The organism is Streptomyces sp. NPDC085460, from assembly GCF_044541975.1.
Classification (GTDB): Bacteria; Actinomycetota; Actinomycetes; order Streptomycetales; family Streptomycetaceae; genus Streptomyces.
In genome coordinates this window covers 505,258-562,928 of the sequence record NZ_JBITTO010000003.1, presented here as the reverse complement: position 1 = coordinate 562,928, position 57,671 = coordinate 505,258, and the positions used below count along the sequence as shown (strand labels likewise).

Genomic DNA, 57,671 nt, shown 5'->3' with positions numbered 1-57,671 from the left:
CGGTTCCGCGATCCAGCGGGAGGCCGCGTGGTCGGCGAGGGTGATCGGCTTGCCGTGGAACCAGGCGGCGGGGTTGGTCGCCGCGTACCGGCGGTCGGTCACGGCGACGTGCCCGAAGACCTCCGGGGTGAGCCCGTAGGTGTGCAGGTAGCGCTGGGCGGCCATGGCGACCCAGGAGGCGGGGGTCAGCAGCCCGAAGGGCAGCTGCCAGCCGAGCGCGGCCCCTTCCGCGGACGGCTCGCGCTGCTGCACGCCGGAGCCGAAGCGGCGCCCGGAGCGCTCGTTGAAGGCCCGGTAGCAGACGACGACCTCGGCGACCCCGGCGGCGACGGCCAGCGCGGCCTGCTGGACGGTGGCGCAGGCGGCGCCCCCGCCGTAGTGGACGCGGGAGAAGAAGGTGAGTTCGCCGATGCCGGCCGCCTGGGCGACGGTGATCTCGGGGTTGGTGTCCATGGTGAAGGTGACGAGCCCGTCCACGTCCCCGGGGGCGAGCCCGGCGTCGTCGAGGGCGGCGCGCACCGCCTCGACGGCGAGGGAGAGTTCGCTGCGGCCGGAGTCCTTGGAGAACGCGGTCGCGCCGATGCCGGCGACGGCGGCCCGGCCGCCGAGCAGGTCGGGGTGGCGCAGGCTCATCGGGGCACCTCCACGGTGACCGTGCCGGTGACGTGTCGGCCGAGACTGTTGGCCCCCGCGATGCGGACGAGGGCGGTGACGGCCCCGTCGGGACCGTCCGACACCTCCGTGACGGAGCCGGTCAACACCATGGTGTCGCCCGGGTAGTTGGGGGCGCCGAGCCGGATGGCGACCTTGCGGAGCACCGCCCCCGGGCCGAAGTGGTCGGTGACGTAGCGGCCGACGAGACCATTGGTGGTGAGGATGTTCATGAAGACGTCCGGGGAGCCCTTCGCGCGGGCGGCCTCGGCGTCGTGGTGCACGTCCTGGTAGTCGCGGGAGGCGACGGCCCCGGCGACGACGAGGGTGCGGGTCACCGGGATCTCCAGCGGCACCAGCACGTCCCCGGCCCGCACGTCCCCGACACCCACGCCCCCGGCGCCCTCGTCCCCGGCCCGCACGGCGCCCTCGCTCGTGGTGTCCTGACCCTCCGCCGTCACGACGGGTCCCCCTTCGCGAGCAGGTCGCCGAGCTCGGCGAGCAGTTCGGTCCCGGCGCCGAGGTAGGCGTCGAGCTGCCGGCCCCACAGGAAGTGCCGGTGGACGGGATGTTCGAGGTCGGCGCCCATGCCGCCATGGAGATGCTGGCCGGTGTGCACCACCCGCTTCCCCGCCTCGGACGCCCACCAGGCGGCGGTCAGCGCCGCTGCGGCGCAGTCCAGACCCGCGTCGGACCGCCAGGCCGCCTCGTAGGCGGTGACCCGGATGGACTCGGTGTCCATGTGGGCGTCGGCGGCCCGCAGTTGCACCGCCTGCCGGGTGGCGAGCGGGCGCCCGAACTGCTCCCGTACGGAGGTGTACGCGACGGCCCGGGCCAGCGACCCCGCGCAGACGCCCGCCTGGAGCCCGGCGAAAGCGGTACGGGCGGCGGCGAGCACGTCCTCGTACGGAGCGGACTCCCCCGCCTCGCCCCCGAGTCGTTCGGCTGGCGTCCCGTCCAGCACCAGCCGCCCGGCCGACCAGGGCGCGGTCAGCTCGACGGCCTCCACCCCGGCGTACTCGGTCCGCACCAGCCACAGCGCCCGGTCCGCGTCCGGCACGAGCACGAAGGCGGCGTCCCGCAGCCACGGAACCCAGGCGACGGTCCCGGTCAGCCGCCCCCGCCGCGCCGCACCCTCGCCCGTCTCCGCGCCCTCGCCCGCCGCCGCGTCCTCGCCCGTCTCCGTGACCACCCCGGTCGCCGTGACCACCCCCGTCGCGGGGAAGGCCCCGGTCGCCACGGTCGTCCCGTCGCGCAGGCCCGGCAGCAGGCGGGCGCGCTGCTCGTCGGTACCGTGCCGGGCGACGGCGAGGATCCCGTACACCCCGGTCGCGGCGAGCGGCACCTGAGCGGTCACCCGGCCCTGCTCCTCCAGGAGGAGGACGAGCCCGAGCAGCCCGATCTCCTCGACGGCGGCGGGCAGTCCCGCCGCGCTCAGGGCCTTCCACAGCTCGGCGTCCGTCGCACCGCCGCCTGCGGCGAGGCGCTCGTGGGTGGAGAGGTCGCCGAGGATCCGCGCGGCCAGCTCCCGCGCCGCCTCCTGCTCCTCGGTGGGCGTGAAGTCCATGTCAGCGCTCCCCTTCCCCGGCGTCCCCGGCGTCCCCGTCATCCCCGTCACCCAGGCCCCCGTGGTCCCCGGCCTCCCCGGCCTCCCCGGCCTCCCCGTCGTCCACGGCACGGAAGACGGGCAGCTCCAGCTCCTCGTCGACCCGCAGGAACTCCAGCCGGACCGGCATCCCGATCCGGACCTTGTCGTAGGGCACCCCCACCACGTCGCTGATCATCCGGACGCCCTCGGCCAGCTCGATCAGACCGACCGCGTAGGGCGGATCGAAGGCGGGGAAGGGCGGATGGTGCATGACCACGTACGAGAAGACCGTGCCGTCGCCGCTCGCCTCGACGGTCTCCCACTCCGGCGCCCCGCAGTCGTTGCACCCCGGCAGCCAGGGGAAGCGGAGCGTCCCGCAGGCGGTGCACCGCTGGATCAGGAGCCGGTGGGCGGCGACGCCCTCCCAGAAGCCGGCGTTGTCCCGGTTGACCACCGGGCGCGGCCGCCGGGGCCGCTCCGAGAGCTTCGGGGACTCCGGCGGCTCCGGCGGCTCCGGCGGCTTCGGCGGGCGCGGCGCCGGGGCGTACTTCAGGATCCGGAAGCGGTGGGTGCCGGCGAGTTCCCCGCCCGCCCGCACGTCCATCCGCGTGGTCACGAAGTGGCCGGTGCCGAGCTTGGTCGTCTTGCGCGGCGAGACCGACTCGACGACGGCGTCGAAGCTCACCTCGTCCCCGGGCCGGAGCGGGCGCAGGTACTCCTGCTCGCAGTCGGTGGCCACGACCGACGTGTACCCCGCCCCGTCGAGGAGGCCCAGCAGCTCCCCGTACCCCTCCGAGCGGTCCTCGTGCCCGGAGAGGCCGCCCATCGTCCACGCCTGGAGCATCGTCGGCGGCGCCACCGCGTCGGGCCCCCGGTACGCCGGGTTCGTGTCCCCCATGGCCTCGCACCAGTGCCGGATCATGGGCAGGTTCACCGGATCCTTGCCGCGCCCGCCTACGGCCGCCGGCCGCCCCTCGAACGCCTTCAGCCGCTCGTACAGCCGGTCCCGGCCGCCGTCCGCCCGCCCCTGCCCCTCTTTCGCCCACCCCTGTCCCTCGTCCGGCCGGCCCTGTCCCGCCTCCGCCCGGCCCCGGCCCGCTCCCTCGTACCGCCGTTCCCGCGCCTCTCCCCGCTCCACGCTCATCGCCGTCCCCTCCCCCGCATGCCGAGCCGTGCCTGCGCGACGATCTCCCGCTGCACCTCGCTCACCCCTCCCCCGAAGGTGTTGATCTGGGCGGCGCGGTTCATGCGCTCCAGCTCGCCGCCGTCCCGCTCCCCCGGCGATCCCGCTCGTACCGTCCCCGCGTCACCCGTGATTTCCTGACATATTCGATACACCTCCACCGCCGATTCGGTTCCCGCGAACTTCACGCCGCTGGCGTCTCCCGGGGTCAGCCGGCCGGCCCCCACATCCCCCACGAGACGCCAGTTGAGCAGGCGTGTCGCGGCCAGCCGGGCATGCGCCTCGGCCGCTCGGATCCGCACCCACGACTCGTCAATCCGACGCCGTCCCGTCACTGGATCGGGTGTACGGGCGCGGTCCACCGCGGCGGCGAAGAAGTCCTCCGCCTGCATCCCGATCGCGGCGAGCGCGACGCGTTCGTGGTTGAGCTGGTTGGTGATGAGGCCCCAGCCGCCGTTCTCCTCGCCGACCAGGTTCGCGGCCGGGACCCTGATGCCGTCGTAGTACGTCGCCGTCGTGGTGAGCCCGCCGACGGTCTCGATCGGCGTCCAGGAGAAGCCCGGGGACTCGGTGGGCACCAGGAGGATGGAGATGCCCCGGTGCGGGGGCGCGTCGGGGTCGGTGCGGCAGGCCAGCCAGATCCAGTCGGCGTTCTGCGCGTTCGAGGTGAAGATCTTCTGCCCGTCGACGACCCAGGAATCGCCGTCACGCACCGCACGGGTACGGAGCGAGGCCAGGTCCGTACCCGCCTCGGGCTCGCTGTAGCCGATCGCGAAGACGCACTCGCCGCGCAGGATCCGGGGCAGGAACGCGGACTTCTGCTCCTCGGTGCCGTACCGCATGAGGGTCGGGCCGACGGTGTTGAGGGTGACCATCGAGACGGGGGCGCCGGCCCGGTACGCCTCGTCGAAGAAGACGAACTGCTCGTCGGGGCCGCGCCCCTGGCCGCCGTACTCCTCCGGCCAGCCGAGCCCCAGAAGGCCGTCGGCGCCGATCCGCCGCAGAAGTCGGCGCTGCGCGGCGCCGTCGGTCGCCGGCGGCGGTCCTTCGGGCATCGTCTCGCGGAAATACGCGCGGAGTTCGGCGCGCAGCCGGAGCTGCCGCTCGGTCGGGGCGAGGTGCACGGGACGGCCTCCCGGGGGGACGACGAAGGTTTCTGACTGTCCGTCAGATAAGGTGGTCCTGTCAAGGACACGGACCCCGCCCGGCGACCCCTCACGCCCTCGCCCGCAGGTGCCGCGCGAACGCCGAAGCGGCCTGTGCGCCGGCACCGAAGTACCGCCGCACAGACCGCCGTTCACACCTCGGTCACGCCCCCTCGGGCCGGCCCCGTGGGGTCGTCACCACCACGGGTGGAAGTTGACCACGTTGTTCGACTGGGCGATGTGGGTGAAGGCGGAGCCGTTCACGCTCGCCGTGTTGTTCTGGTTGGAGGCACCGGAGCCGGTCGCCACCTGCTGCGTGGTGGTCGAGTTGCCGTTGTTGTCGCCACCCACGCCGCTGCCGATGATGGTGGCGACGCTCGTGTTCGATCCGTCGTCCGCGAAGCCACCGTTGTCGGCCTGCGCCACTCCGCCGAAGAAGGCTGCGGCGAGCGGCAGGGCGGCGACGGCGGCGACGATGCGGGCGGTACGGATGCTTGCCATGTCTGTTCCTCCGGGAACTGAAGCCAGAATGCTGTGCACGGAATGATCGTTTTCTGAAGGAAGGCCGTGAACTCCGGCCCTGACCTGGGAAGTTGGCCTACCGCCCCGGTCGTTTTCTGCTCGACGTCGCGAATCCAGAGTTGCCCACCGAATCCCCGGCGAACCACCCCGGAGCGGCTGATTCCCCCGCAAGCGTGAGGACAAGCCGATAAACCCTTCGTAGCCGAGAAAGCCGCAGCTCACGGCGCCCGGGGCAGCCGGCGGAGTCCCGAACCCGTTACGCCGCAAGGGAGGAAGCGTTACGGCAGAACCCCCGACAAACCGGACCGGGAAACGACGCAGGCCCCCCGCCCCACTCCGAACGAGAACAGAACAGCAGAAAAGATCTTCGAGTCCCTGGACCGGCTCGACCGACCGTCGTCCGAACCTCGTCCGGCCGTGGACCTAACCCCCGGAGCCCGCCACCGCGGCCTCGAACGCGGCGTACGCCACCTCGTCGAAGAGCACGAACCGCACCTCCTCGACCTCCGTCCCCGCCGCCGCGGCCCGCCGGACCGCCTCGACCGCGATCCGCGCGCCGTCGTCGATCGGCCAGCCGTAGACGCCCGTGGAGATCGCCGGGAAGGCGACCGTACGGTCCCCCAGCTCGTCGGCGACCTGGAGCGACTCCCGGTAGCAGGAGGCCAGCAGTCCGGAGCGGTCCTCGTCCGCCGACCAGACCGGCCCCACCGTGTGGATCACGTGCCGGGCCGCCAACCGCCCGGCCGTCGTGGCGACCGCCCGCCCGGTCGGCAGCCCCTTGCCGTAATGCGAACGGCGCAGGTCCTGGCAGGCGGCGAGGATCTCCGGGCCGCCCTTCCGGTGGATGGCGCCGTCGACCCCGCCGCCGCCGAGCAGGGAGGAGTTCGCCGCGTTGACCACCGCGTCCACCGTCTCGGCGGTGATGTCCCCCCGGACAAGCACGATCCTGACCATGCCGCTCTCCTCCCGATCACCGTTCCCCGCGGCCGCCACGACCACCTGATACGCATCCTCGTAGAGGATGCGCCCGGGATCCGAGGACTCCAGCCGCCGACACTCGACCCCATGGGCGGCGAGCAGTTCCAGATACCCGTCCACGCGCGCGATGAGCTCTCGGGCGGACGCCTTGAACCAGGCCACCGCACCGGGATGCAGAGCCGGGTCGTACACGGAGGGGTCGACGTGCGTCGGATTGGGATAGTGCGCGTCGTACCAGTCGTTGCCGGCCCGCCAGAAGCGGTACTGCTCCTCGGTCAACCTGCCCTGCGCCGCGAGTTCGTTGGCCAGGACGAAGACCCCGGGAAAGTGCCCCCGCGGATGCCTCACGACCCCCTGGAACCTGACGAACCCCGCCCGCTCCCCTGCCACACGCCCTCCCCGACGGCCACACCGCCTCCGGCGGCACCGTGACGGGCGAGAGCCCCCGCCCGGTCTCGCCGGGCGGGGGCTCTCGCGTCCCGCGGTGGGTGTGGGATTTGAACCCACGGTGACTCGCGCCACGACGGTTTTCAAGACCGTTCCCTTAGGCCGCTCGGGCAACCCACCCTCGCTCCCGACCGCTTGGGCGGAGCGGGCTACAGCGTACCGGGTGGGGAGAGGGGGCGGCGCCGGGGAATCCCCGGCGGCGGTCTCGCGGTGCCACGCGCGTGGGGCACGCGACCGCTCACGGGCGGTCACGTGCCCACGCGCGCGTGCGCGCGCCGGGTCAGCTGTCGCCGGTGCGCTCGCCGAGGACGACCGTCGTGGTCGCCTGCTTGCCGTCCCGCTCATAGGTGATCTTGACCGAGTCGCCCGGCTTGTGGGTCCAGATCTCGCTGATGAGGGACGGCCCGCTGTCGATCGGGTGGTCGCCGAAGCCCGTGATCACATCACCGGCCCGCAGGCCCGCCTTGGCCGCGGGGCCGTTCGGGGTCACCGAGTCCGTGCCGCCCGCGCCCTGCTCGGCGATCCTGGCGCCGTCGCCCTTGTCGTTCATGTTCACGGTCGCGCCGATCACCGGGTAGACCGGCTTGCCGGTCTTGATCAGCTGTTCGGCCACCGCCTTCGCCTGGTTGACCGGGATCGCGAAGCCGAGGCCGATCGAGCCCGCCTGCGTCTGGCCGAAACCGCCGCCGGTGGACTGGATGGCGGAGTTGATGCCGATCACCGCGCCGCTCGCGTCGAGCAGCGGTCCGCCCGAGTTGCCCGGGTTGATCGACGCGTCCGTCTGGAGGGCGCTCATGTACGAGTTGCTGCCGCCGCCGTCGCCCGAGGCCACAGGGCGGTTCTTCGCGCTGATGATGCCGGTCGTCACCGTGTTGGAGAGGCCGAAGGGCGCGCCGATCGCGATCGTCGAGTCACCGACGGCCACCTTGTCCGAGTCGCCGAGCGGCAGCGGCTTCAGCCCCTTCGGGGCCTCCTTCAGCTTGAGCACGGCCACGTCGTAGCCCTCGGCCCGGCCGACGACCTCCGCGTCGTACGTCCTGCCGTCCGAGAAGGTCGCGGAGAGGGTGCCGCCCTCCGCCGCCGACGCCACCACGTGGTTGTTGGTGACGATGTGGCCCTCCTGGTCGTAGACGAAGCCGGTGCCGGTGCCGCCGTCGCCCTGCGCGTCGTCGGACTTCGCCTGGATGGTGACCACGCTCGGCAGCGCCTTCGCGGCCACCGCCGCGACCGTGCCCGCCTCTCTCTTGAAGGAGGCCGGGGCCTCGCCCGAGGAGACCGTCGTCGACCCCCGGCCGTCGTCCTCGCGCTGGGCGGCCCAGTAACCGATGCCGCCGCCGATGCCGCCGGCGACGAGCGCCGCCACCAGGACCGCCGCGACGAGACCGCCCGAGCGCTTGCGCGGGGCGGCCTGCTCCGCGGGCGGCGCCGGTACGGGCTCGCCCCAGGCCGGTACGGCCGGCGGAGCCGGCGGCCAGGCACCGCCGCCCGCCGCCGCCACAGCGGGCTCGGGCGCGGGGGCGTGCGCCGGGGCGTGCGTCGGAGGCACGGGCGGGACCGTCGGCTGCACCTGCGTCGGAGGCACAGGCGGGACCGTCGGCTGCACCTGCGTCGGCGCGTCCGCCGCGGGCGCCGCGGCGGGCTGCGGGGGCTGCTGCGGCTGCTGCGGTTCCGGTGCCTGCTGGGGGGCGTGCCCGGCCGGAGGCGCGGCCGGCGGGGTGGCGGGCACGGGAGGCGTGGCGGGGGCGGACGGGGCAGTCGGGTCCGCCGGAACCTCGGTGCCCTCGTTCTCGGTGCTCACAGCTCGCTCTCCTCGTTCACGCGCGGGGACGGTGACAGTCGCTCCAGGGTGCTGGAGCCAGCTTTTCCCACGTGACGTCAGGCCACGGTAAGACGGAGCTGTGCGTCCGCACCCCATTCTTTATAACCGGGCAGAACGGACAGGTTCCGCGTGCCCGGGCCGCCCCGCCAATGGCACCATGACGCGGTGACCCACGCACGGCAGCACCCGCACCCCGGCCCCGTCCAGGTCGTCGCCCACCGAGGAGCTTCGGAGGACGCGCCGGAACACACCCTGGCCGCGTACGTGAAGGCCATCGAGGACGGCGCCGACGCCCTGGAGTGCGACGTACGGCTCACGGCCGACGGACACCTCGTCTGCGTCCACGACCGACGGGTCGACCGTACATCGAACGGCCGCGGCGCCGTCTCGACGCTGGAACTCGCCGACCTCGCCGCCCTGGACTTCGGCGCCTGGAAGGCGTTCAAGGAGGACCAGGAGGCGGGCGCCACGGGCGAGAGCCCCGACTGGGGAGACCCCGAGTACACCTCGGTCCTGACCCTGGAACGGCTCCTGGAGCTCGTCTCCGACGCCGGGCGGCGGGTCGAGCTCGCCATCGAGACCAAGCACCCGACCCGCTGGGCCGGTCAGGTCGAGGACCGGCTGCTCGCGCTCCTGAAGCGTTTCGGCCTCCACGCGCCCGTGGCGCCCGAGGAGTCCCCGGTACGGGTCATGAGCTTCTCGGCCCGCTCCCTGCAGCGGATCGCCACGGCCGCGCCCACCCTCCCGACCGTCTCCCTCGCCCAGTTCGTCACCCCCCGCCTGCGCGACGGCCGCCTGCCCGCGGGCGCGCGCGTGGCGGGTCCCTCCATCCGGATCGTCCGCCACCATCCGGCCGTCATCCTGCGCCTCCAGAAGGCCGGCCACCAGGTCCACGTCTGGACCGTGGACGACCCGGAGGACGTCGAACTCTGCCTGCGGCTCGGCGTCGACGCGATCATCACCAACCGTCCCAAGCAGGTCCTCGCGCACCTCGGGCGCGCCTGAGTCACGGCTCCCGCGGGCCGGCGGGGACCGCTCCGGGGGTGTGCACCGGCGCGTTCGGCGCGTACGCGATCGTCACTTGTGCTCCACCCCACCCGGAACAGGCGGTTTCCGGTCGCGGTCACCGGGGCATCCACACGGTGGCGTGGGGCGAAGGAGGTCTCGGGGGTGGCGTTGGTGGTGGCACAGAAGGTGCCCACGTCGTCGAGCATGGCCGTACCCCATGGCCCTGCGGGCGTGGGGGAAGCGCGACACCGGATGCGGGACGAGCTGTACCGCGGCGGGGTGTCGGAATCGGTCGTCGACGACGCGGTCCTGATCCTGTCCGAACTGCTCAGCAACGCCTGCCGGCACGGCAGGCCGCTGGGCCGGGGCGACCGGGGAGAGGGCGACGTGCTGGCGGCCTGGCGGCTCGATCCGTCGGGCGGGCTGACGGTCGAGGTGACGGACGGAGGCGGTCCCACGAGACCCGTCCCGTCGACACCGTCGGTCACGGCACGCGGCGGACGCGGGCTCAACATCATCGGCGCCCTGGCCCAGGACTGGGGCGTGCGGGACAGCGCGACGGGCGAGGTCACGGTCTGGGTGATCGTCACCGAGGGCCACCGCCGCGAGGACTTCGCGGCCCGGGTCGGCTCCGGGGGCTCCGGCTTCGACCTCCTCGACGCGTACGACGACCTGGACTGACGGACGCCTCCCGGACACCGCCCGGGGGGCTAGCAGGGAACCGGTACCTCGCCCGGGGGGCAGAGCCGGTGCCCGTATCCGGCCGGCGTCCGCGCCTCGGAGCCGTATCCGGCCGGCGTCCGCGCCTCGGAGCCGTATCCGATCGGCGTCGAGGTCGTGTTCCAGGGTGCGGCCGGGTCGTTCCGGACAGGTTCCGGGGGCCGGGTGGCGCGTCGCCGGGTGGTCGTGGCACGGCTGAGCGTCCGGGGGCGTCCGGGCGGCTAGGCTCGCGCCCGACACAGCACCGCGATCGGGAGAAAGCCACACCATGGCCAAGAAGCGCCCCCAGACGAAGGCCGGCAAGAGCGCCCAGGCACAGGTCACGAACGGGGAGATCCCGGTCGTCGGCGCGCGCGAGCCCTGCCCGTGCGGTTCGGGCCGCCGCTACAAGGCGTGCCACGGCCGGGCCGCCGCGCACGCCGCGACCGACCACGTCCAGCGCCCCTTCGAGGGCCTGCCCGGCGAGTGCGACCTGGTCGCGCTGCGCGAGCTGGTGCCCGCCGCCACCGTCCCGCTCACCCTCAAGGGCGGTCTGCCCGAGGGCGTGCCGTCGGTGACGCTCGCGACGGTCCTGCCGATGGCCTGGCCCGCGCTCCGCCGCGACGACGGCTCCGTCCTGCTCGCCCTGCAGAACGACGGCACCTCCGGCGACCTGTCCCGCGACCTCGCCGACACGCTCCAGCGCGCGCTGGAGACCGAGCCCGGCAACCCGGTGCCGCCGCGCCGCGTCGAGCCCGAGGGCCCGCGCCTCCAGGACCTGCTCGACACGGACGCCCCCTTCGCGCCCGACGTCCACACCGGCTTCGAGTTCTGGATCCCGCAGTCGGCGGACGGGGCCGACCCCGAGGTCTCCGCCTCCCTGGAGCGGGCCAACGCCGCCGCGATCCCCACCGTGAAGCTGGCCTCGGTCGACGCCGCCTACTGGTGCGAGACCCCGGACAAGAACCACCTGCGCTGGGTCATGCCGCACCCCGAGGAGAAGCTCCTCGACGCGCTCGCCCGCCTCCAGGTCGCCGGCACCACCTCGCTCGGCGCGGACACCCGTCTCGTCGGCTCCTTCCGCGCCCACGGCCTGATGGTGCCGGTGTGGGACCTGCCGTCGGCGATGACCGCCGAGGAGTGCGAGAAGCCGGCCGCCGAGTTCGCCGAGCGGCTGACCGAGGCGCTCGCCGTGGACGCCCCGCTGACCGCCGAGGAGCGCAGGGCGCGCGGCGGCCTCACGAACCGTCAGGTGACTCTCAGCTGATACCCCAGGTGGTATCGGTGACTGACAGACCGACCAGTCGGTGACTTCCGCCACAGCGGAACCTACGGAGCGGTAAATCCCTGTCCGAATAACCGAGATCGAATTTGCGAACAGCAGATCTCTTGTTACCGTTCTGGAAGCCCGGTCGCTGGTGCATCCCCCGTCGCCAGCGATCGGGCGTTTCCATGCCCGCCCCGCCGTCGCGCCGGGGCGATCTCTCAACTCGCTTGCTCGTCGGCCGTGTTGCTACCGGACCGGAGCAGCAGCGGCGCGTCGCCGCCCTCGTCCCTCACCGCGAATTCCGCGACCGCCGTATGCGATCGGGCAGCCCCCGTCCCCGGTTCTCTCGGGGTCTCACAGGTGTCCGGCTCATCCCGCGCGGGCACCGCGCAACGCACCTGGACGGTCCGCCCGCCGGGGGCCATGAGGGTCAGAATCGCGTCGATCTCGCGACCGGTGGCATTGCGGTAGTACGTCCGCGCCCAGACGTCCGGACCCTCGGACAGGACACAGGTCTGCGCCTCGACGCCCTGGGGCGAGGCGACTTCGGGACCGCAGCGGCTGACCCGCTCGGGCGCCCCGCCGACGGCGGCACGGCCCCCGGGCGCTTCGGTACGGCTCCCGGGCGCGGCGCTCGGCGCGGGCACCGCGGAAGGGCCGCCGTCCCCGGCCGCGGGGGTGTCCCCGGCCGTACGGGCGTCCCCGGCGCCGCGGGGGTCCTCTCCCGTGCGGGCTTCCCCGGCGCCCCGGGTGTCCACTCCCGTACGGGACTCCCCGCCGAGCCCCAGGCCGCCGAGCAGGTCACCGGTGGGTTCACCGGCGCCCGAGCCGCCCGGCTTCGCGTCCGCGGGGGCCGCCGCCGGCCGTGCGCCGTCCGACTGACCGGCCTTCGCGGCGAGGGGGACCAGTACGGCGATCGCGACGGCGGTGCCGAGGCCGGCCATGCGGAGTTGCGCCGGGCTCAGCCGACTCATGCGACCCACCTGCTCTGTTCGGGGAACGCCCCGGGACGGGAACGATCACGGACGGTGGGGCGAACCTACCGGCGCCGGGCGGGCGCCCGGCGGGCCGCGCGCCCGAATCCCGTACGCGTCGGCCCAGGACACACCCGTTCGGGTGAACGGGGACGTCTTCCGACGTCACCCAGCACGCGCGCGTGGCCTCCGGCCCCCGACTCCCGGTGCGCGACTCCCGATCCCCGACTCCCCGCTCCCGCTCCCCGGCTCAGTAGGCGAGCCGGCTCCCGCCGCCCGGCGTCGCCGTGCTCGCCTCGACGAGGGCGTCCACCACCGCCTCGACGTCCGGCAGCCACGGCCGCGCGGAGCCCGCGAGCGGGGCCCGCTCCCAGCGCACCTGACCGGTGCCCGCCGTGGACGGCGGCAGCAACAGATAGCCGCCCTCTCCATGGAAGCGCAGCGAGCTCGGCACGCTGTCCTTCGCGTACAGCAGCTCACCCAGCCGTTCGAGGCCGTACGGGGCGACCAGGATCGACCAGCGGGTCGGCGTCGCCACCACCGGGCCGAGCCGCATGCCCATCCCGTCGAGGGCCCGCAGGGCGCGCGCGCCCGCGAGGGCCGGGAGGCTCACCGCGCAGGGAGCGCGGCCACCGGTGGCCAGCACGATCGGGGCGTCCGGGCGCCGGGTCCACCACCAGCGGATCATCCGCTCGTCGGTGGTGGCGGCGAGCAGACCGGGGTCGAGGGGATGGGCTCCGGGAACCACGCAGCCGGGGTCGGGGCAGGCGCACACCGCACCGTCACCGCCCCCGACACCGCCGCCACTGGCCCCAACCCCAACCCCGCTGGACCGCTCCGCCCTCCACGTGCCGGGCGTCGCCGTCAGGCGGCCCAGGACGGAGGTCTTCGTCGTACGGGCGGGCTCCCGGAGTTCCACGCCCGGCAGGACAGGCCAGTCCCACTGGACCGCGAAGGTGACCGCCGCGTCCCGCCGTGCGGTCCTCGCCTTGCGCCGGAACCGGAGCCTGCGTCGCCTTCCGAGGATCTCGCGCATGAGCGCTCGTTCCTTTCCGTTGAACGCCGAATCCACATCACACCATGTGCAGATCTCTTCACCGTGCGTATCAGCGCGTACAGCGTCGGCGGTGCGTCGCCCCGCTCAGGGGCGGGGCCGGCCGGAACAGGGCCGGGTCACAGTCAGGTCGAAACCGGTTCAGAACACGATCCCCGCCACGCGGGGACGGGCCGCGGCCTGCGGCACGTACGACGCCGGGGTTCCGCTTCTCGATCCCGGGGCACTGTCAACTGCCCCTGCCTGTCATCGATTACGTACCCCACACGCTCAGAATGACGCGCTTTCAAACGACGCCAGTCGACCGCAAATGGTGCACACCGGGGGCAATTTTCGGCCAACTTCCAGCCCACTTCAACCCCTGCGCACGACCTCCCGGAACACCACCCGGACACCACAAGTCCCATGGGGACAATGCTGGACATCGCTCCTCGGGTGCGTGTACATGTGGAGACATCGAGCGGCGCAATATGACATGGGGGTTTGCGATGCCCAGGCGTCAGACGCACCGGTCGGAAAGCCGACCGAGATGAGCTCCCCACACCTGCCGAAGCACGTCCCGAAAGTGGCCGGAATCGATTCCACGGTTCCCGCCCCACCGCACACTAAGGCGCCCCTCGCGGGCGTCCCCGCCGCCGCGGCCCCCGCCGACGAGGCACCGGCCGACGCGGCCCCCGCGCCCGGCGCCCTCATCACGGACCGCCTCGCCGGCTGGGTCTCCGACCTCACCACCCTCCACGAACTCACCGAGCGGCTGATCAAGACCGCCACCCTCGACGACGCCCTCCACGAAGTCCTCGGCGCCGGAGCCGCGCTCGTGGGCGCCCGCCGCGGCATGGCCGTCCTCGAACCCGCCGACGGCTTCGGCCCCACCGCCACCATCGGCCTCGGCCTCGCCCACGCCGACCTCGGCACCATCGAGACCGTCCCCCGCGGTGCCACCAGCTACGGCCGCCTCCTCGACGGGCTCCCCGACCCGTCCGACCCCGGCCGCGTCCCGGAGCCCATCGCCATCCACGACGTGCGCACCGAGGAGGGCCTCGACCCCCGCCACCGCGAGGTGGCCGCCCGCCTCGGCTACGCCGCCAGCTACGCCCTCCCCCTCGCCACCGAGGAGGCCGGCCGGATCGGCGCCGGCGTCTGGCTCTACGACGAGCCGGCCGCCCCCACCGACCGCCAGCGCCACCTCGTCGGCCTCTACGGCCGCTTCGCCACCGAGCACCTCGCCCGCCTCCTCCAGGTCGAGCGCGCCCGCGTCCAGGTCTCCACCGTCGCCGAGGAGCTGCTCCCGAGCCGGCTCCCCCGCGTCCCCGGGGTCCGGCTCGCCGCCCGCCACCGCACCGGCCCCCGCGGCGGCGGCGACTGGTACGACGCGCTGCCGCTGCCCGAGGGCGCCCTCGGGCTGGCCGTCGGCTCCGTCTCCGGCACCGGCCCGAGCGCGCTGGCCGCGATGGGCCGGCTGCGCGCCTCGCTGCGGGCGTACGCGGTGATGGAGGGCGAGGACCCGGTCGCCGTCCTCTCCGATCTGGAGCTGCTGCTCCGGCTCACCGAACCGGCCCGCTCGGCCACCGCCCTCTTCGCCTACGCCGAGCCCGCCCGCCGCAGACTCGTCCTGGCCGGCGCCGGACACGCGCCGCCGCTGCTCGTCGGCGAGCGCCGCACCGAGTACGTGGAGACCTCGCTCTCCGCCCCGCTCGGGATGCTCTCCTGCTGGGAGGCGCCCAGCGTGGAGCTGTCGCCCGCCTCCGGAGAAACGGTGCTGCTCTACACGGACGGGCTGCTGCGGCGTATCGGCGACCCCATCGACCGGGCCTTCGCCCGGCTCCACGCGGCCGCCGCGAGCGTGCCCCGCGCGGACCGGGACGACCCGGGAGCCATCGCCGACCACGTGCTGCGGACCGTGCTCCCCGACGGGATCGACCCGGCGGTGGAGGGCGAGGACGTGGTGCTGCTCGCCGCCCGCTTCGACTGATCGCCGCCGGTGACGGCCGGTCCCCGCGGGTGACCGCGCGGTAACGGGTCTTCCGGCCCTGGGCCCCCTTCCGTACGACCGTACGATGGAGGGGGTTCAGTGTCGTACCAAGAGGAGGCAGACCCGTGGCCGATGAGCTCACTCCGGAGACCCCGGACGAGGCCGAAGAGCCGATCAAGCAGCGGAAGAACGGCCTGTACCCGGGCGTCTCCGACGAGCTCGCCGAGAACATGAAGTCCGGCTGGGCCGACACGGAGCTGACCGGGCTCGCGCCGATCCCGCAGGCGGCCGAGACCGCCGCGCGCCGGGCCGCGCTCTCCGCCCGCTTCCCGGGCGAGCGCCTGGTGATCCCGGCCGGCAACCTGAAGACCCGGTCGAACGACACCGAGTACAGCTTCCGCGCCGCCACCGAGTACGCGTACCTCACCGGCGACCAGACCCACGACGGCGTCCTGGTCCTGGAGCCGGCCACGGTCGGCCACGAGGCCACGATCTACCTGCTGCCCCGCTCCGACCGCGAGAACGGCGAGTTCTGGCTGGACGGCATGGGCGAGCTGTGGGTCGGCCGCCGCCACTCCCTCACGGAGGCGGAGCAGCTGCTCGGCATCCCGGCGAAGGACGTGCGCGAGCTCGCCGCCGCCCTCAAGGAGGCCACCGGCCCGGTCCGCGCCGTGCGCGGCCACGACGCCGGCATCGAGGCCGCCCTCACCGACAAGGTCACCGCCGAGCGCGACGAGGAGCTGCGGGTCTTCCTCTCCGAGGCCCGCCTGGTCAAGGACGCCTTCGAGATCTCCGAGCTGGAGAAGGCGTGCGCCTCCACGGCCCGCGGCTTCGAGGACGTCGTGAAGGTCCTCGACAAGGCCGAGGCGACCAGCGAGCGCTACATCGAGGGCACCTTCTTCCTCCGCGCCCGCGTCGAGGGCAACGACGTCGGCTACGGCTCCATCTGCGCCGCCGGCCCGCACGCCTGCACCCTCCACTGGGTCCGCAACGACGGCGCCGTCCGCTCCGGCGACCTGCTCCTCCTCGACGCCGGCGTCGAGACCACCGAGCTGTACACCGCCGACGTCACCCGCACCCTGCCGATCAACGGCCGGTACACGGAGATCCAGCGCAAGATCTACGACGCCGTGTACGAGGCCCAGGAGGCGGGCATCGCCGCGGTGAAGCCCGGCGCCGCCTATCGCGACTTCCACGACGCCGCCCAGCGCGTGCTCGCCGAGAAGCTCGTCGAGTGGGGGCTCGTCGAGGGCCCGGTCGAGCGCGTCCTGGAGCTGGGCCTCCAGCGCCGCTGGACCCTGCACGGCACCGGCCACATGCTCGGCATGGACGTCCACGACTGCGCCGCCGCGCGCACCGAGGCGTACGTCGACACCACGCTGGAGCCGGGCATGTGCCTGACCGTCGAGCCGGGGCTGTACTTCCAGGCCGACGACCTGACCGTGCCGGAGGAGTACCGCGGCATCGGTGTCCGGATCGAGGACGACATCCTGGTCACCGAGGACGGCAACCGGAACCTGTCGGACCAGCTGCCGCGCCGCTCGGACGAGGTCGAGGCGTGGATGGCGGCCCTGAAGGGCTGACGTGTTCGCGTGAGGTACGTGTGAGGGCCCCCGCCGGGTGTCGGCGGGGGCCTTTCCGCTGCCTCAGGCCATCAGGAGCGACGGGCTGTCCCGCCACTTGAGGATCTTGTCGAAGCTGACCACCGCGCCGCCGCGGCCCGAGCGGCCGAACTGGACGTGGTCGGACAGCTCCTCGATCAGCCGCAGCCCGCGCCCGTGCTCGGCGTCCGGACCGGCGGCGGGGGCCGGCTCCGCCCGCGTCCCGGAGAAGCCGGGACCGGCGTCGGCGACCTCGATACGGCAGGTCTCGCCGTCGAGGAAGGCCGTGACCCGGTACGCCTCCGAGCCCCGGCCCGCGGCCGCGCCGCCACCGTGCTCGACGGCGTTGGCACACGCCTCGGTGAGGGCCACCGACAGCTCGTAGGACACGTCGGGATCGACCCCGGCCGTCTCCATGGTGCCGAGGAACAGGCGCCGGGCGAGCGGAACGCTCGCGGCCTCGCGCCGCAGATGGAGTGACCACCAGATGCTCATGCTCCAGCCTCCCGGCAGCGGCTCGACATACCCCTACCTATTGCCGGGGGCGGCCGTCCGTAAGCGCCCGAACCGGCCAAGAGCCCTCGTTCGGCGGATGTGACGGGCCCGAAGGCCGGTGTATGTCGCCCCGAAAGCCTCCGTGGTGTCGTCCCGGAAGCCTCCGCATGGCGTCCCGGAAGCCGGTGCCTTTCGCTCCGGATGCCGGTGCGTTTCGCTCCTGATGCCGGCGCGTTGCGCTCCGGAAGCCGGTGGATGTCGTCCCGAACACCCCCAAGAACGACCTTGCGGACCTGCCTCATGGAGGCGGGTGCCCTGGTGCGATGATGGGGCCGCCATGTCTGCCCCCGCGCTCGCTCCACGGCTGCTGAGGGCCGCGGTGTTCACCGCGGTCTGCGTCGTGCTGTCCGCGCTGGGTCACGCCCTCGCCGCCTGCGCGGGCATCGCCCTGTGGTCCCTCCTCGCCGGATTCCTCGGCGTCTTCGGCATCACGGTCCTGCTCACCGGGCGCGAGCGCTCCCTCGGGTTCGTCGTCGCGACCCTCGCGACCGGGCAGCTCGGGCTCCATCTGCTCTTCGGCCTCGGCCAGCGGCAGCTCGCCCTGAGCACCCACGCCGACGACGCGCTGGTACGGATGGCGGCCAAGCTCGTCTGCGGGGCGGGCGCCGCCTCCCTCACCCCCGGCGACGCCGCCGGCATCCTCGACCGTGCCGGGATCGCCCCGGCCTCCGCGCAGGCCCACGCCGGTCTGCACGGAGCCGCGGCGACACCCGCCGACGCGCTGCTGCCGGGCCTGCCGATGCTCCTCGGGCACCTGCTCGCCGCCGTGGTGGCCGGCTGGCTGCTGCGCCGGGGCGACCTCGCCCTGGTCCGGCTCGTCGAACTCTCCGGGCAGGGCGCGGCCGAGCTGGCCGAGAGCACCCTGGTGCGCTCGCTGCGCGCCGCGCTCCGGCTCGTGCGGGCGCTGCTCGCCGGTCTGGCGACGCTGGCTCCCGCCGGTCCCGCCGGCCGGCGGCGTACCGCCTCCGACTCCCCGCCGCCTGTGGCCGGGGCACTCCAGCACACGGTGATCCGCCGCGGCCCTCCGGCCGCCGTCTGCGTCCTCGCAGCCTGACGCGGTCCGCTCCACGGAGGAGCCCACAGGGCACCCTCCACGGAGGAGCCGGCCGCGCCCGTCCGCACCCACCCGCCCGGGTCCGCCCGTGGCCCCGGTGTGCCGGAACGGACCGCCCTTCCTCCTTCCGGGCCCCTCCGCGGGCCCCTCACCGAGCCGGAGTGTCTTCCATGAACCTGTCCCGCGTCGCTCTCGCCGCCGGCACCGCCGCCGCCTCCGTCGTCCTGCTCTCGGGCACGGCCTTCGCGCACGTCAGCGTGCAGCCCCAGGGCGAGGCCGCCCAGGGCGGCTACGCGACCGTGAACATCAAGGTCCCGAACGAGCGCGACAACGCCTCCACCGTGAAGCTGGAGGTCAACTTCCCGCTGGACCACCCGCTCGCGTCCGTCATGCCGCAGCCGGTGCCGGGCTGGAAGGCCGTCGTCACCAAGTCCAAGCTCGACAAGCCGCTGAGCCTGCACGGCAAGCAGATCAACGAGGCCGTCTCCAAGGTCACCTGGACCGCGGACGGCTCGAAGATCGGTCCCGGCCAGTTCCAGCAGTTCCCGCTCTCCCTCGGCCAGCTGCCCGAGAACACCGACCAGCTCGTCCTGAAGGCCATCCAGACCTACGACAACGACGAGATCGTGCGCTGGATCGAGGAGCAGAAGGGCTCCGAGGAGCCGCAGCACCCGGCGCCCGTCCTGAAGCTCTCGGCCGCCGGTGACGACCACCACGGTGGCGGCGCCGCCACCTCCGCCGCGCCGACCGCCTCCGCCTCGGCCCCGGCCTCCGCCGACGCGAAGGGCGGGCACGGGGAGAAGGCCGGCGACCACACCGAGACCGCGTCGGCCTCCTCCACGGACACCACGGCCCGCGTCCTCGGTGTCGTCGGCATCCTCGTCGGCATCGCCGGCGTCGCCTTCGGAGTCCTCGCCGGCCGCCGTCGCTCGGCCTGACGGCCCCCCTCCGCACGCCCAGCACCAGCACCCCGAAAGACAGTCACCGCATGTCCACTGAGAAGACGTCCCCGTCGCGGAGCGACGGGGACGGCACCACAGGCCGCCCCGGGCGGCGCACTCCGCTGATCGTCGCCGCCGTCGCCATCGTGGCCGCCCTCGGCATCACCGCCGCGGTCGGCCTCGGCGGCGAGGACAAGAAGGACACCACCTCGTCCGGCGTCGTCCAGCTCGAGGGCGGCACCGAGCAGGGCAAGGCCGCGACCGTCCTCGACCGGCCGTACACCAAGCCCGACCTCGTCCTCACCGACACCAAGGGCGAGACGTACGACCTGCGCGAGCGCACCAAGGGCAAGCCGACGCTCATCTACTTCGGCTACACCCACTGCCCCGACGTGTGCCCCCTGACGATGAGCAACCTCGCCGTCGCCAAGAAGCAGCTCCCCAAGGCCGACCAGGACAAGCTCCAGGTCGTCTTCGTCACCACCGACCCGGAGCGGGACACCGCCGCCTCGCTGGCCAAGTGGCTGCCCGCGGCCGGCGACCCGTCCTTCGTCGGTCTCACCGGCGAGTTCTCGAAGATCCAGGCGGGCGCCCGCTCGATGGGCATCGGCATCGACCCGCCGAAGAAGGAGAAGGACGGCAGCGTCGTCTCCATGCACGGCGCCCAGGTCGTCGCGTTCTCCCCCACCACCGACCAGGGCTACGTCCTGTACGGGGAGGACACCACCGTCGACGAGTACGCCAAGGACCTGCCGAAGATCATCAAGGGGGAGAACCCGTGACCCGCCGCACCACCGCCCTGTCCGCCGCCGTGGCCCTCGCCGCCGCTCTCGCGCTCACCGGATGCTCTTCGGACGCCGACAAGCCGAAGCTGGAGGTCAGCGGCGCGTTCATGCCCCAGCCCGTGATGGACATGGCCGGCGGCTTCCTCACCATCAAGAACGACAGCGGCACCGCCGACAAGCTCACCTCCGTGACCAGCCCGCTCTCCGACGACGTCCAGATCCACGAGACGAAGAACCAGAAGATGCGACAGGTCACGTCGTTCGACATCCCCGCCAACGGAGAGCTCAAGCTGGAACGCGGCGGGAACCACATCATGTTCATGGCACTGAAGAACAAGCCGAAGCAGGGCGACAAGGTCAGCATCGAGCTGCACTTCGAGAAGGCCGACCCGATCAAGGTCGAGCTCCCCGTCGAGGCCGCCACCCACAACCCGCAGCAGCACTGAGCTCTCGTTGACGGAGTGACACAGTGACGACACCCACCGCCCCGCGCCTCGGCACCGCCCTGGCCCGGCTGCTCGTCCTCGCGGCCGCGCTCCTGGGCACGCTCCTCGCCGGCGCCGCCCCCGCCTCCGCGCACGCGGCACTGACCGGGAGCGACCCGAAGGACGGGGCGGTGGTCGCCACCGCCCCCAAGGAGGTCGGCCTCACCTTCTCGGAACAGGTCGCGATGAGCCCCGACTCGATCCGGGTCCTCGACCCCTCGGGCCGGCGCGCCGACACCGGCGAGATCATCGACCTGTGCAGCGGCGCCGTCGTCAAGTACGGCGTGGCCCTGCGGGCCGGTCTGCCGGACGGCACCTACACCGTCGCCTGGCAGACCGTCTCCGCGGACAGCCACCCGATCGCCGGGGCCTTCACCTTCTCCATCGGCGCCCCCTCCGCCACCACGGTCGCCCTGCCCGAGCAGGCGGCCGGCGGAGGGATCGTCGGCGCCCTCTACGGGATCGCCCGCTATCTCTCGTACGCGGGCTTCGCCGTCCTCGTCGGCGGCGGCGCCTTCGTGCTGCTCTGCTGGCCGCGCGGGGCGAGCGTCCGGCCCGTGCAGCAGACCGTCGTACGGGGCTGGCTCACCCTCACCGGCGCCACCCTGGTCATGCTGCTGCTGCGCGGCCCGTACACCGGCTCCGGCAAGCTCGCCGACGCCTTCGACCTGGCCGGGCTCCAGGCCGTGCTCCAGACCAAGACGGGGGCCGCGCTCACCTCCCGGCTGCTCCTGCTCGGGGCGGCCGCGCTCTTCGTCGCCGTCCTCTTCGGCGCGTACGCCCGGCGCACCGACCCGAAGGAGCGCAAGGACCTGACCTTCGGCCTGGGGCTCGGCGGCACCGTCGTCGCCGCGGGCATCGCCGGCACCTGGGCGCTGGCCGAGCACGCCTCCACCGGCATCCAGACGGGCATCGCCATGCCCGTCGACATCCTGCACCTGCTCGCGGTCGCCGCCTGGCTCGGCGGGCTCACCACCCTGCTGGTCGCCCTCTACCGGTCGCCCTCGGTGGAGCGCGCGGCGGTCGAGCGCTTCTCCCGCGTCGCCTTCGCCTCGGTCGCCGTCCTGGTCGCCACCGGCATCTACCAGTCCTGGCGCCAGGTCGGCTCCTGGTCCGCCCTCACCGGCACCCGGTACGGGCAGCTGCTGCTGGTCAAGATCGGCCTGATGGGCGTGCTCGTCGGCATCGCCTGGATATCCCGCCGCTGGACCCGGCGCCTGGCGGAACGAACCGCCGGGGCGGACACGGGGACGGAGCCCGGGACGGAGCCCGGGGCGGAGCCGGATCCTGAGCCCGAGCCTGAGCCGGACGCCGACGAAGAGGAGCTTCAGGACCAGGACCCCCAGGAGGCGCCGGACGCCGCGCGGGCCGCCCAGCTCGCCCGGCAGCGCGCCGCCATGGCCACCGCCCGGCGGAAGAAGGCGCGGGACGCGGACCCCGAGCGGACCGGACTGCGCCGCTCGGTGCTGACCGAGGCCGCCGTGGCCGTCGTCCTGCTCGCCGTGACCACCGTCCTCACCTCCACCGAACCCGGCCGCACCGAGGAGGAGGCCGCCCGGACCGGCGGCCCGACGGCCGGCTCGGCCGCGGTGCCGGACCGCCCGGTGGACATCAGGCTGCCCTTCGACACCGGCGGTGTGGACGGCAAGGGCGTCGTCCGGCTCAGCCTCGACCCGGGCCGCACCGGCGCCAACGCCCTGCACCTCTACGTGGACCGCCCCAACGGCAAGCCGCTGGACGTCCCCGAGATCAAGGTGAACCTGACCCTGGAGGAGAAGGGCGTGGGCCCGCTGCCCGTCGCCCCGGACCGGATCCAGACCGGCCACTGGAGCGCGAGCGGCGTGCAGCTGCCGCTGTCCGGCGAATGGCGGATCCAGGTGACGGTCCGTACCTCCGAGATCGACCAGACCACCATCGAGAAGAACGTCAAGATCGGCTGAATGACCGTGAGCAACCCCGTGACCGGCCCCGCGTCCGACCACGCCGCCGCCCCCGCGTCCGACGGCGCCCACCTCGACATCTCCCGGCGCCGGCTCCTCGGCACCGTCGGCGCGGCGGGCGCGGCCGGCCTCGTGATCGGCGCCGCCGGCGGTGCCGGGATCGCGGCGGCGGTCTCCGAGGACGGCTCCGCGCCGGGGGCCGCCGGTCCGCAGGCCCTCACCTCGGTGGGAGCGACCGAGGTGATGTTTCACGGGAAACATCAGCCCGGCATCACCACCCCGCTCCAGTCGCGCGGTCACCTGATCGCCTTCGACCTCGCCCCGGGGGCCGGCCGCAAGGAGGCCGCGGCGCTGCTGCGCCGCTGGTCGGCGACGGCGCGGACGCTGATGGCCGGGGAGGCCCCGTCGACGGACACCGGGATCGCGCTGGACGCGGGCCCGTCCTCCCTCACCGTCACCTTCGGTTTCGGCCGCACCTTCTTCGACCGGACCGGGCTGACCGCCCGCCGGCCGGCGCAGCTCGACCCGCTGCCCGCCTTCTCCTCCGACGCGGTCGACCCGAAGCGGTCGGAGGGCGACCTGTGGGTGCAGATCGGGGCGGACGACGCCCTGGTCGCCTTCCACGCGCTGCGCGCGCTCCAGAAGGAGGCCGGCGGCGCGGCGCGGGTGCGCTGGCAGATGAACGGCTTCAACCGCTCGGCCGGGGCGACCGCCCGCCCCATGACGGCCCGGAACCTGATGGGCCAGGTCGACGGCACCAACAACCCGAAGCCCACCGACGCCGACTTCGACCGGCGGATCTTCGTCCCGGCCGGGGCGACCGGCGCCCAGGACTGGATGGCGGGCGGCTCCTACGCGGTCGTGCGGCGGATCCGGATGCTCCTGGACGACTGGGAGGGGCTGTCGCCGGAGAGGCAGGAGCGGGTCATCGGCCGCCGCAAGGCGGACGGGGCGCCGCTGTCCGGCGGTTCGGAGACCACTCCGCTCGACCTGAACAAGACGGGCCCGGACGGGAAGCTCGCCATCCCCGACAACGCCCACGCCCGGATCTCCGCCCCCGAACAGAACGGCGGTGCGGCGATGCTGCGCCGGCCCTTCTCGTTCCACGACGGGATCGGCGCGGACGGCACCCCGGACGCGGGACTCCTCTTCATCTGCTGGCAGGCCGATCCGCTGCGCGGCTTCGTGCCGGTGCAGCGCAAGCTCGACCGGGGCGACGCGCTGTCCGCGTTCGTCCGGCACGAGTCGAGCGGGCTCTTCGCGGTGCCGGGCGGAGCCGCCGAGGGCGAGTACGTCGGCCAGCGGCTCCTGGAGAGCTGACGCCCGACACGCACCGGGGGCGGGTGCTCGGTGCCTGCCCCGAGGGCGGGCCGGTGCCCGTTTGAGGGCTGAGACGGGACGGGGCCGGAGCCCGGGGCGCATTAGGGTGACGGTATGTCCGCCACCCGGTACACCTACCTCGGCCCCGAAGGCACGTTCACGGAGGCCGCGCTGCGGAGCCTGCCCGAGGCGGCCACGCGGGAGCTCGTCCCCATGGTCTCCGTCCCGGCCGCGCTCGACGCCGTACGGAACGGGGAGGCGGCCGCCGCGCTCGTGCCGATCGAGAACTCGGTCGAGGGCGGGGTGACGGCGACCCTCGACGAGCTGGCCTCGGGCGAGCCCCTGATGATCTACCGCGAGGTGCTGCTGCCGATCGCCTTCGCGCTGCTGGTGCGCCCCGGGACCGCGCTGTCGGACGTCAAGACGGTGACGGGCCACCCGGTCGCCCAGCCGCAGGTGCGCAAGTGGCTGCGCAAGCACCTCCCGGAGGCGGTGTGGGAGTCGGCCGCGTCCAACGCGGACGGGGCCCGGCTCGTGCAGGAGGGGCGGTTCGACGCCGCCTTCGCGGGCGAGTTCGCGGCGGCGACGTACGGCCTGGAGGCACTGGTCAAGCAGATCCACGACGCGGAGAACGCGGAGACGCGCTTCGTGCTCGTGGGCCGGCCGGCCCGGCCGGCGGCGCCGACCGGCGCGGACAAGACCTCGGTGGTGCTGTGGCTGGGTGACGATCATCCGGGTGCCCTTCTGGAACTCCTCCAGGAGTTCGCGGTGCGTGGGGTGAACCTGATGCTGATCCAGTCCCGGCCGACGGGGGCGGGGATCGGGAACTACTGCTTCGCCGTGGACGCCGAGGGCCACGTCTCGGACCGGCGGGTCGGCGAGGCTCTGATGGGCCTGAAGCGGATCTGCCCGCAGGTGCGCTTCCTCGGCTCGTACCCGCGGGCCGGCGCGTCTCGCGCGGACGTCAGGCCACTGCGGCGGGGGACCTCGGACGAGGAGTTCACGGCTGCCTCCGACTGGCTGGCGAGGGCCCAGGACGGCAGGGCCTGACCGCGATAGTGACCGATCTGCGCAGGTCGTGCGTTCGGTCATCCACAGGCAGGCATCATTAGTCCTACCTGCATACTTTTCGGTTTCCCCCAAGAGTTATCCACAGGCTTGAGGTGCAAGCTGGGGACAAGTCGACACCCGCCCCCGACAAGGTCGACAAATCACCCTCGTCACCCCTCGCGCGCATGGACTCCATCCACAGGACGCACCGTTGTCCACGTCAGAGCGACCCCCTGACACTCACCCTCCGGAGCGAGCGATTCCCCTCGAAATGAGTGCGTGAATCGGGTTTGATCACGCAATTCGGAGGTGGCGGAACCGAAATCCACAGAACTTCCGCACACCCTGTGGATAACTCGCTTTCCCTGTAATCCCGAGACCCCTACAAGAACCTCAATTCGGGCATACCAACACGCGCCCGCATATCCGGTGGGGTCGCGCGAGCGCACACCGGTAGCCTGGTGGGGTGATTGACCTTCGCCTGCTCCGTGAGGACCCCGACCGTGTTCGCGCCTCCCAGCGCGCCCGTGGAGAGGACGTCGGCCTCGTCGACGCCCTGCTCTCCGCCGATGAGCGGCGCAGGTCGTCCGGCGTCCGCTTCGACGAGCTCCGATCCGAGCAGAAGGCGCTCGGCAAGCTGATCCCCAGGGCCACCCCGGAGGAGCGCACCGAGCTCCTCCAGCGGGCCGAGCAGCTCAAGACCGACGTCAAGGCCGCCGAGGCCGAGCAGAACGAGGCCGACGAGACGGCCCGTACGCTCCTCCTCCGGCTCGGCAACATCGTCCACCAGGACGTGCCGGTCGGCGGCGAGGAGGACTTCGTCGTCCTGGAGACGCACGGCACCATCCGCGACTTCGCGGCCGAGGGCTTCGAGCCCAAGGACCACCTGGAGCTGGGCGAGGCGCTCGGCGCCATCGACGTCGAGCGGGGCGCCAAGGTCTCCGGCTCGCGCTTCTACTACCTGACCGGCGTCGGCGCCCTCCTGGAGCTCGCCCTGGTCAACGCGGCCATCGCGCAGGCCACCGAGGCCGGCTTCATCCCGATGCTCACCCCCGCGCTGGTCCGCCCGCGCGCCATGGAGGGCACCGGCTTCCTCGGCCAGGCCGCGGAGAACGTGTACCACCTGGAGAAGGACGACTACTACCTGGTCGGCACCTCCGAGGTCCCGCTCGCCGCGTACCACATGGACGAGATCATCGACGCCGACAAGCTGCCGCTGCGGTACGCGGGCTTCTCGCCCTGCTTCCGCCGCGAGGCCGGCACGTACGGCAAGGACACCCGCGGCATCTTCCGCGTCCACCAGTTCGACAAGGTCGAGATGTTCTCGTACGTCGCGCCCGAGGACGCGGAGAACGAGCACAAGCGGCTCCTGGACTGGGAGAAGCAGTGGCTCACCTCCCTGGAGCTGCCCTTCCAGGTGATCGACGTCGCCACCGGCGACCTCGGCTCCTCGGCCTCCCGCAAGTTCGACTGCGAGGCGTGGATCCCCACCCAGGGCAAGTACCGCGAGCTGACCTCGGCCTCCAACTGCGACGGCTTCCAGGCCCGCCGCCTCTCGGTCCGCATGCGCGAGGAGCAGGGCGGCAAGAAGACCGTCCAGCCGCTCGCCACGCTGAACGGCACGCTGTGCGCCGTCCCGCGCACCATCGTCGCCATCCTGGAGAACCACCAGCTCGCCGACGGTTCGGTGCGCGTCCCGGAGGTCCTCCGGCCGTACCTGGGCGGGCGCGAGGTCCTGGAGCCGATCGCCAAGTGAGCGCCTTCCCCTACCGTCTGGTCGCGACGGACCTCGACGGCACGCTGCTGCGGGCCGACGAGTCCGTCTCGGACCGCACCCGGGAGGCTCTCGCCGCGGTGACGGCGGCGGGCGCCGCCCACATCGTCGTCACCGGCCGGGCGGTGCCCTGGACCCGGCACATCCTCGACGACCTCGGCTACGAGGGGATCGCGGTGTGCGGCCAGGGCGCGCAGGTCTACCACGCCGGTGAGCACCGGCTGCTGACCTCGCTGACCCTGGACCGGCAGCTCGCCGGGCTCGCCCTCTCCAAGATCGAGGCGGAGGTGGGCCCGCTGGCGCTGGCCGCGAGCCGTGACGGTCTCGACGGCGAGGTCCTGGTGGGCCCCGGCTACCGGGCGCAGGAGGGGCCGCTCGCCTACGTGTCGTACGAGGACCCGGCCGAGGTGTGGGCGGCGCCGCTCACCAAGCTCTACCTCCAGCACCCGGCGATGACCGACGACGAGCTGACCGCCGTCGCCCGCGCCACCGTCGGCGGGCTGGTCGACGTGGTCATGGCGGGTCCGGGGATCGTGGAGATCCTGCCGCTCGGTCTGAGCAAGGCCACCGGCCTCTCGCTGGCGGCGCGCCGGCTCGGGGTGAAGGCGGCGGACACCATCGCCTTCGGCGACATGCCCAACGACATCCCGATGTTCGGCTGGGCCGCGCACGGGGTCGCGATGGGCAACGCGCACTCGGAGCTGCGGGCGGTGGCGGACGAGGTGACCGCCTCCAACGAGGAGGACGGCATCGCGGTCGTCCTGGAGCGCCTGCTGGCGGCCTGACCCGTCGGGAGATCCCGCGCTCACGGCGGGATCGCCCCTCCACGCGAGAGTCCGTTCGAGGGCCCGCTCCCCCTGGGAGCGGGCCCTCGTCGGTCGCGGCCCGCGCGGACCGAGGGTCCGCGCGCTCGAAGCGGCCGCCACCGGGGGATCCCCCGTGTCCCCCGCACAACTAGTGTGCTCCCGGCCTCCGTTCGCGGTCGACCGGTTTTCCGCGCGGCGACGGTGCCGGCAGGGACGGGTGCCGGGCGGGCGGGTGCCGGGTGAGCGGATAGCAGGCCAGGCCGATCGCGAGCGAGATCGCGTGCCCGAGGTCGGTGTACGTACGGTCCGCGAGCAGCGGTACGAGGAAGAAGGCCACCGCGGCGGCCAGGTAGAGCCATCGCCAGGGCCGGACGATCCGGTAGGTCAGGACCCCGGCGGAGGCGGCGAGGCCGTAGCTGACGCCGATGTCGACGACGTGCGCCATGCTGCGCGGCACGTCGTGGTCGCGGATCGCCAGGAGCACGACCTGCTGGCTGACGAGGGTCGCCGCGATGTGCGCACCGGCGACGACGAAGAGCCATCTGGCCGTGCCCAGCCAGCGCTCCACGGGGGCGTGCAGCGCCTCGAACAGCACCGCGTACAGGAGCAGGTCCGCCGGGTCCTCGATCCAGAAGGCGCTGCCGAGCAGGGCCCGGACCGGGTGGTGGGCGAGCTGGTGCAGGTTGCTGCTGTTGCGGTGCAGGAGGTGGGCGTCCAGCGCGGCCGGGGCCAGCGCGAGGGTGAGGCTCGTGGCCGCGATGACGGCGAGCCAGAGATGCGTACCGGGTGACGAACGGACCCACGACCTGATCGGTCGGGACGGTTCGCCACCCGGGAAGGTTTCGCTCGGCACTTCCCAGTGCCTATCACCTGAAACCGTGGGAGACCTGTGAGGCCGGGCGGTCTCAGAAGTTGATCATGTGGCCGGCGATGCCGTGGATCGCTTCCTTGACGGCCTCGCCCAGGGTCGGGTGGGCGTGGACGTTCCGCGCGACCTCGTGGACGGTGAGGTCCCACTGCTGGGCCAGGGTCAGCTCGGGCAGCAGCTCGGTGACGTCGGGGCCGATCAGGTGGGCGCCGATGATCTCGCCGTGCGTGGCGTCGGCGACGATCTTGACGAAGCCGGTGGAGTCGCCGAGGCCGTGGGCCTTGCCGTTCGCCATGAAGGGGAACTTGGCGACCTTGACGTCGTAGCCCTTCTCGCGGGCCTGCGCCTCGGTGTAGCCGAAGCTGGCGATCTGCGGCTGGCAGTAGGTGGCGCGCGGGATCATGGCGTAGTCGAGCTCCATGGTCTCGGCGTCCGCGATGGTCTCGGCGGCGATGACGCCCATGGCCTCGGCGGTGTGCGCGAGCATCAGCTTCGCGGTGACGTCGCCGATGGCGTAGATGTTCGGCACGGAGGTGCGGCAGCGGCCGTCGACGTCGATGGCGCCGCGCTCGGTGAGGGCGACGCCGGTGTTCTCCAGGCCGTAGCCGGAGACGTTCGGGGCGAAGCCGATGGCCTGGAGGACCTTGTCGGCCTCCAGCACCTTGCTCGCGCCGTCCTTCCCGGTGACGGTGACGCGGACCTGCGGGCCGGACTCGTCGATGGCCTCGACGCGGGTCGAGGTGAGGACGTCGATGCCGAGCTTGCGGTACTGCTTCGCGAGCTCCTTCGAGACCTCCTCGTCCTCCAGCGGGGCCATCCGGTCGAGGAACTCGACGATGGTGACCTTGGTGCCGTAGTTGTTCAGCACGTACGCGAACTCGATGCCGATGGCGCCGGCGCCGGCGATGACGATCGACTTCGGGGCGTCCTCGGCGAGGATCTGCTGCTCGTACGAGACGACGCGGTCGCTGAGGGCGGTGCCGGGCAGCAGGCGCGGGGTGGCGCCGGTGGCGATGATGCAGTTGTCGAAGGTGATCGTCTGCGTGGAGCCGTCGGCCTTCGCCACCTGGAGGGTGTTCGCGTCGAGGAAGGTGCCCCGGCCGTCGAACTCCGTGATGCCGTTCTTCTTCATCAGGAAGTGGACGCCCTTGACGCGGCCGTCCGCGACCGTGCGGCTGCGGCGGTAGGCGTCGCCGTAGTCGAAGGTCACCGTGCCGTCGACCTTGATGCCGAAGGTCTTGGCCTCGTGGTTGAAGATGTGCGCCAGTTCGGCGTTGCGGAGCAGCGCCTTGGTGGGGATGCAGCCGACGTTCAGGCAGACACCGCCCCAGTACTTCTCCTCGACGACCGCGACCCGCTTGCCCAGCTGGGCGGCGCGGATGGCGGCGACGTAGCCGCCGGGGCCAGCTCCGAGTACGACGACGTCGAAGCGGTCTGACATGACTGACTCCCGAGGGTGATGAGGGTGTTCGGTGCACGTACGAGCCCACAGTAGTCCGGTCACCGGGCGGCGCCCCGGCGGATCCGTCACCTCTGTGGATTACTTGTAGGATGACTGGGCAACTGGGCGAATCAAGGCTGGAGGTACGGGCGGATGGCGGCACTGAGAGCGGCGGGACGCACCTCGCTGGTGGACTCCGCGGTGGAGCAGCTGCGGGCACAGCTCGCCGAGGGCGAGTGGGCCGTCGGCGACCGCATCCCGACCGAGCACGACCTCGCCCAGCAGCTCGGCGTCGGCCGCAACACCGTCCGCGAGGCGGTCCGGGTCCTCGTCCACGCCGGGCTCCTGGAGTCGCGGCAGGGCAACGGCACCTTCGTCCGCTCCACCGCCGACCCGGCCGCCGTACTGCGCGGGGTCCGGCACGCCGGCGCCCGGGACGTCCTGGAGCTGCGGACCGCCCTGGAGGCGGAGGCGGCGCGGCTCGCGGCGGAGCGCAGGGACACCCACGACCTGCTGCGGCTGCGGGCCGCCCTGACCACCCTCCGCGAGGAGGGCGACCGGGACGCCGACGCCGACCTCGCCTTCCACCTGGCGGTGGTCGCCGCCACCCACAACACGGCCTTCATCGAGGTCTACCGCTTCTTCTCCGCCCAGGTCCACGAGGTCCTCGTCGAGGCGCTCGGGGACCGCGCGATGCCGCCGGTCGACATCGACGCGCACGAGGCCCTGGTCGCCGCCGTCGAGGCGGGCGACGCGGACGCGGCCGAACGGCAGGCCCGTGAGCTGCTGCGGGTCCCGGCGGAGACGGTGGCGGCGCTCATGGAGGAGACGGCCGCCGGCCCGGAGACGGGGGCACGCGCGTGAAGGGGACGGAAACGGGCCCCGCGCGCGTACTGGTCGACGCCGAGGCCGACGTACGGCCGTCGTCCGCCGGGGCGGCGGCGCGGCGGGCGCTGCTCGCCCATCCGGTGCTGCTGCTCGTCGGCATCGTGCTCGCCTCGCTCAACATGCGGGTGGCGCTGGCGAGCGTGGCGCCGCTGGTCGGCGAGATAGCCGGGGCCTTCGGCCTCTCCTCGACCGCGGGCTCGCTCATCACCTCGATCCCGGTGCTCTTCCTGGGCCTCGGCGCGCTGGTCGCGCCCTGGCTGGGGCGCCGATTCGGCGCCGAGCGGACCGTGCTCGCCGCGCTCCTGCTGCTCGCCGGCGGCATCCTGCTGCGGCTGCTGCCCTCGGTGACGGCGCTGTACGGCGGCGGGGTCCTCGTCGGCACCGCCATCGCCCTGCTCAACGTGCTGATGCCGGGGCTGATCAAGCGGGACTTCCCGGACCGGGCCGCCGCCATGACCTCCGTCTACACGGGGGCGATGGTCGCCGGCGCGACGGTCGCCGCGGCGGCGGCCGTCCCGCTGGAGGAGGCGCTCGGCGGCGGCTGGCAGGGCTCGCTCGGCTTCTGGTCGCTGCTCGCCGTGGTGGCCGCGGTGGCCTGGCTGCCGCAGGTGCTGATCGCCCGGGGCCGTACCGGTCACGAGGTACGGGCGGTCACGACGCCCGGCGCGGCTCCCACGCGCGTGTGTCGCTCGGCGCTCGCCTGGCAGGTGACGCTCTTCATGGGCCTGCAGTCGCTGTGGTCGTACGTGCTGATCGCCTGGATGCCGACGATCTTCACCGACCACGGGATGAGCCGCTCCGAGGCAGGTGTGGTCTTCGCCTTCAACAATCTGATCCAGATCGCCGGGGCCTTCGCGGTGCCGCTGCTCGCGGGCCGCATGCGGAGCCAGCGACCTCTGGTGGTGCTGGTGACGACGCTGGTCGGCGCCGGTTACGCGGGCCTGCTCGTCGCCCCGGCCGAGGGCGCGTGGCTCTGGTCGGCGGTCCTCGGCATCGGCCAGGGCGGGGCCCTGGGGCTCGCCCTGACCCTGATCGTGCTGCGTACCAAGGACGCGCCGACGGCCGCCCGGCTCTCCGGGATGGCCCAGACGGTCGGCTATCTGCTGGCCGCCGCCGGGCCGCTCACGGCCGGTGCCCTGCACCAGGCGACCGGCTCGTGGACGCTGCCGATCTCGCTGGTGCTGGCCGTCTGCGCCGCGGCCGCGGGCGTCGGCCTGCTCGCCGCCCGCGACCGTACCGTCTGACGCCGCGTCCGGACCGGGGCTACTCCTCGCCGGCCAGCTTCAGCGTGCGCAGCTTGTGGCCGGCGAACCAGGTGGCGCCGAGGGTGACGGCGACCAGGAGCACCGATGCCGTCGGCAGCGCCACGTCCGAGTTGACCAGCCCCTCGCCGGTGACCTTCTCGGCCAGGGCGAGGGCCCACTGCTGGACGCTGAGGGTGCGGGCGCCGGCGATCAGGGAGCCGAACAGGGCCTCCCAGACCAGGGCGTAGACGAGGCCGATCACCACGGCGTGCCGGCTGACCGTGCCGAGCAGCAGGAAGAGCGCGCTGTAGGCGATGGAGGCGACCAGCGCGGCGACCATGTAGGCCACGGCGACCTGCTGCCCGTTCCCGTTCAGGATGAAGCCGGCGATCAGCGTGGGCACGGCGGAGAAGGCCATGGTCACGGCGATGGCCACGATCAGCTTGGTGGTGATGATCGTCGGCCGCTTCACCGGCTTGGAGAGCAGGTAGACGATGGAGCCGTCGTCGATCTCCGGGCCGATCGCGCCCGTGCCGGCGATGACGCCGATCAGCGGCACCATCGTGGCGAGCGCGAAGCCGCCGAGGAGGTCGGCCGCGACCTGGTCGTCCGCGCCGTTGATGACGCGGACCGCCGTGGCGATCAGCAGGAGCAGACCGGGCAGGAGGAAGAGGATCGCCGCCCGGCGGCGGCCGAGGAGGGCCCGGTAGGTGAGCCGGGCGACGGTGGGGTCGTACATCGGGGTCATGCTCCTTTCAGGCCGCGACGAGATACGAGAAGACGGATTCGAGGGACTCGTCCGAGGGCGAGACCGTCAGCAGCCGGATGCCGTGCTCACGCGCGACCTTCGGCAGCAGTTCGGTGAACCGGCCGAAGTCGACGGCCTGGATCCGCAGTCCGCCGTCCACCGCGTCGACCTCGATGCCGGCCGTGGACGGGTCGGCGATCAGCGCGGCGGCGAGCGCCCTGTCGTCACTGGAGCGGACCAGGTAGCGGTGCGGGCGGTCGGTCATCAGGCGGCGGATCCGGCGGAAGTCGCCGGAGGCGGCGTGCCGGCCGGCGACGATCACCTCGATGTGGGAGGCGAGCTGCTCGACCTCCTCCAGGATGTGCGAGGAGAACAGCACCGTGCGGCCCTCCGCGCCCATCCGGCGCAGCAGCTCCATGAGCTGCATCCGCTGGCGCGGGTCCATGCCGTTGAACGGCTCGTCGAGCAGCAGCACGGACGGCTCGTGGACGAGGGCCGAGGCCATCTTCACGCGCTGCCGCATGCCCTTGCTGTACGTGGCGATCTTCCGGTCCTGCGCGTACTCCATCTCCACGGTGGCGAGGGCCCGCTGGGCCTCCGCCGCGCCGAGGCCCTGGAGCTCCGCGTTGGCCACGACGAACTCACGGCCGGTGAGGAAGTCGTACATCGCCTCCCGCTCGGGGACGACGCCGATGGAGCGGTAGACCGACTCGTTGCGCCAGACCGGCTGGCCGTCGAGGGTCACGCTGCCGGTGGAGGGGTCGAGGAAGCCGCCCATCATGTTGATGAGGGTGGACTTCCCGGCGCCGTTGGGGCCGAGGAGACCGGTCACCCCGGGGCCGATCGACATGGTGACGTCGTTGACCGCGACGACGTTGCCGAACCAACGGGAGACGTGGTCGATGTGCAAGGTACTCACAGTCCGACCTTTCGGTAGCGGCGCATCAGGGTGCCGTAGCAGGCGGCGATGAGCGCGAGGACGAACAGCAGGTAGACCACGCCCAGGCCGGCGCTGACCTCCGCCTCGCCGGGGAAGGCGGCGGGGCCGCCGAGGAAGGCGTTCTGCAGGCCGATGACCAGGGTGAGGGGGGAGAAGAGCCCGAGCCAGGTGATGGCGTCGGTGTTCTCGGTGGCGTAGGAGATGCCCTGGAGGGTGGAGACCGCGCCGTAGGAGATGGTGAGGACGGCGATCACGGCGGCGACGCCGAAGCCCCGGCGCGGCGTGAGCGCGGCCATCACCAGGCCGATGCCGCCGAAGAGCACGGACAGGACCGTGACGGAGACGAGTCCCTGGCCGAACATCTTGGCCTGCTCGGCGAAGTCCATCTTGGCCAGCATCGAGCCGATCCACATGATCAGCAGCGGGGTGAGGGTGAGGATGAAGAGCGCCGACGCCATCGCCCCGTACTTGGCGAGCACGTAGTCGACCCGCTCGATGGGGCGGGAGAAGTACAGCGGCACCGTCCGGAACCTCAGGTCGCGGGAGACCGACTGGGGGGCCTGGGCGGCCAGGAAGACGGCGATGACGAGCTGGAGGTAGATCGCGTACTCGGTGTACTGCATGGGGAGCTCGTCGCTCTTCAGGTACACCGCGATGGCGACGATGATCAGCGCGGGCGCGCACATCACCGCGAAGAGCAGCATCGGCAGCACCTTCGACTTGGCGCTGCGGCCCAGGCCGTACGCCCCCCGCAGGGACTGCGAGAAGAGCGAGCGGCGGGCGTAGGAGCGGCCGAGCCGGGGGCCGTCGTAGGACCGGTATCCGATGTTGTGGATCCGGGTCGTGTCGGGGGCGGCCTCGGGGGCGGGAGTGCTCATCGGGCCTTGACCTCCTCGTGCTGCGCGGCGGCCTCGGGGCGGAAGACCTCGGCGATGTGGTGGCGGCGCTGCTCCATGCGGACCAGGCCGAGGCCGAGGCCGGCGACGGTGTCGCGCACCAGGTCGTACGTCTCCTCGCCGGGGGCTTCCAGGAGCAGGATGTGGCCGGCGCCGGGCAGGCCCTCCTCGACGCCCTCGTGGAGGGTGACGCCGGCGGCGGCGAGGGCGGCGCGCAGCGCGCCGGTGCCGTCCGGGTGCGCGTCCGAGTCGGTGACCTCGACCGCGAGGGTCGTGGTGGTGCGGGTGAAGTCGCTGGTGGAGCTGGACCGCAGCAGCTTGCCGCCGTCGATGACGACGACGTGGTCGCAGGTCCGCTCCAGCTCGCCGAGCAGGTGCGAGGTGACGAGCACGGAGATGCCGAAGTCGGTCCAGACGCGGCGGATGAGGCCGAGCATCTCGTCCCGGCCGACCGGGTCGAGGCCGTTGGTCGGCTCGTCGAGGAGGACCAGCTTGGGGTCGTGGACCAGGGCCTGGGCCAGCTTCACCCGCTGCTTCATGCCCGTCGAGTAGCCGCCGATGGGGCGGTAGCGCTCCTCGTAGAGGCCGACGTGACGCAGGGTGTCGGCCGTCCGCTCGCGGGCGGCGGTCGGCGGCAGGCCGGACATCCGCGCCATGTGGACGACGAGCTCGGTGGCCGAGACGTCCGGCGGGAGGCAGTCGTGCTCGGGCATGTACCCGACGCGCTCGCGGATCTCCGATCCGTGCTTCGAGACGTCGAGGCCCAGGACCTCGGCGCGGCCCTCCGTGGCGGGGGAGAGTCCGAGCAGGATTTTGATCATCGTGGACTTGCCGGCTCCGTTGGCACCCACCAGTCCGGTCACACCGGGCCCGATGTCCAGGGAGAGCCGGTCGAGAGCGGTCACCCGGGGGAACCGCTTGCTGAGGCTTTCGGTGGCGATCACAGTCACGGTTCGAAGGTAGTGGCGAATCCCACAGGGGTCGTCAGCCCTACGGATCGAATCCTCTCCGACTTCCGGCGTACGGACCCTGAGGGCGGGTCGCGACGAAAGTCGTTCGGGGCTCCTGCCTGCCGCTGCGGGCCGAGTTTTCCACAGGGGGTTATGCACACCCCTTGACGTAGCCCCCGGGCATTGTCACATTCATCGGTGTCAAGTTACGGACGCGTAGTGCGACCGTACGCTCACACCGGACGGGCGGGTGGCATGACCTCAGCAGTGGCAAGCGAACTGACCGCGGAACTGCGGGGGTTCAGGGAAGTGCAGCAGCTCTCCTACGCCTGCGCGGAAGCGGTCGCGGCCCAGCTCAGGCCGGGCGTCACCGAGCGCGAGGCCGCGCGGATGCAGCGCGAGTGGCTGTACGAGCGCGGGGTGAAGGACTGGTTCCACCGGCCCTTCGCCTGGTTCGGCGACCGCACCGCCTTCGTCGGCTTCAGGATCCCGCTGCAGTTCTTCCCCACCGACCGGCGGCTCGAGGCGGGGATGCCGTTCATCCTCGACATGGCCCCCGTGTACAAGGGATACACGGCGGACATCGGCTACAGCGGCTGCCTCGGGCTCAACCCCCTGCACGACAAGCTGCTCACCGATCTGCGCGAGCACCGCGAGCTGATCCTGCGCGAGGTGCGCGAGCGGCGCACTCTGCGGGAGATATACGAGGACGTGGACCGGCTCATGATCCGCCAGGGGTACGCCAACCGGCACCGGGCCTACCCGTTCGGCGTGATCGCCCACAAGATCGACCGGGTGAGGGAGCGGCGGTTCGCGCCGACCCTGTTCGGCTTCGGCACGCAGTCCCTCAAGGGCCTGCTGAGCGACGCCGTGCACGGGCACCGGGACGGCTGGTCGCCGCTCTGGTCCCCGTACAAGTTCTCCGACCACCCGCCCACTCCGGGCCTCTGGGCGGTCGAACCGCACCTCGGATTCCGGGGGACGGGCGCGAAGTTCGAGGAGATCCTGGTCGTCACCGACTCCAGGGACCCCGAGCAGAGCGCGTTCTGGCTGGACGACGACCTGCCGCACGTGCGGCGGTGGAACGAAGGAGCGGTGTGATGGCGGGCGCGGGACTGAAGGGGGCGCGGGAGCGCTGGGTCCGGACGGGCGGGATCGAGCTGTGCGTCGCCGAGCTCGGCGACGCAGACCGGCCGACGGTACTGCTGGTGCACGGCTACCCGGACTCGAAGGAGGTCTGGTCCGAGGTCGCGGTGCGGCTCGCCGGGGAGTTCCACGTCGTGCTGTACGACGTGCGGGGCCACGGGCGCTCGACGGCGCCGACTCCGCTGCGGGGCGGCTTCACCCTGGAGAAGCTGACCGACGACTTCCTGGCCGTCGCCGACGCGGTCAGCCCCGACCGGCCGGTCCACCTGGTCGGGCACGACTGGGGCTCGGTGCAGTCCTGGGAGTTCGTGACCGTGCGGCGCGCCGAGGGCCGGATCGCCTCCTTCACGTCGATCTCCGGGCCGTCGCTCGACCACTTCGGGCACTGGATCAAGCGCCGGATGTCCCGCCCCACCCCGCGCCGGGTCGGGCAGCTCCTCGGGCAGGGCGCCAAGTCCTGGTACGTGTACGCGCTGCACACCCCGGTCCTGCCGGAGCTGGCCTGGCGCGGCCCGCTCGGCAAGCGCTGGCCGAAGCTCCTGGAGCGGGTCGAGAAGATCCCGGCGGGCGAGTACCCGACGCCGTCGCTGCCCAGCGACGCGGCCCACGGCGCCTGGCTCTACCGGGACAACGTCAAGCCCCGCCTCTCCCGGCCGCGCGACGACGCGTTCGCGCACGCGCCCGTGCAGCTGATCACGCCGACCGGGGACGCCTTCCTCTCCGAGCGGCTCTACGACGACCTGGGCGCCTGGGTGCCGGAGCTGACCCGGCGCAGTCTGCCGGCGAAGCACTGGGTGCCGCGCACCCGCCCCGACCGCCTGGCCGAGTGGATCACGGACTTCGTCCGCACCCACGAGGAGCCGGCGACGCGGGCGCCGCGTCCGGTGGCGGAGACGACGGCGAAGAGCGGGGTGCGGCCGGAGTACGCGGAGCGCTTCGGCGGGCAGCTGGTGCTGGTCACCGGCGCCGCCAGCGGCATCGGGCGGGCCACCGCCTTCGCCTTCGCGGAGGCCGGGGCGCGGGTCGTCGCGGTCGACCGGGACAGCGAGGGCGCGGCCCGGACGGCGGAGATGGCCCGGCTGATCGGCGCCCCCGACGCCTGGGGCGAGACGGTGGACGTCTCCGACGAACAGGCGATGGAGAAGCTGGCCGCCAAGGTGGCCGACGAGTACGGCATCGTCGACGTCCTCGTCAACAACGCGGGGATCGGCCTCTCCGGCTCCTTCTTCGAGACCACCAGCGAGGAGTGGAAGCGGGTCCTGGACGTCAACCTGTGGGGCGTGATCCACGGTTGCCGGATATTCGGGGCGCAGATGGCGGCCCGCGGACAGGGCGGCCACATCGTCAACACCGCCTCGGCGGCGGCCTTCCAGCCCTCGCGCGCGCTGCCGGCGTACAGCACCTCGAAGGCGGCGGTGCTGATGCTGAGCGAGTGCCTCCGGGCCGAACTGGCCGGTCAGTCCATCGGGGTGAGCGCGATCTGCCCCGGCATCGTGAACACCAACATCACGGCGACGGCCCGGTTCGCCGGCGTCACGGACGCGGAGGAGGAGAAGCGGCGCCAGCGGAGGGCCTCCCGGCTGTACGGGCTGCGCAACTACCCGCCGGAGAAGGTCGCGGACGCGATCCTGGGGGCGGTGCTGCACGACCGGGCGGTGGTGCCGGTCACACCGGAGGCGCGGGGCGCGCACGCCCTCTCCCGGCTGGCCCCGGGCGCGCTGCGCGCCCTGGCCCGCTGGCAGCCGCCGGCGTAGCGGGGCGAGGGTTCCGGTCGTCCGCCCGGGGGCCGGGCCGGGCGGGCGGTCGTACGATCCCTCGCAGGAGGGGCCCCGTGCGGGGTGGAGCGATCGGTCGGTGGGAGCGGGTTTGTCCGAGCAGTCAGCAGTGCGACCGGAGTACCGGATCGAGGATCTCGCCCATCACAGCGGGGCCACGGTACGGACCATCCGCGCCTACCAGGACCGCGGCCTGCTGCCCCGCCCCGAGCGGCGGGGCAGGTCGAACGTGTACGGGGACAGCCATCTGGCCCGGCTGCGCCAGATCGCGGACCTGCTGGACCGGGGGTACACCCTGGCCTCGATCAAGGAGCTGCTCGACGCCTGGGACACCGGCCGGGGGCTGGGCGGGGTGCTGGGGCTCGTCGCGGAGGTCCAGGGGCCGTGGACGGACGAGGAGGCGGCCCGGATCACCCGCGCCGAGCTCGACGCCCGCTTCGGCGGCACGCCGGACGAGGACGCGGTCCGCGAGGCGGTCGAGCTGGGCGTGCTGGAGCGCATCCCCGGCCGGGAGACCGAGGAGTACCTGGTCCCGAGCCCCCAAGAGCTGGCGGTGGCCGTGGAGTTGCACGCGGCAGGGGTTCCCCTGTCGGCGATCACCGGTCATCTGCGGGAACTTCGGGAGCAGGTCGAGCACATAGCGGGCCGTTTCCTGGAGTTCACCACCGAGCATGTCTTCGCCCGCTATCTGGAGCAGCGCCCTCCGACGGACTCCGACGCGGCCGAGGCGGCCACGATGGTCCGGCGGCTCCGGCCGCTCGCCCAGCAGACCGTCGATGCCGAACTGGCCAGGGCCATGCGCATTCTGGCGACCCGTCACCTACAGATCCACCTCTCGCCGGACACCCCGCCCGTCCGGGACGACGAGCCCCGCCCGGTGCAGATCCCGGCCGGCACGATCAGGGCCGTACAAACGCTCGTTGGGGCGGAGAGTGTCGCCGCCTTCGTGACGGCGGCCACCGAACGCGAGGTCAGCAAAAGGACATTGGACGCATTGACGGTAAATGCTCTCAATTCCCCCACGGTTCACTAAACCATTTGATTCTTCAGGGCAGTTGTCCACAGAATCGCCAACTGGCCTGTGGATAAACCACTTTGGTTGTGGATCAAACCTGGACAGGGAAGAACGATGGACGAACGCCGCACGGTGAAGGTCTCGAAGTACCTCTCGAAGCACCTCCGGCATCAGCCGGAACGAATCGGGCTGACGCTCGACGAGCACGGCTGGACGGAGATCGACGCCCTGCTCGCCGCCGCGGCCGGCCACGGCTTCCCGATCAGCCGCGCGGAGCTGGACCACGTCGTCGCCACCAACGACAAGAAGCGGTTCGCCGTCGAGGGCACCCGGATCCGGGCCAGCCAGGGCCACACGATCGGCGTCGACCTGGGCCTGCCGGCGGCCGAACCGCCCGCGTACCTGTACCACGGTACGGTCGCCGACCGGCTCCCCGCGATCCGGGCCGAGGGGCTGCGGCCCATGGCCCGCCACGACGTGCACCTCTCCCCCGACCGCGAGACGGCCACCCTGGTGGGGGCGAGACGCGGCCGGCCGGTGGTGCTGAGCGTGGACGCCGGCGCGATGCACCGGGCGGGCCACGAGTTCCGGGTCAGTGCCAACGGGGTGTGGCTGACGGCGGCCGTACCGGCGGAGTACATCCGCTTTCCCGGCTGAGCGGGGTGGGGGCCGGTAGCGGGATGAAGGCCCGTAGCGGGGCCGGTTGAGCACGACGGGGCCGGTTGGACGGGACGGATGGCCCATGGCTCCCGGGCGCGGCTGAGGCATGATCGGGTCATGCCGCACCCGCACCTGCCCAGCACCCAGGCCGCCGTCACTGCCGTCCGCGCGCTCGCGGAGGAGTTCCACCTGGAGATCACGGTCACCGACGACATCGGCGCGGACCAGACCTCGCGCCGTACCTCAGCAGGCGCCTTCAGCGTGCTCGACGAGGACGGCTCGCTGCCGCACGAGGCGTTCATCGAGCTCGGTGGCTCCCCGCACATCTCCGTGCAGCTCTATCCCGAGGACGACGCCCGGATCACGGTGGACGGCATCGAGTTCGCCGACGTGCCGAGGGACGCCGTCCCCGGCTTCGTCCGGGCGGTCCACACGGGCCTGGCCCATGTGAAGGGACGCTTCTTCCCGCCCGGACAGTGGCTGATCATCCCCGTCCCCGGAGGCGAGACCTACAAGGAGCTGATCCCGACGGCGACGCTCACCCCGTGGCTGAACAGCCGCTTCCGCTGACGGAGCGCCGGCCTCGGCCGACTCGGCCGATTCGCCGCTCGCCCCACATGAGCCGGGCGGTGGCGAGGAGGACGGTGGGGTGGGGGGTGTCGTCCCCGGTGGGCAGGACGAGGACCGTCTCCGCTCCCTCATAGGGCGCACCGATCAGGACGGCTTCGCGCAGGCTGCCGAAGGCGAGCGGCTCGACGTCATCGCCGTCTGCGATGCCGTCCTCGCCACCCTCGCCCTCCTCCTCGCCCTCGCCCTTGAGGCCGCCCTCGTCCTCGCCCTTGAGGCCGCCCTCGTCCTCGCCGTCGAGAACGGTCCAGGAGACCGTGTCGGCGAGGAACAACGGCAAGGGTTCGGACACCCCGGCCTCGTCGGGGCTCTGGACCCAGGCCATGCCCTCACCGTCGACCACCACCCGCACGCGCAGGGCCGGCAGCCCGCCCCGCCGCCGTGCCGAGGAGCGGTGGAGGGCGCGAGCTCCCGCGACCACCAGGGAGATGCCCGGTACCGCCGTGACCAGGGCGAGCAGCTGCCAGCCGAAGGCGTCGTACGGTTCGGCGGCGAGCCGCCGCCATGAGCCGTCCTCCAGCACCGTGACGGTGGACCCGAGACGGTGGTCCTCGGGGAACAGGGAGTCGACCACGAGCCGGCGCCCGTCGTGGGCGCGGAGTCGTACCGACTCCTCCGTGTGACTCGTGACCTCGGCCTCGATACGGGGCGCCCGCGCGGCCCTGTCCTCGTCGGCGTGCACACCGCGCAGGCCCAGGAGGGTCGCGGTGACGGCCACGGCACACAAGACCGTCCCTCCGATCAGCCGGCTCTTCCCGCGCACGGCCAGGCTGGTGGGGCCGAGGGTGCGGAGGACCGCGCCGGACGCCCGCTCGAAGACCCGGCGCTGCCGGCGGCGGGCGGCCAGACGGTCGCAGGCGGCGGCCCAGCAGAGGCCGAGGGCGGCGAGCACGGCCGCGTTCGCCGCCGCCGACGCCGTCCCGGGGGCGGGGAACTGCTCGGCCGCGACCAGGAAGGCGAGCGGCGGAGCGGCGACGAGGGTGAGCTCGGGGAGCCGGGCGTTCCAGCACAGCACGCCGATGGCCAGGCCCGTCTGGACCGGGTCGATCCAGTCCGGGCCGCACGGGGCCGCGTCGCCGCACACCGGCACCGGCTCCGTGACGAACGCCGCGACCACCGACACCAGCAGCGCCAGGACGGACCAGAGGGGCCGCGCCCACCGGCCGGGCCCCGCCGCGGACCAGGCCGCCGTGCCGATACGCCGCCAGGGGGGCACGCCGTCGACCAGGGGGCCGGGCGGAAGCGCTGTCGGGCGCGGGCCGGGAGGCGCGCTCGGGGTGGCGGGCGGGTGCATGGCAGGAGTATGCGGGAGCCCCTGCGGGGCGCCGACGGCGGGACCTCGCGCCCCCCTAACACGCCGACGGAGGGACCTCGCGACCCCGCGACCCCGCCACCCCGCGCGCCGGCGGCAGACCTCCGGGCCGGCCGAGGCGCGCGAGGGCGGGACCGTGGGTCAGCCGAGGCGGCCGAGGGCCTCCGTGGCGATGGTCTCGAAGACGGCCTGGTCGGCGGCGAAGTCCGAGTCCTGGATCGGCCAGTGGACGACGATCTCGGTGAAGCCGAGGTCACGGTGGGTCCCGGCGAAGTCCACGAAGCGCTCCAGGGAGTCCAGCACCGTGTTCTTCTCCGGGGTGAAGCTGGTGAGCAGGACCTTGTCGAGCTCGGCCACGTCCCGGCCGCCCTCCGCGCACGCCTTGCCGAGCCGCTCGACCTGGCCGCGCAGGGCCTCCACGGACTGGGCGGCCGTACCCGTCTCGTACAGCTTGGGGTCGCCGGTGGTCACCCACGCCTGCCCGTACCGGGCGGCGAGCCGCATGCCCCGCGGACCGGTGGCCGCCACGGCGAACGGCAGCCGGGGGCGCTGCACGCAGCCGGGAATGTTGCGGGCCTCGTCGGCCGAATAGAACGTGCCGCTCTCTGTCACGGCGTCCTCGGTGAGCAGCCGGTCGAGCAGGGGGACGAATTCGGCGAAACGGTCGGCCCGCTCCTTCGGCGTCCAGGGCTCCTGGCCAAGCGCGGTGGCGTCGAAACCGTTGCCCCCGGCGCCGATGCCGAGGGTGACCCGGCCGCCGGAGACGTCGTCGAGCGAGATCAGCTCCTTGGCCAGCGTCACCGGGTGCCGGAAGTTGGGAGACGTGACGAGGGTGCCGAGGCGCAGGCGGTCCGTGACGCCCGCGGCGGCGGTCAGGGTCGGCAGGGCGCCGAACCACGGACGGTCCCGGAAGCTGCGCCAGGACAGGTGGTCGTAGGTGTAGGCGGCATGGAACCCGAGGTCTTCTGCCCGCCGCCAGATGTGCCGGCCCTCGCTCCATCGGTGGACGGGAAGGATTACCGTGCTCAGTCGCATGCCTGCGACCCTATGCGCCGGTGCCTGCGGGCAACAGAGCGCCACGCTCCCGGCAGGGGCGCGACGGTCCCACGTCGCGCGTGCGCGCTCCTGCTCCCAGGTCCAGTCGGCGTGCGGCCGATGGATGGGATGTTCTCCCTGACCGTGGAAACCGGCTCGTACGAAAGGGAGGGCGCCGAGGCGCGGGCCGACCCCACCCCCTCCGAACGCCCCACCCCCTCCGAACGCCGCGCCCCACCCACCCCACCGGCCCCGCCCCTGACGTACCGCCCGCCCCACTCAGATGTGCAAGGGCCCGCACGCACGTGCGCCCGGTGCGGCACCATGGGGAGGTGACCTCACCCCGGCCCTCCTCCCGCCCCGCCGTCCGGCTCATCGCCACCGACCTCGACGGCACCCTCCTGCGCGACGACAAGTCCGTCTCCGAGCGCACCGTCGCCGCCCTCGCCGCGGCCGAGCGGGCGGGGATCGAGGTCTTCTTCGTCACCGGCCGCCCGGCCCGCTGGATGGACGTGGTCAGCGACCACGTCCACGGCCACGGCCTCGCCATCTGCGCCAACGGCGCGGCCGTCGTGGACCTGCACGCGGGCGGCACCTTCCTGGAGGTCCGCGCGCTGCCCCGGCCCGCCGCCCTCGACGTCGTACGGGCCCTGCGGGCCGCCGCCCCCGGCACGAGCTTCGCCGTCGAGCTGACCACGGGCATCCACTACGAGCCGCTGTACCCGCCCTTCTACCTCGACCCCGGCGCCACCGTGGCCACCGCCGAGAAGCTGCTCTACGAGGAGGCACCGGGCGCCGCCGCCCCCGTGATCAAGCTACTCGCCCAGCACCCCGACCTCGACCCCGACGTCTTCCTGGCGACGGCCCGCCAGGCCGCCGGCGACCTGGCCTCCTTCACCCGCTCCAGCCCCACCGCGCTCATCGAGATCAGCGCCCTCGGGGTCTCCAAGGCGTCGACGCTCGCCCTCTGCTGCGCGGAGCGCGGCATCACGGCGGACGAGGTCGCCGCCTTCGGCGACATGCCGAACGACATCGAGATGCTGAGCTGGGCCGGCCGGTCGTACGCGATGGGCAACGCCCACCCCGAGGTGATCGCCGCCGCCTCGGGCCGCACCGTCGGCAACAACGAGGACGGCGTCGCCGTCGTCATCGAACAGCTCATCGCCGAAGCCTCAGAGATCCGAGCCGCAGAGGCCGAAGCCGCTGGTGAGGCCGAAACCGCTGAGACCGACACCGCAGCGGCCGAATCCGCGGAGACCGAAGCCGCACAGCCCTAGAGCGGCGCCTCCCACACCACCGACGTACCGCCGCCGTCCTCGGCCAGGCCCGGGCCGCACCAGCTCGCGCCGCCGAGGGACTCGGCGCGGCGGGCGAGGTTGCGCAGACCGCTGCGCCGGCCGCCCTCCGGCAGGCCGACGCCGTCGTCCGCGACCGTGAGCCGCACCCCGGGCGAACCGTCCGGCAGGGTCACCGTCGCGTCGACGACGACCTCGATGCGCGTCGCCGCGGCGTGCCGGAAGGCGTTGGAGAGCGCCTCGCGGAGCGCGGCGATCAGGTTCTTGCCGGTCAGCTCGCCGACCGTGGCGTCGATCGCGCCGAGGAAGCGGTGCGCGGGTTTGAAGCCCAGCGGCACCGCCGCCATGTTGATCTCCCGCAGCACCCGGGTGCGCAGCCCGGACGGGGCCTCCGCCGGGCCCTGCTGGAGCGCGAAAATCGCCGTACGGATCTCCTGGATGGTCACGTCGAGCTCGTCCACGGCCTTGCCGACACCCTCCTGGACGGCCGGCACGATCGCCTTCCGCTGGGCGCTCTCCAGCATCATCCCGGTGGCGAAGAGCCGCTGGATGACGAGGTCGTGCAGGTCGCGGGCGATCCGGTCACGGTCCTCGAAGACCGCGAGCCGCTCCCGGTCGCGCTGCGCCTCGGCCATCATCAGCGCGAGCGCCGCCTGCGAGGCGAACTGGGTGGCGAGGGTCCGCTCCGCCTCCGAGAACGGCCGGGCGCCCCGGGCGCGGGGCATCGCGAGCGCGCCCAGGACCCGGCCGCCGCTCTGCAGCGGCAGCAGCATGCTCGGCCCGTACGGCGAGGTCAGCCGGCTGATCATGCGCGGATCGGTGGAGGCGTCCTGGACGAAGACCGCCTCGCCGTCCAGGAGCAGCTCCACGACCCCGCTCTCCGGCGGGATCACCACGCCGAGGGACTTGGTGGGCCGGGGCGAGGAGACGGCGACGATCTCCAGGCCGCCCTCCTCGGCCGGCAGCAGCACGATCCCGGCGTCCGCGTCGGCGAGCCGGCGGGCCTGTTCGGCGACGACGGCGAGGGCGTCGTCGGCGTCGCCGCCGGAGAGCAGCGCGGTGGTGACGGCGACCGAACCGTCGATCCACCGCTCGCGCTGCCGCGCGGCCTCGTAGAGGCGGGCGTTGCCGATGGCGATGCCCGCCTCGGTGGCGAGGACCCGGACCATGTGCTCGTCGTAGTCGTTGAACTCCTCGCCGCTCCGCTTCTCCGCGAGGTACAGATTGCCGAAGATCTCGCCCTGGACGCGGATGGGGACGCCGAGGAAGGTCCGCATGACCGGGTGGCCGGCCGGGAAGCCGGCCGACCGGGGGTCGGCCGAGAGGTCGGCGAGCCGGATGGTCCGGGGCTCGCGGATGAGCGCGCCGAGCAGCCCCGCGTGCCCGTCCGGGCGGCGCCCGATGCGCCGGGCGATGTCGTCGCCGACGCCGTACGTGACGAAGTCGGAGAGGCCCTTGCCCTCCTCGTCGACGACCCCGATGGCCGCGTAGCGGGCGTCGGCCAGCTGGGCCGCGGTCTCGCAGATCCGGTCGAGGGTGGTGTGGAGTTCGAGGCCGGTGCCCACCGACCGCATCGCTTCGAGCAGCTGCGGCACGCGGGCGGTCAGCTCCGTGGACAGCCCCTGGAGGCTGCGGGTGGCCTCGGTGGCGGCGACCAGGGGATCCGGGGAATCGGGCGTGGCGGCGGCGGTCATGCCCCGAGCCTAGTTAGTCCTATTTGGAGAGAAAAGTCGGACGGTCGGCGGCGGGCGCCGTGACGCCGTCGAGGAGGCGGTCGGTCTCCCGCTCCTGTTCCAGCATCCGCCGCAGCGGACCTTCCACGGCGGCGAGCTCGGCGAACGGTCCGCGCTGCACGGTCCGGCCGCCGTCCAGGACCACCACCTCGTCGACCGCGTCCAGGCCGCGCAGCCGGTGGGTGATGAGGACGGTGGTACGTGCTTCGGTGGCGCGCAGCAGGTCGTCGGTGAGCGCGTCGGCGGTGGCGAGGTCCAGGTGCTCGGCCGGCTCGTCGAGGACGAGGACCGGGAAGTCGGCGAGGAGGGCGCGGGCCAGCGCGAGCCGCTGCCGCTGCCCGCCGGAGAGTTTCGAGCCGTGCTCGCCCACGAGGGTGTCGAGCCCGTCGGGCAGGCGGTCCGCCCAGTCGAGGAGCCGGGCCCGGCGCAGCGCCTCCCGCAGTTCCTCGTCGCTCGCGTCCGTCCGGGCGAGCCGCAGGTTCTCGCGTACGGAACTGTCGAAGAGGTGCGCGTCCTGCGCGCACAGTCCGACGAGGCGCCGGACGTCGTCGCCGTCGAGCTCCGCCGCGGCGACCCCGCCCAGCCGGTACGTGCCCCGCTCGGCGTCCAGGAACCGCAGCAGCACCTGGGCGAGCGTGGTCTTGCCCGAGCCCGAGGCTCCGACGACGGCCACCCGCCGCCCGGCGTCCAGGGTGAGCGTGAAGCCGTCGAGCGCGGGCCGGTCCTGCCCGGTGTGCCGGGCGGAGAGCCCGGCCAGTTCGAGCGGGAACGGCCCGGCCGGGGGAGCGGCGGCCACGGCCGGCTCGTGTACGGGGGCGGGCGCGTCGAGCACCTCGAAGACGCGCTCGGCGCTGTGCTTCACCCGCTGCCGGTACTGGACGGCCAGGGGCAGCCCGGTCACGGCCTCGAACGCGGCGAGCGGGGTGAGGACGACGACCGCGAGGGCGACCCCGTCGAGCCGCCCGTCGCGGACCGCCTGCGCGCCGACGAAGGCGGCGGCCACCACCGTGAGGCCGCACACCACCGCCGAGAGCCCGGCGCCCAGCGCGGCGGCGGCGGACTGGCGGGAGGCGATGCCGGTGAGGGTGCGGTCGGCGGCCCGGGCCCGGTCGAGCCGGTCCCGCAGCGCCCCGGCCACGGTCAGCTCGGCGCAGCCGCGCAGCGGATCGGCCACGGCGGTCGCGAGCACCCCGCGCGCGGGGGCGAGCCGCCGCTCGGCCCGGCGGGCCAGCGCGGCGCTCAGCGGCGGCACGAGCGCGCCCGCCACGAGGAGGCCCACCGCGAGCACGGCGCCCGCCTCGGGCAGCAGCCAGGCGGTGAAGCCGACCGCGCCGAGCCCCACGACGAGCGCGGCCCCGGCCGGCAGCAGCCAGCGCAGCCAGTAGTCCTGGAGGGCGTCGACGTCGTGGACGAGCCGCGCGAGCAGGTCGCCGCGCCGGGCGCGGCGCAGTCCCGCGGGGGCGATCCGCTCAAGGCGGGCGTAGACGGAGACGCGGAGTTCGGCGAGCATCCGCAGGACGGCGTCGTGCGAGACCAGCCGCTCGGCGTACCGGAAGACGGCCCGCCCGATGCCGAAGGCCCGGGTGGCGGTCACGGCGACCATCAGGTGCAGCACGGGCGGCTGTTCCGAGGCACGTGAGATGAGCCATCCGGAGACGGCCATGAGTCCGACGGCCGAGCCGAGCGCCAGGCTGCCCAGCAGCAGCGCGAGCCCCATCCGGCCCTTGAGCTCCCCGGCCATGGCACGCACTCGCGCGAGCACCCCCTGCCCGGCCGCGGGCTCCGCCCCGGGGAGCGCCGTGTCCGGGACGGGCGCGGCGGCGACGGTGGGGGTCCGGCCGGCCGCCGCCGTGTCGGCGGAGCGGGCGGGCACGGAGTCCGCGGGGACGGCCGGTGCCCCGATCGTCACCACCCGGTCCGCCACGGCCAGCAGTGCCGGCCGGTGCACGACCAGCAGCACCGTCCGTCCGACGGCGAGCCGCCGAACGGCGTCGACGATCCCCGCCTCCGTCTCCCCGTCGAGCGCCGCCGTCGGCTCGTCGAGCAGCAGCAGCGGCCGGTCCGCGAGGAAGGCCCGCGCCAGCGCGAGCCGCTGCCGCTGGCCGGCCGAGAGTCCGGCTCCGTCCTCGCCGAGCACGGTCCCGGCGCCCTCGGGCAGCCCGGCCACGAAGGCGTCCGCCCCGGCTTCCCGCAGCGCTTCCCGCACCTCCGCGTCAGTGGCCTCCGGACGGGCGAGGCGCACGTTCTCGGCGATGGTCCCGGCGAAGAGGTACGGCCGCTGCGGCACCCACGCGATCCGCGACCGCCAGGCGTCCAGGTCCAGCTCCGCCAGGTCCACGCCTCCGACCCGTACGGCTCCGCCCTCCTGCGGCTCCGTGAAGCCGAGCACGACATCGAGCAGGGTCGACTTCCCGGCGCCGCTCGGCCCGACGAGGGCCACGGTCTCCCCCGGCTCGACGGTGAGGCTCGCCTCGGCGAGCGAGGGTTCGGCGCGCCCCGGGTGGCGGACCGTCACCCGGTCCAGTTCGAGGCGGGCTCCGGCCGGGGCCACCCGGGTGCCGCCCTCGCGCACCGGGGTCTCCAGGACGTCGAAGATCTCCTCGGCCGCCGCGAGCCCCTCCGCCGCCGCGTGGAACTGCGCGCCGACCTGGCGCAGCGGCAGATACGCCTCGGGGGCGAGGACCAGGATGACGAGCCCGGTGTAAAGGTCGAGGGTGCCGTGGACGAGCCGCATGCCGATGGTGACGGCGACGAGCGCCACCGAGAGCGTGGAGAGCAGTTCCAGGGCGAAGGAGGAGAGGAAGGCGATCCGCAGGGTGCGCATGGTCGCCCGCCGGTAGTCGGCGGTGATGGCACGGATCGAGGCGGCCTGGGCCTTGGCCCGGCCGAAGACCTTGAGGGTGGGCAGTCCGGCGACGACGTCGAGGAAGTGGCCGGAGAGCCGGGAGAGCAGCTTCCACTGCCGGTCCATCCGGGCCTGGGTGTACCAGCCGATGAGGATCATGAAGACCGGGATCAGCGGCAGGGTGACGACGATGATCGCGGCGGAGACCCAGTCCTCGGTGACGATCCGCGCGAGGACCGCGAGGGGGACCACGACGGCGAGGCCGAGCTGGGGCAGATAGCGGGCGAAGTAGTCGTCGAGCGCGTCCACGCCCCGGGTGGCGAGCGCGATGAGCGAACCGGTGCGCTGTCCGCCGAGCCAGCCGGGCCCGAGGGCGGTGGCGCGTTCGAGGAGCCGGCCGCGGAGTTCGGACTTGACCGCCGCGCTCGCCCGGTGGGCGGCGAGCTCGGTCAGCCAGGAGACGAGCCCCCGCGCCACCGCGACCCCGGCGAGCAGCAGCAGGGGAGTGGTGAGAGCGGAAACCGAGAGGCCCTTCTGGAAGGCCCCCACCACGATCTCGGCGATGAGCATCGCCTGGGCGATGACCAGCGCCGCCCCGACCAGGCCGAGGAGCACGACGCCGACGAGGAAGACACGGGTCGCGCGGGCGTACCGGAGCAGACGCGGGTCGATCGGTTTCACGTGAAACATGCCCCTCTGAAGACAAGCGCCCGGATGAAGACAAGCGCCCGGAGCATCGGTTTCACGTGAAACACGGTTTCACGTGAAACATGCCCCCTGGTGGAAGGTCGCCCGGGGCCCTCGCGGGCCCCGCGTGACGACGGCCCTGGCAGGCGCCGCGCGTGCCCTAGTGGGCGGCGTCGGCGATGTGCTGGGTGCCGATCCGCTTGCGGAAAACCCAGTAGGTCCAGCCCTGGTAGAGCAGGACGAGCGGCGTGGCGATGGCCGCGCACCACGTCATGATCTTGAGGGTGTACGGGCTCGACGACGCGTTGGTCACCGTCAGGCTCCACGCGGGGTCGAGCGACGACGGCATGACGTTCGGGAAGAGCGCCAGGAACAGCATCGCGACGGCGGCGGCGATCGCCACTCCCGAGAGCGCGAACGACCAGCCCTCGCGTCCCGCCTTGATCGCGCCGATCGCGCCGACCAGCGAGACCGCCGCGATCACCGTCGCCGCGAGGCTCCAGCTGTCGCCCGTGTCGACCTGGGTCCAGATCAGGAAGGCCAGCGCGAGCACCGCCGTGACCGCGCCCAGCCTCACCGCGAGCGCCCGGGCCCGGGTCCGGATGTCACCGACCGTCTTCAGCGCCACGAAGACCGTGCCGTGGAAGGTGAAGAGGGCGAGCGTGACCAGTCCGCCGAGGATCGCGTACGGGTTGAGCAGGTCCCAGAAGGTGCCGACGTACTCCATGTTCCGGTCGATCTTCACGCCGCGGACGATGTTGCCGAAGGCCACGCCCCACAGGATCGCGGGGATCAGGGAGGTCCAGAAGATCGCCTGCTCCCAGTTGCGCTGCCAGTTCTCCTCGGGCCGCTTCGCCCGGTACTCGAAGGCGACACCGCGGATGATGAGGCAGACCAGGATGATCAGCAGCGGCAGGTAGAAGCCGGAGAAGAGGGTCGCGTACCACTCGGGGAAGGCGGCGAAGGTCGCGCCGCCGGCGGTGAGCAGCCACACCTCGTTGCCGTCCCAGACGGGTCCGATGGTGTTGATGAGGACCCGCTTCTCGGGCCGGTTCCGGGCGAGCAGCTTGGTGAGGATGCCGACCCCGAAGTCGAAACCCTCCAGGAAGAAGTAGCCGGTCCAGAGGACGGCGATGAGTACGAACCAGACGTCGTGGAGTTCCATGCCTCGATCTCCTGAGCCTCAGTACGAGAAGGCCATGGGCCGGTCGGGGTCGCGGGTGTCCCCGCCGATCCTGGTGGGCGGGTTGAGGTCGTTCTCGGTGAGTTCGGGCGGGCCGGCCTTCACGTACTTCACGAGGAGCTTGACCTCGATGACGGCGAGGATCGCGTAGAGCGTGGTGAAGACGATCATCGAGGTGAGCACCTCGCCCTGGGAGACGCCGGGGGAGACGGCGGAGCTGGTCTTCATCACTCCGTAGACCACCCAGGGCTGACGGCCCATCTCGGTGAAGATCCAGCCCCAGGAGTTGGCGATCAGCGGGAAGGCCATGGTCCAGAGGGCCACGATCCAGTACCACTTGCCGATCTTCGGGCTGAGCGCCTTGTTCTTGAAGAGGACGAGGTTCGGCACTTCGTCCTCACCGGTCCTCAGCCCGGGGGCGAGCAGGAACTTCTTGCGCGTCAGCCAGAGCCCGATCATGCCGATGGTGAGCGAGGCCATGCCGAAGCCGATCATCCAGCGGAAGCCCCAGTAGGCGACCGGGATGTTGGGCCGGTAGTCGCCGGGGCCGTACTTCTCCTGCTCGGCCTTGTTGATGTCGTTGATGCCGGGGACGTACGAGTCGAAGTCGCCGTTGGCGAGGTAGGACAGTATCCCGGGGACCTCGATGGCGACCTTGTTGTGCCCCTTCTCGACGTCGCCGTAGGCGAAGATCGAGAAGGGCGCGGGCGCCTCTCCGTCCCAGAGCGCCTCGGCGGCGGCCATCTTCATCGGCTGCTGCTTGAACATGACCTTGCCGAGCACGTCACCGCTGATCGCGGTGCCGAGGCCGGCGATGATCAGCGTGATCAGGCCGACCCGGAGCGAGGTCCGCATCACCGCGACGTGGCGCTTGCGGGCCAGGTGGAAGGCGGAGATGCCGGCCATGAAGGCGCCGCCGACGAGGAAGGCGGCTGTCATGGTGTGGAAGAACTGGGTGACCGCGGTGTTCTGGGTGAGCACCGCCCAGAAGTCGGTGAGCTCGGCGCGGGCGCCCTGACCTCGGTCCTCGTTGATCCGGTAGCCGACCGGGTGCTGCATCCAGGAGTTGGCGGCCAGGATGAAGTACGCGGAGAGGATGGTGCCGATCGACACCATCCAGATGCAGGCGAGGTGGATCTTCTTCGGCAGCTTGTCCCAGCCGAAGATCCACAGACCGATGAACGTGGACTCGAAGAAGAAGGCGATGAGCGCCTCGAAGGCGAGCGGCGCCCCGAAGATGTCGCCGACGAAGCGGGAGTAGTCCGACCAGTTCATGCCGAACTGGAACTCCTGCACGATGCCGGTGACGACACCCATCGCGATGTTGATGAGGAAGAGCTTGCCCCAGAACTTCGTCGCCTTGAGGTACTTCTCCTTGCCGGACCGGACCCAGGCGGTCTGGAGACCGGCGGTGAGGGCGGCGAGGGAGATCGTCAGCGGAACGAAGAGAAAGTGGTAGACGGTGGTGATGCCGAACTGCCAGCGCGCCAGAGTCTCGGGCGCCAAAGCCAGGTCCACGTCGTCTTCTCCTTACATCGCCGTGGTCACATCGGCAGTTTGCCCCTCTTATCCCCTCAATTACGGGACGAACAGGGACACGCTTGTGAACGCGTTCACATTCACAAGCATTATGACTCATACGAAATCCGTACTGGAGGGTGGGGGGCTGTACCGAAGGTCACACCTTCCCAAGCCCTTCAACATATTGTTGAATCCGGGCCATGACCCTTCGGATACGCCTCACTTGGCCGGCCGGTCACATCACGGCCACTCTCGACGAAACCCCCACGAGCACGGCGCTCGTGGGGGCTCTGCCGATCGCCTCCACCGCCCGCACCTGGGGCGAGGAGGTCTACTTCGACACTCCGGTCTCCGTACCGCGCGAGGAGGGGGCGCGCCAGGTCGTCGATCCCGGCACGGTCGCCTTCTGGACCGACGGCGACGCCCTCGCCCTCCCCTACGGACCCACCCCGATCTCCCGGGGCGACGAATGCCGGCTGGCGAGCCCCTGCAACGTGCTGGGCTCGCTCGACGGCGACCCGCGGATCCTGGCCACCGTCCGCGACGGCGACCCGATCCGCGTCGAACTCGCCTGACCCCGTCAGGGCCCGGCGCGACGGGCCCCGCGGGCCGTCAGGCCCCCTGGCGGAAACCCTCCGCCACCTTCAGGAACAGGTCGTTCGCCTCGGTCTCGCCGATCGTGACGCGCACGCCCTCCCCCGCGAACGGCCGCACCACCACGCCGTGGCGCTCGCACTCCGCCGCGAAGTCCACGGTCCGCTCGCCGAGCCGCAGCCAGACGAAGTTCGCCTGGGCGTCCGGCACGGTCCAGCCCTGGGCCACGAGCCCGGCGCGGACCCGCTCGCGCTCCGCGACCAGAGAGCCGACCCGCCCGAGCAGCTCGTCCTCGGCGCGCAGCGAGGCCACCGCCGCGTCCTGCGCCAGCTGGCTCACGCCGAACGGCACCGCCGTCTTGCGCAGCGCCGCCGCCACCGGCTCGTGGGCGATCGCGAAGCCGACCCGCAGACCCGCCAGGCCGTACGCCTTGGAGAAGGTGCGGAGCACCGCCACGTTCGGCCGGTCGCGGTAGAGCTCGATGCCGTCCGGGATGTCGGCGTCGCGCACGAACTCCTTGTACGCCTCGTCGATCACCACCAGGACGTCGGAGGGCACGCGGTCGAGGAAGCGCTCCAGCTCGGCGCGGCGCACCGCGGTGCCCGTCGGGTTGTTCGGGTTGCAGACGAAGATCAGCCGGGTCCGGTCGGTGATCGCCGCGGCCATCGCGTCGAGGTCGTGCACCTCGCCGTCGGTCAGCGGCACCTGCACCGAGGTCGCGCCGCTGATCTGCGTGATGATCGGGTACGCCTCGAAGGAGCGCCAGGCGTAGATGACCTCGTCGCCCGGGCCCGAGGTCGCCTGGAGCAGCGACTGGGCGACGCCGACCGAGCCGGTGCCGGTGGCGATGTGGGAGACCGGGACGCCGAAGCGGTCGGCCAGCTCCGCGGAGAGCGCCGTGCACGCCATGTCCGGGTAACGGTTGAAGCTCGCGGCGGCGGCCAGCGCGCTCTCCATCACGCCCGGCAGCGGCGGGTAGGGGTTCTCGTTGGAGGAGAGCTTGAAGGCGACCGAGCCGCCCGCCGCGGCCGGCTTGCCGGGCTTGTAGGTGGGGATACCGTCCAGCTCGGCGCGCAGCTTCGGGGTGGACGTGCTCGTCCCGCTGGTCTCGCTCACAGTGTGGCCTCCTCGACCGTCCGTACCGCCAATGCTTCTCACTTTATGAGGATTCCCCGCCGCTGCGAATGGGCTGTGGACAACAGCCCTGCAACGCTGTGGAAAACCGGCCCCGCAACCCCCACCGCGGCCCCCGCGCGGCTCGTCCGCGGAAGGCCCCGAAACCCCCACCCCGGATCCCGCGCGGCTCGTCCGCGGACGGCTCCTCGGCCCGGTCCCGCCGCCCGCCCCGCGACCCCACCCCGACCGAGGGGGCGCGCGACTGGGTGGCGCGCGCTGGTGGCGAGCGCCGTGGCGCGCGTCCCCCGTAGAGGTGAGTTGAGACCTCTTCGAGACCTCGACCCCACACCAGGCCCATCCCGCCCGACGACATCGAGTCGCAAGGGAAACACCTCAACTACCTTTGAATTAAGGGTCCTTGACGCCTTTCGGCCATGCAGAAACGTGCCTGTCAACGCCCGCATATGCGGCCGTCTCACCCACCCCTCGTCGCCCTACTATCGGCTCGCCATGACAGCAGCAGGGAAGCACCAGGTGAGCCGGGCACAGACCCGGGGAAGCCGGCAGGGCCGGGCAGGCATCCGGGACGTGGCAGCCGCCGCCGGGGTCTCCATCACGACTGTCTCCGACGCGCTCAACGGCAAGGGCCGACTCCCGGACGCCACCCGCCGGCACGTCCGCGAGGTCGCCGACCGACTGGGCTACCGCCCGTCCGCGGCGGCGCGCACGCTCCGCACCGGCAAGTCGGGACTCATCGGCCTGACCGTGACCACGTACGGGGATGAACCTTTCACCTTCACGGAGTTCGCCTACTTCGCGGAGATGGCCAGGGCCGCCACCTCGGCCGCGCTCGCCCGCGGCTACGCCCTCGTCATCCTCCCCGCGACCTCACGCCATGACGTCTGGTCGAACGTCGCCCTCGACGGCACCGTCGTCATCGACCCGTCCGACCACGACCCGGTGGTCACCGAGCTCGTCCGCCAGGGCCTCCCCGTCGTCTCCGACGGGCGCCCCGCCGGCACGCTCCCGGTGACCGCCTGGGTCGACAACGACCACGAGGCCGCAGTCCTCGACCTCCTCGACCATCTCGCCGACGCCGGCGCCCGCCGCATCGGCCTCCTCACCGGCACCACCACCGACACCTACACCCGTCTCTCCACCACCGCGTACCTCAACTGGTGCGAGCGGGTCGGACAGGACCCCGTCTACGAGGCATATCCGGCGCACGACCCGTGCGCGGGCGCTGTCGCGGCCGACCGGCTGCTCGCCCGCCCGGACCGCCCCGACGCCGTCTACGGCCTGTTCGACCCCAACGGCACCGACCTCCTCGCCGCCGCCCGCCGCTACGGCCTGCGCGTCCCCGACGACCTGCTGATCGTGTGCTGCAGCGAGTCCACCGTGTACGCCACCACCGAACCGCCCATCACGACGCTCTCGCTCAAACCGCGCCGCATCGGCACCGCCGTCGTCCAGCTCCTCATCGACGCCATCGAGGGGATCGAGAGCGACGGTCCGGTCGAGCAGGTGATACCGACCGAACTCATCGTCCGTACCTCCTCGCAGCGCCGCTCGCCGCGGACGACCGTCAGTCCGCCGCGCTCGCCCGCGAAGGACTGACCGCCCCTCGCGGGAGCGGCCCCGACCACCCGACCCCGACCACCCGCTTCACCCGCCCGGCTTCACCCGCCCGACCCCGGCCGCGCCGAAGGCGCGGCCGGACGCACGACAGCGGAACGACCGCGAACGAACTGTCCGTCCGCCCCTGCCCGTGGGCGGAGAGGACGAAACCGACCGCCCCGCCGGACCCGACCCTGGACTGGACCTTCTCAATTCGGGCGAAACAACCGGTGAACCCGGAGCGAACCCGGATTCACCACCCCTGGTGCGTCACACAGGCGGACCCTCATTCCTATGATGGGCGCACGACACCGCGGACCACCCCGACCAGGCCGGTCCGCGATGTGCAGGGCATCGCGACGGTGGTGGAGGGGTCGATGACTCAGGGGGCCGGGCAGGATCCCGTGGAGCGCACGGCGACATTGCGTGACTTCCGCGTACCGCCGTACGCCCGCGTGCCGGTACAGGGCCACACGGCCGAGCGGCCTCCCGCGCCCGCCGATCCCACGCTCCACCTGGGCACCCGCCCGGCCGCGTTCGCCGAACCGGCCGGCTTCGGAGCCCCGGCACCGGCATCCGTACCGGCACCGACCCAGGCCCCGGCACCGGCATCCGTACCCGCGCCCGCGCCCGTACTGGCTCCGCCCCAGGCGCCGACTCCGGCACAGACTGCGGCCCCGGCACAGACTGCGGCGCCGGCACCGGCACCCGTACCGCCCCCGGCACCGCGCCCGGAGGCCGTCGCGTACCCGGAATCCACCCCGCCCGCGCCGCTCGCCCGCGTCACCCAGGTCCAAGGCCAGGCCCAGGTCCAGGCCCAGGCCCAAGGTCAAATCCAGGCCCAGGTCCCAGGGCAGGGCCAGGTCCAGAGCCAGGTCCACTCCGGCGCCGCCGGCTACCCCGGCGAGTTCCCGGACGGGTACACGCCCACCGAGCGCGACCTCCCGGTCATCCAGCGCGGCGACACCGTCCAGGTCCCCGTCGCCCCGGCCGCCGCGCCGGCGCCCGCGCCCGCCGGGGACGGCCCCGGCCCGCTGTTCGTCGTGGGCGACGTCCACGGCTACCTCGACGAGCTCGTCGAGGCCCTCCACGCCCAGGGCCTGATCGACGAGAACGGCGGCTGGGCCGCGGGCAACGCCCGACTGTGGTTCCTCGGCGACTTCACCGACCGCGGCCCCGACGGCATCGGCGTCATCGACCTCGTCATGCGGCTCTCCGCCGAGGCAGCAGCCGCCGGCGGCTACTGCAAGGCCCTCATGGGCAACCACGAGCTGCTCCTCATCGGCGCCAAGCGCTTCGGCGACACCCCGGTCAACTCCGGGGCCGGCACCGCCACCTTCCAGGCGGCCTGGCTGCTCAACGGCGGACAGAAGCACGACATGGACCGCCTCCAGGACGTCCACCTCCAATGGATGTCCCGGCTCGACGCCGTCGTCCGGGAGGACGACCACCTGCTGCTGCACTCGGACACCACCGCGTACCTCGAATACGGCGAGACCATCGAGGACGTCAACGACACCGTCCACGAGATCATCCGGCGCAACGACGCCGACGAGGTCTGGGACCTCTTCCGGAAGTTCACCAAGCGGTTCGCCTTCCGCGACGAGGCCGGCCCGCAGGCCGTCCAGGAGCTGCTGGGCACCTACGGCGGCTCCCGGATCGTGCACGGCCACAGCCCGATCCCGTACCTCCTCGGCCAGGTGGGCACGGAGGACGGCGAGGAGGACTCCCGCCCGGCCGTCGACGGCCCGCACGTCTACGCCGACGGGCTCGCGATCGCCATGGACGGCGGCGTCACCATGGCCGGAAAGCTGCTGGTGGTCCAACTCCCGCTGGGGGACTGACTCTCACCCAGCGCATCCGGTGCAGGCGATTTCCGGAAACCCCCTGTCAGCGCGCCCGCTCACGGCCCTACCA

General features: G+C 72.8%; 49 protein-coding genes and 1 tRNA gene (1 of these 50 running past the window's edge). 25 read left to right on the top strand and 25 right to left on the bottom strand.

Features of this window, described 5'->3' with window-relative positions; translation table 11 throughout:
- The 9 genes from ACIGHB_RS10430 to ACIGHB_RS10390 all read right to left on the bottom strand — a co-directional run.
- A protein-coding gene (locus tag ACIGHB_RS10430; RefSeq protein WP_360316387.1) for a lipid-transfer protein crosses the window boundary here: on the bottom strand, positions 1-633 show its 5' portion. It extends 534 nt beyond the left edge of the window; only the first 633 of its 1,167 coding nucleotides appear in the window; the start codon lies at positions 631-633; its stop codon lies off the left edge, out of view.
- Positions 630-1,028: a MaoC family dehydratase gene (locus ACIGHB_RS10425; protein ID WP_399911652.1), complete on the bottom strand. Its 399-nt coding sequence runs from the start codon at positions 1,026-1,028 to the stop codon at positions 630-632. Before ACIGHB_RS10425 ends, ACIGHB_RS10430 begins: the two co-directional genes overlap by 4 nt.
- An 80-nt stretch (positions 1,029-1,108) precedes the next feature.
- Positions 1,109-2,218 (bottom strand): acyl-CoA dehydrogenase family protein, encoded by a 1,110-nt coding sequence (locus tag ACIGHB_RS10420; protein WP_399911384.1) that lies wholly within the window; start codon positions 2,216-2,218, stop codon positions 1,109-1,111.
- A 1-nt stretch (position 2,219) separates the two neighbouring features.
- A complete protein-coding gene (locus ACIGHB_RS10415) occupies positions 2,220-3,383 on the bottom strand; it encodes a bifunctional MaoC family dehydratase N-terminal/OB-fold nucleic acid binding domain-containing protein (protein WP_399911381.1) in 1,164 nt (387 codons plus the stop codon).
- Entirely contained in the window at positions 3,380-4,546 is a 1,167-nt protein-coding gene (locus ACIGHB_RS10410; RefSeq protein WP_399911377.1) for an acyl-CoA dehydrogenase family protein, read from the bottom strand. Before ACIGHB_RS10410 ends, ACIGHB_RS10415 begins: the two co-directional genes overlap by 4 nt.
- Positions 4,547-4,762: 216 nt before the next feature.
- Positions 4,763-5,068: a hypothetical protein gene (locus ACIGHB_RS10405; RefSeq protein WP_360316376.1), complete on the bottom strand. Its 306-nt coding sequence runs from the start codon at positions 5,066-5,068 to the stop codon at positions 4,763-4,765.
- Between the two features lie 444 nt (positions 5,069-5,512).
- On the bottom strand, positions 5,513-6,043 hold the full coding sequence (locus tag ACIGHB_RS10400) for an O-acetyl-ADP-ribose deacetylase (protein ID WP_399911649.1): 531 nt from the start codon (positions 6,041-6,043) through the stop codon (positions 5,513-5,515).
- A 506-nt stretch (positions 6,044-6,549) separates the two neighbouring features.
- Positions 6,550-6,634, bottom strand: a tRNA-Ser gene (locus ACIGHB_RS10395).
- 160 nt (positions 6,635-6,794) lie between these two features.
- Positions 6,795-8,312: a S1C family serine protease gene (locus ACIGHB_RS10390; RefSeq protein WP_399911372.1), complete on the bottom strand. Its 1,518-nt coding sequence runs from the start codon at positions 8,310-8,312 to the stop codon at positions 6,795-6,797.
- 186 nt (positions 8,313-8,498) lie between these two features.
- On the opposite strand from ACIGHB_RS10390, the gene ACIGHB_RS10385 reads away from it, so the two are divergent.
- The 3 genes from ACIGHB_RS10385 to ACIGHB_RS10375 all read left to right on the top strand — a co-directional run bounded on the left by ACIGHB_RS10385 (position 8,499) and on the right by ACIGHB_RS10375 (position 11,307).
- Positions 8,499-9,338: a glycerophosphodiester phosphodiesterase gene (locus ACIGHB_RS10385; RefSeq protein WP_399911369.1), complete on the top strand. Its 840-nt coding sequence runs from the start codon at positions 8,499-8,501 to the stop codon at positions 9,336-9,338.
- A 78-nt stretch (positions 9,339-9,416) separates the two neighbouring features.
- Positions 9,417-10,022, top strand: a complete 606-nt coding sequence (locus ACIGHB_RS10380) for an ATP-binding protein (RefSeq protein WP_360316361.1) — start codon at positions 9,417-9,419, stop codon at positions 10,020-10,022.
- A gap of 307 nt (positions 10,023-10,329) precedes the next feature.
- Positions 10,330-11,307 (top strand): DUF5926 family protein, encoded by a 978-nt coding sequence (locus ACIGHB_RS10375; RefSeq protein ID WP_360316355.1) that lies wholly within the window; start codon positions 10,330-10,332, stop codon positions 11,305-11,307.
- A gap of 218 nt (positions 11,308-11,525) precedes the next feature.
- Here the strand turns inward: ACIGHB_RS10375 and ACIGHB_RS10370 are convergent, their stop codons facing one another.
- Together ACIGHB_RS10370 and ACIGHB_RS10365 are read right to left on the bottom strand one after the other, a co-directional pair.
- Entirely contained in the window at positions 11,526-12,281 is a 756-nt protein-coding gene (locus ACIGHB_RS10370; RefSeq protein ID WP_399911365.1) for a hypothetical protein, read from the bottom strand.
- A gap of 250 nt (positions 12,282-12,531) precedes the next feature.
- Complete coding sequence (locus ACIGHB_RS10365; RefSeq protein ID WP_399911362.1) at positions 12,532-13,317, bottom strand: bifunctional DNA primase/polymerase; 786 nt, start codon at positions 13,315-13,317, stop codon at positions 12,532-12,534.
- A gap of 493 nt (positions 13,318-13,810) precedes the next feature.
- Here ACIGHB_RS10365 and ACIGHB_RS10360 point away from each other — a divergent pair, with 493 nt between their 5' ends.
- Together ACIGHB_RS10360 and ACIGHB_RS10355 are read left to right on the top strand one after the other, a co-directional pair.
- Entirely contained in the window at positions 13,811-15,307 is a 1,497-nt protein-coding gene (locus ACIGHB_RS10360; protein WP_399911359.1) for a PP2C family protein-serine/threonine phosphatase, read from the top strand.
- Between the two features lie 125 nt (positions 15,308-15,432).
- Positions 15,433-16,890, top strand: coding sequence for an aminopeptidase P family protein (locus tag ACIGHB_RS10355; RefSeq protein WP_360316344.1), 1,458 nt, complete (start codon positions 15,433-15,435; stop codon positions 16,888-16,890).
- A gap of 63 nt (positions 16,891-16,953) precedes the next feature.
- On the opposite strand, the gene ACIGHB_RS10350 is transcribed toward ACIGHB_RS10355, so the two are convergent.
- A complete protein-coding gene (locus ACIGHB_RS10350) occupies positions 16,954-17,403 on the bottom strand; it encodes an ATP-binding protein (RefSeq protein WP_360316341.1) in 450 nt (149 codons plus the stop codon).
- A 337-nt stretch (positions 17,404-17,740) separates the two neighbouring features.
- Here ACIGHB_RS10350 and ACIGHB_RS10345 point away from each other — a divergent pair, with 337 nt between their 5' ends.
- The 9 genes from ACIGHB_RS10345 (at position 17,741) to ACIGHB_RS10305 (ending at position 27,597) form a co-directional block, all read left to right on the top strand.
- Positions 17,741-18,517, top strand: coding sequence for a hypothetical protein (locus tag ACIGHB_RS10345; RefSeq protein WP_399911354.1), 777 nt, complete (start codon positions 17,741-17,743; stop codon positions 18,515-18,517).
- 170 nt (positions 18,518-18,687) lie between these two features.
- Positions 18,688-19,455, top strand: coding sequence for a YcnI family protein (locus ACIGHB_RS10340; RefSeq protein WP_399911351.1), 768 nt, complete (start codon positions 18,688-18,690; stop codon positions 19,453-19,455).
- 50 nt (positions 19,456-19,505) lie between these two features.
- Positions 19,506-20,240 (top strand): SCO family protein, encoded by a 735-nt coding sequence (locus ACIGHB_RS10335; protein ID WP_360316333.1) that lies wholly within the window; start codon positions 19,506-19,508, stop codon positions 20,238-20,240.
- The gene (locus ACIGHB_RS10330; protein WP_399911348.1) at positions 20,237-20,689 is read left to right on the top strand and encodes a copper chaperone PCu(A)C; all 453 of its coding nucleotides are present in this window, start codon (positions 20,237-20,239) and stop codon (positions 20,687-20,689) included. The genes ACIGHB_RS10335 and ACIGHB_RS10330 overlap by 4 nt, the downstream gene beginning before the upstream one ends.
- A gap of 23 nt (positions 20,690-20,712) precedes the next feature.
- The gene (locus ACIGHB_RS10325; protein WP_399911345.1) at positions 20,713-22,668 is read left to right on the top strand and encodes a copper resistance protein CopC; all 1,956 of its coding nucleotides are present in this window, start codon (positions 20,713-20,715) and stop codon (positions 22,666-22,668) included.
- Entirely contained in the window at positions 22,669-23,988 is a 1,320-nt protein-coding gene (efeB, locus tag ACIGHB_RS10320; protein ID WP_399911342.1) for an iron uptake transporter deferrochelatase/peroxidase subunit, read from the top strand. It abuts the gene before it with no gap.
- A 114-nt stretch (positions 23,989-24,102) separates the two neighbouring features.
- Positions 24,103-25,038, top strand: coding sequence for a prephenate dehydratase (gene pheA, locus ACIGHB_RS10315; RefSeq protein ID WP_360316321.1), 936 nt, complete (start codon positions 24,103-24,105; stop codon positions 25,036-25,038).
- Positions 25,039-25,504: 466 nt separating this feature from the next.
- A complete protein-coding gene (gene serS / locus ACIGHB_RS10310) occupies positions 25,505-26,794 on the top strand; it encodes a serine--tRNA ligase (RefSeq protein WP_399911339.1) in 1,290 nt (429 codons plus the stop codon).
- Positions 26,791-27,597, top strand: coding sequence for an HAD family hydrolase (locus tag ACIGHB_RS10305; RefSeq protein ID WP_360316315.1), 807 nt, complete (start codon positions 26,791-26,793; stop codon positions 27,595-27,597). Before serS ends, ACIGHB_RS10305 begins: the two co-directional genes overlap by 4 nt.
- Positions 27,598-27,766: 169 nt before the next feature.
- Here the strand turns inward: ACIGHB_RS10305 and ACIGHB_RS10300 are convergent, their stop codons facing one another.
- Both ACIGHB_RS10300 and lpdA read right to left on the bottom strand, forming a co-directional pair.
- Positions 27,767-28,471 (bottom strand): rhomboid-like protein, encoded by a 705-nt coding sequence (locus ACIGHB_RS10300; protein WP_399911336.1) that lies wholly within the window; start codon positions 28,469-28,471, stop codon positions 27,767-27,769.
- A gap of 52 nt (positions 28,472-28,523) precedes the next feature.
- Positions 28,524-29,927 (bottom strand): dihydrolipoyl dehydrogenase, encoded by a 1,404-nt coding sequence (lpdA, locus tag ACIGHB_RS10295; protein ID WP_360316310.1) that lies wholly within the window; start codon positions 29,925-29,927, stop codon positions 28,524-28,526.
- A 153-nt stretch (positions 29,928-30,080) separates the two neighbouring features.
- Here lpdA and ACIGHB_RS10290 point away from each other — a divergent pair, with 153 nt between their 5' ends.
- On the top strand, positions 30,081-30,791 hold the full coding sequence (locus tag ACIGHB_RS10290; protein WP_360316307.1) for an FCD domain-containing protein: 711 nt from the start codon (positions 30,081-30,083) through the stop codon (positions 30,789-30,791).
- Entirely contained in the window at positions 30,788-32,059 is a 1,272-nt protein-coding gene (locus tag ACIGHB_RS10285; RefSeq protein ID WP_399911331.1) for a CynX/NimT family MFS transporter, read from the top strand. Before ACIGHB_RS10290 ends, ACIGHB_RS10285 begins: the two co-directional genes overlap by 4 nt.
- 19 nt (positions 32,060-32,078) lie before the next feature.
- Here ACIGHB_RS10285 and ACIGHB_RS10280 read toward each other — a convergent pair whose 3' ends face one another.
- Genes ACIGHB_RS10280 through ACIGHB_RS10265 form a run of 4 tightly spaced genes read right to left on the bottom strand, consistent with a single transcriptional unit; the run spans position 32,079 to position 35,587 of the window.
- Positions 32,079-32,798, bottom strand: coding sequence for an ABC transporter permease (locus ACIGHB_RS10280; RefSeq protein WP_360316301.1), 720 nt, complete (start codon positions 32,796-32,798; stop codon positions 32,079-32,081).
- A 16-nt stretch (positions 32,799-32,814) separates the two neighbouring features.
- Complete coding sequence (locus ACIGHB_RS10275; protein WP_360316299.1) at positions 32,815-33,726, bottom strand: ABC transporter ATP-binding protein; 912 nt, start codon at positions 33,724-33,726, stop codon at positions 32,815-32,817.
- Complete coding sequence (locus ACIGHB_RS10270) at positions 33,723-34,625, bottom strand: ABC transporter permease (RefSeq protein ID WP_399911327.1); 903 nt, start codon at positions 34,623-34,625, stop codon at positions 33,723-33,725. The genes ACIGHB_RS10275 and ACIGHB_RS10270 overlap by 4 nt, the downstream gene beginning before the upstream one ends.
- Positions 34,622-35,587, bottom strand: a complete 966-nt coding sequence (locus ACIGHB_RS10265) for an ABC transporter ATP-binding protein (protein WP_360316400.1) — start codon at positions 35,585-35,587, stop codon at positions 34,622-34,624. The genes ACIGHB_RS10270 and ACIGHB_RS10265 overlap by 4 nt, the downstream gene beginning before the upstream one ends.
- Before the next feature lie 261 nt (positions 35,588-35,848).
- Here ACIGHB_RS10265 and ACIGHB_RS10260 point away from each other — a divergent pair, with 261 nt between their 5' ends.
- The 5 genes from ACIGHB_RS10260 (at position 35,849) to ACIGHB_RS10240 (ending at position 40,759) form a co-directional block, all read left to right on the top strand.
- Entirely contained in the window at positions 35,849-36,694 is an 846-nt protein-coding gene (locus ACIGHB_RS10260) for a M24 family metallopeptidase (protein ID WP_399911324.1), read from the top strand.
- Positions 36,694-38,493 carry an SDR family oxidoreductase gene (locus tag ACIGHB_RS10255; protein WP_399911322.1) on the top strand — a complete coding sequence of 600 codons (1,800 nt, stop codon included), beginning with the start codon at positions 36,694-36,696 and terminating at the stop codon, positions 38,491-38,493. The genes ACIGHB_RS10260 and ACIGHB_RS10255 overlap by 1 nt, the downstream gene beginning before the upstream one ends.
- Positions 38,494-38,605: 112 nt before the next feature.
- Positions 38,606-39,547 (top strand): MerR family transcriptional regulator, encoded by a 942-nt coding sequence (locus tag ACIGHB_RS10250; protein WP_399911319.1) that lies wholly within the window; start codon positions 38,606-38,608, stop codon positions 39,545-39,547.
- 96 nt (positions 39,548-39,643) lie between these two features.
- The gene (locus ACIGHB_RS10245; protein ID WP_399911316.1) at positions 39,644-40,186 is read left to right on the top strand and encodes an RNA 2'-phosphotransferase; all 543 of its coding nucleotides are present in this window, start codon (positions 39,644-39,646) and stop codon (positions 40,184-40,186) included.
- A 120-nt stretch (positions 40,187-40,306) separates the two neighbouring features.
- On the top strand, positions 40,307-40,759 hold the full coding sequence (locus ACIGHB_RS10240; RefSeq protein ID WP_399911314.1) for a hypothetical protein: 453 nt from the start codon (positions 40,307-40,309) through the stop codon (positions 40,757-40,759).
- Here the strand turns inward: ACIGHB_RS10240 and ACIGHB_RS10235 are convergent.
- Positions 40,728-42,110, bottom strand: coding sequence for a hypothetical protein (locus ACIGHB_RS10235; RefSeq protein ID WP_399911311.1), 1,383 nt, complete (start codon positions 42,108-42,110; stop codon positions 40,728-40,730). The two genes, ACIGHB_RS10240 and ACIGHB_RS10235, sit on opposite strands and share 32 nt — an antisense overlap.
- 159 nt (positions 42,111-42,269) lie before the next feature.
- On the bottom strand, positions 42,270-43,163 hold the full coding sequence (locus tag ACIGHB_RS10230) for an LLM class flavin-dependent oxidoreductase (protein ID WP_360316279.1): 894 nt from the start codon (positions 43,161-43,163) through the stop codon (positions 42,270-42,272).
- Between the two features lie 332 nt (positions 43,164-43,495).
- Between ACIGHB_RS10230 and ACIGHB_RS10225 the strand changes: the two genes are divergently transcribed.
- A complete protein-coding gene (locus tag ACIGHB_RS10225) occupies positions 43,496-44,440 on the top strand; it encodes a Cof-type HAD-IIB family hydrolase (RefSeq protein ID WP_399911308.1) in 945 nt (314 codons plus the stop codon).
- Here the strand turns inward: ACIGHB_RS10225 and ACIGHB_RS10220 are convergent.
- The 4 genes from ACIGHB_RS10220 to ACIGHB_RS10205 form a co-directional block, all read right to left on the bottom strand.
- Positions 44,437-46,152 (bottom strand): GAF domain-containing sensor histidine kinase, encoded by a 1,716-nt coding sequence (locus ACIGHB_RS10220; protein ID WP_399911305.1) that lies wholly within the window; start codon positions 46,150-46,152, stop codon positions 44,437-44,439. The two genes, ACIGHB_RS10225 and ACIGHB_RS10220, sit on opposite strands and share 4 nt — an antisense overlap.
- Before the next feature lie 19 nt (positions 46,153-46,171).
- Complete coding sequence (cydD, locus tag ACIGHB_RS10215; RefSeq protein ID WP_399911303.1) at positions 46,172-49,717, bottom strand: thiol reductant ABC exporter subunit CydD; 3,546 nt, start codon at positions 49,715-49,717, stop codon at positions 46,172-46,174.
- Positions 49,718-49,883: 166 nt separating this feature from the next.
- Positions 49,884-50,888 (bottom strand): cytochrome d ubiquinol oxidase subunit II, encoded by a 1,005-nt coding sequence (gene cydB, locus ACIGHB_RS10210; RefSeq protein ID WP_360307729.1) that lies wholly within the window; start codon positions 50,886-50,888, stop codon positions 49,884-49,886.
- Positions 50,889-50,906: 18 nt separating this feature from the next.
- On the bottom strand, positions 50,907-52,424 hold the full coding sequence (locus tag ACIGHB_RS10205; protein ID WP_360307732.1) for a cytochrome ubiquinol oxidase subunit I: 1,518 nt from the start codon (positions 52,422-52,424) through the stop codon (positions 50,907-50,909).
- Positions 52,425-52,627: 203 nt separating this feature from the next.
- Between ACIGHB_RS10205 and ACIGHB_RS10200 the strand changes: the two genes are divergently transcribed.
- Complete coding sequence (locus ACIGHB_RS10200; protein ID WP_360307735.1) at positions 52,628-53,002, top strand: cyclophilin-like fold protein; 375 nt, start codon at positions 52,628-52,630, stop codon at positions 53,000-53,002.
- A gap of 37 nt (positions 53,003-53,039) precedes the next feature.
- Here the strand turns inward: ACIGHB_RS10200 and hisC are convergent, their stop codons facing one another.
- Positions 53,040-54,137 (bottom strand): histidinol-phosphate transaminase, encoded by a 1,098-nt coding sequence (hisC, locus tag ACIGHB_RS10195; RefSeq protein ID WP_399911298.1) that lies wholly within the window; start codon positions 54,135-54,137, stop codon positions 53,040-53,042.
- A gap of 510 nt (positions 54,138-54,647) precedes the next feature.
- Between hisC and ACIGHB_RS10190 the strand changes: the two genes are divergently transcribed.
- Both ACIGHB_RS10190 and ACIGHB_RS10185 read left to right on the top strand, forming a co-directional pair.
- Entirely contained in the window at positions 54,648-55,754 is a 1,107-nt protein-coding gene (locus ACIGHB_RS10190) for a LacI family DNA-binding transcriptional regulator (protein ID WP_078867917.1), read from the top strand.
- A gap of 377 nt (positions 55,755-56,131) precedes the next feature.
- Positions 56,132-57,598, top strand: coding sequence for a metallophosphoesterase (locus ACIGHB_RS10185; RefSeq protein WP_399911295.1), 1,467 nt, complete (start codon positions 56,132-56,134; stop codon positions 57,596-57,598).
- The last annotated feature ends 73 nt before the right edge of the window (positions 57,599-57,671 follow it).

Coding starts and splice junctions, on each gene's coding strand:
- ACIGHB_RS10420 (WP_399911384.1), bottom strand. CDS start 2,218: ATGGACTTCACGCCCACCGAGGAGCAGGAGGCGGCGCGGGAGCTGGCC.
- ACIGHB_RS10415 (WP_399911381.1), bottom strand. CDS start 3,383: ATGAGCGTGGAGCGGGGAGAGGCGCGGGAACGGCGGTACGAGGGAGCG.
- ACIGHB_RS10405 (WP_360316376.1), bottom strand. CDS start 5,068: ATGGCAAGCATCCGTACCGCCCGCATCGTCGCCGCCGTCGCCGCCCTG.
- ACIGHB_RS10400 (WP_399911649.1), bottom strand. CDS start 6,043: ATGGTCAGGATCGTGCTTGTCCGGGGGGACATCACCGCCGAGACGGTG.
- ACIGHB_RS10375 (WP_360316355.1), top strand. CDS start 10,330: ATGGCCAAGAAGCGCCCCCAGACGAAGGCCGGCAAGAGCGCCCAGGCA.
- ACIGHB_RS10370 (WP_399911365.1), bottom strand. CDS start 12,281: ATGAGTCGGCTGAGCCCGGCGCAACTCCGCATGGCCGGCCTCGGCACC.
- ACIGHB_RS10365 (WP_399911362.1), bottom strand. CDS start 13,317: ATGCGCGAGATCCTCGGAAGGCGACGCAGGCTCCGGTTCCGGCGCAAG.
- ACIGHB_RS10360 (WP_399911359.1), top strand. CDS start 13,811: ATGGGGGTTTGCGATGCCCAGGCGTCAGACGCACCGGTCGGAAAGCCG.
- ACIGHB_RS10350 (WP_360316341.1), bottom strand. CDS start 17,403: ATGAGCATCTGGTGGTCACTCCATCTGCGGCGCGAGGCCGCGAGCGTT.
- ACIGHB_RS10345 (WP_399911354.1), top strand. CDS start 17,741: ATGTCTGCCCCCGCGCTCGCTCCACGGCTGCTGAGGGCCGCGGTGTTC.
- ACIGHB_RS10340 (WP_399911351.1), top strand. CDS start 18,688: ATGAACCTGTCCCGCGTCGCTCTCGCCGCCGGCACCGCCGCCGCCTCC.
- ACIGHB_RS10335 (WP_360316333.1), top strand. CDS start 19,506: ATGTCCACTGAGAAGACGTCCCCGTCGCGGAGCGACGGGGACGGCACC.
- efeB (WP_399911342.1), top strand. CDS start 22,669: ATGACCGTGAGCAACCCCGTGACCGGCCCCGCGTCCGACCACGCCGCC.
- pheA (WP_360316321.1), top strand. CDS start 24,103: ATGTCCGCCACCCGGTACACCTACCTCGGCCCCGAAGGCACGTTCACG.
- lpdA (WP_360316310.1), bottom strand. CDS start 29,927: ATGTCAGACCGCTTCGACGTCGTCGTACTCGGAGCTGGCCCCGGCGGC.
- ACIGHB_RS10290 (WP_360316307.1), top strand. CDS start 30,081: ATGGCGGCACTGAGAGCGGCGGGACGCACCTCGCTGGTGGACTCCGCG.
- ACIGHB_RS10280 (WP_360316301.1), bottom strand. CDS start 32,798: ATGTACGACCCCACCGTCGCCCGGCTCACCTACCGGGCCCTCCTCGGC.
- ACIGHB_RS10270 (WP_399911327.1), bottom strand. CDS start 34,625: ATGAGCACTCCCGCCCCCGAGGCCGCCCCCGACACGACCCGGATCCAC.
- ACIGHB_RS10260 (WP_399911324.1), top strand. CDS start 35,849: ATGACCTCAGCAGTGGCAAGCGAACTGACCGCGGAACTGCGGGGGTTC.
- ACIGHB_RS10255 (WP_399911322.1), top strand. CDS start 36,694: ATGGCGGGCGCGGGACTGAAGGGGGCGCGGGAGCGCTGGGTCCGGACG.
- ACIGHB_RS10245 (WP_399911316.1), top strand. CDS start 39,644: ATGGACGAACGCCGCACGGTGAAGGTCTCGAAGTACCTCTCGAAGCAC.
- ACIGHB_RS10240 (WP_399911314.1), top strand. CDS start 40,307: ATGCCGCACCCGCACCTGCCCAGCACCCAGGCCGCCGTCACTGCCGTC.
- ACIGHB_RS10235 (WP_399911311.1), bottom strand. CDS start 42,110: ATGCACCCGCCCGCCACCCCGAGCGCGCCTCCCGGCCCGCGCCCGACA.
- ACIGHB_RS10230 (WP_360316279.1), bottom strand. CDS start 43,163: ATGCGACTGAGCACGGTAATCCTTCCCGTCCACCGATGGAGCGAGGGC.
- ACIGHB_RS10220 (WP_399911305.1), bottom strand. CDS start 46,152: ATGACCGCCGCCGCCACGCCCGATTCCCCGGATCCCCTGGTCGCCGCC.
- cydB (WP_360307729.1), bottom strand. CDS start 50,888: ATGGAACTCCACGACGTCTGGTTCGTACTCATCGCCGTCCTCTGGACC.
- ACIGHB_RS10200 (WP_360307735.1), top strand. CDS start 52,628: ATGACCCTTCGGATACGCCTCACTTGGCCGGCCGGTCACATCACGGCC.
- ACIGHB_RS10190 (WP_078867917.1), top strand. CDS start 54,648: ATGACAGCAGCAGGGAAGCACCAGGTGAGCCGGGCACAGACCCGGGGA.
- ACIGHB_RS10185 (WP_399911295.1), top strand. CDS start 56,132: ATGACTCAGGGGGCCGGGCAGGATCCCGTGGAGCGCACGGCGACATTG.